Below are 57671 nucleotides of genomic sequence, written 5' to 3'. Positions count from 1 at the left end.
GCTGAAGATCAGGATGTGTTCTTCAACGAAGACAACATCAAGGCACGTACCATCAATACCGATGACTTCTTCCCATCATTAAGTCTGACCTACATTGGCGGCGACAGCTACCAAGTGCGTATGGGCTATGGTGAGACAGTAGTGCGTCCGGATCTGCGTGAAGTGGTACCGGTGGGCTATTTCGACCCGCTCACCGATATCCGTACCACGGGTAACACGCAGTTAGTGTCCAGTAACCTGAAAAACTACGACTTGCGTTATGAACTGTATGGCGAGATGGGTAACAACCTGGCGCTGTCCTTGTTCTACAAAGACATTACCAACCCCATTGAAACCGTATTGCGTGTCGGTGACTCCACCTATACCGCCAGCTTTACCAACGGTTCACAGGCTGAACTTTACGGTATAGAAGCCGAGTGGTTGTATGACCTGGGCTGGGCCGCAGATGGTTTCTTCACCTCAGGTAACATCACGCTGAGTGATTCTGAAGTGGATATCGAGGCCTCGGATGCCGGCAGCTTAACCAATACCACTAAGCGTATGAACGGTCATTCCAAGTACGTGGCGAACTTCCAATTAGGCTACGACTCCGCTAATGGCGAACACAGTGCCTCATTGGTATACAACGTGTTTGGTGAACGTATTCTGGCTTCGGGTATCGATGGTCGCCAGGATGCTTACGAACAGCCGTTCCATTCACTGGACATGGTGTATTCCTACTACATGGACTTCAATAGCACCATCAAGCTGCGCGTGCGTAACTTGCTGGGTGAAGATCAGGAAGTGACTCAGGATGGCGTTACGGTGCGCAGCCGTAGCGTAGGAACCACCTTCCAGCTCAGTTACAAATACGACTTTTAAATAACCTCAAGGGCCGCACAGCGGCCCTTTCTTTTTATCTGGGACAGTGGGCCGAAACAGTTGCTACAAGTGGATTATGAATCACGCCATAGTCTTCAATTTGTAATAAAACTGTCACGGACAACCCCTATCCTGTGCGCGAATTCCAAAAGGTCAGTATCCCGCTGATCGTGTTTAATTAGGGTTTGACAGTATGAGGCTTTTGAAACTACTTCCGCTGACCGTGCTTGCCACGACCTTGGCAGTCACCGCCCCGTCTATGGCGCAGCAAGACAAGTATCTTGAACCTGTTGTGAAAGAGGCCGGCAAGATCAATGCATCCGCCGCTGGTTCACAGCAGAAGATCGACAAAATGACGGACCAGATCGATAACAAACTGCAGCAGTTCAAGACCATCAACAAGGAAATCGATGGCTTGACGGTATACAACGCGCAGTTGCGTAAGCAGATCGACAATCAGCTGCAAGAAGTCGCCGACCTGAATAAAGCCATTGATGAAGTGAGCGTGATTGAGCGTCAGATCACCCCCTTGATGTTGCGCATGATTGAAGGCCTTAAGCAGTTCGTTGAACTGGATGTGCCTTTTCTGCCTGAAGAGCGTAGCAAGCGCCTGGCCGATTTAGCCGGTTTAATGGAGCGTGCTGATGTCGCGCCTTCTGAAAAATTCCGTCGTGTGATGGAAGCCTACCAGATTGAGATGGACTACGGTCGCACGTTGGAAGCTTACAGCGGCTTGCAAACGGTTGATGGTCAGGAACGTGATGTGGACTTCCTGCGCGTTGGCCGTACCGCACTGATTTACCAAACCCGTGATGCCAGTCAGCAAGGGATCTGGAACAAGCAAACCCGTCAGTGGGAAGCGTTGCCTTCCAGCTACCGTACTCAGGTGACCAAAGGCCTGCGTATGGCTAAAAAGCAACTTGCTCCTGATTTGCTGTCCCTGCCAGTAGCCCTGACCGACTAAGAGAGTAGAAACCATGAAATCCATCGTTAAAGTACTGACCACTGGTCTGTTTGCCTCCTTAGTCGCCACTGGCGCTATGGCACAGAGCACAAGTGACAAAGCCCTGGATCTGGATCAACTGCTGAAACAGTTAGAACAGGGTCAGATTGCCCAGAATAAAGATAACCAGCGTCGTGAAAAAGAATTTGCTGCCAAGGTTGCCGAGCAGGATCAAATGCTCAAAGACGCCACCAATAAGCGCAATAACGAGCTGCAAACCAGTGAAAGCCTGGAGCGTCAGTTCCAGGAAAATGAATTCAAACTGGCCGACCTGAACGAAGCTTTGACCACCCGTCTGGGCTCACTTAAAGAGTTGTTTGGTGTGTTGCAGCAGGTGTCTGGTGATACCAAAGGCAAATTCCAGAACTCTGTGGTGTCTGCCCAGATCCCTGGCCGTGCCGAGTTCTTGGATGGCCTGGCCCAATCCATGGGCGCAAGCTCTAAGCTGGCCTCTATCGATGAAATCGAGCGCGTATGGTTTGAAATTCAGCGCGAGATGACCGAGTCCGGCAAAGTCACCAAGTTCACTACTGATGTGGTAGAAGCCGGTGGTAACAAGGTCAATAAAGAAGTGGTTCGCGTTGGCGCCTTCGCCCTGGTGGCCGACGGTAAATACCTGGACCTGAATCCTTCTACCGGCACTGTTGCTGAACTGATTCGTCAGCCAGCGGCCCGTTACGGCGAAAGTGCGGCCAATCTGCAAGCCTCCAACGGTGAGCTGGTGGAATTTGGTCTGGACCCTACCGGTGGTTCTATCCTGGGTCTGCTGGTACAAGCGCCTAACTTCCAGGAGCGTATCGAGCAAGGTGGTCTGGTGGGTTACATCATTCTGGCCGTCGGTGCGGTAGGTCTGTTGCTGGCACTGGAGCGTCTGATTAGCCTGACTCTGATTAAAGCTAAGGTTGACCGTCAGTTGAAGAACCAACAGCCAAGCAAAGACAATCCACTGGGTCGTATTCTGCACGTACGTGAAGAGTTCCCTAACGTGGATACCGAAACCCTGGAGCTGAAACTGACCGAAGCCATTCTGGGTGAAGTGCCTAAGCTGGGCCGTAACCTGACCATGATTAAGATCATCTCTGTGGTGGCGCCGCTGATGGGCCTTTTGGGTACGGTAACCGGTATGATCAACACCTTCCAGGCTATTACCCTGTTTGGTACCGGTGACCCTAAACTGATGGCCGGTGGTATCTCAACTGCCCTGATGACAACTGTACTGGGTCTGGTGGTGGCTATCCCGATGACACTGCTGTACGCGATGCTCAATACTCGCAGTAAGAACATCGTGTTCATTCTTCAGGAACAAGCCTCAGGTGTGATTGCAGAACGCGCTGAACGGAGCTAATCGCTATGTTCGAGATATTCGAAGCAATACGTGATTTTACCGAGACGGGTGGCCAGGTCCTGCTGGTCATTGGTCTGCTGATTTTCATCATGTGGTTGCTGATTCTTGAACGTGCCCTGTATGTATTTATCTGGCACAAGCAGTTCAAGAACCAAACCATTGCGGCATGGGAAGCCAGAAGTGACCGTTCATCCTGGTTTGCTGAGCAGATTCGCCAGGCGATGATTTCCCGGGTCAGCCTGAAACTGAAAGGTTCAATTCCGGTCATTCAGGCGCTGGTGGCACTCTGTCCACTGCTAGGCCTGATGGGAACGGTAACCGGCATGATTGAGGTGTTTGACGTGATGGCGATTTCCGGTTCGGGTAATGCCCGCTCTATGGCATCCGGGGTGTCCAAGGCGACTATCCCGACTATGGCCGGCATGGTCGGCGCGCTGTCAGGGGTATTTGCCTCCACCTGGTTAACCCGCATCAGCAAGACCGAAAAAATGCATATTGAAGACGCCATGACCTTAGATCATGAGCCAGTTGCAGCCAGTCGTCAGCAAGCCTGATGACTGCCTGCCCAGCACAGATATTTTAAGAGAATCCTATGAAACAGCATTTTCAGAATCTGGTAGACGAAGAAGAAGCCACCATCGACCTGACCCCGATGCTGGACGTGGTTTTTATCATGTTGATCTTCTTCATTGTGACTGCCTCCTTCGTTAAAGAAGCCGGTATCGACGTTAACCGTCCGGAAGCGGCGACTGCAGTGAAGAAAGACCGCGCCAACATCCTGATTGCTATTAGCGATAAGAATGAAATCTGGATCAATAAACGTCGTATCGACGAGCGCGCGGTGCAGGCCAATATTGAGCGTCTCTATGCAGAGAACCCACAGGGCAGCGTGGTGATCCAGGCAGATAAAAAGGCCACCACCGAGACTCTGATCAAGGTGATGGATGCGTCCAGATCCGCCGGCGTATTCGATGTGTCTATTGCGGCCCAGGAGTAACTCGCCGTGCAGATTCACCGGCAAGCCGTTAACTCTCAGTCAGGAGTGATGCATGGCTAATGCAACTATTACCGTGCCGGGCAACAGCTCGATGTTCGGCAGACTGATGATTGCCCTGATGCTCTCGGCAATCGTCACCCTGAGTTTGTTCTTTTTGATGCAATCGCTGATTAAAAGCGGTGGCAGTGCACTGACCGATCCTCCCGTAGGTTCAGTACTGGATTTTGTGCGGGTAAAGCAGGAAGAGCAGGTCGAGAAAAAAGACCGTAAACCCAAGAAGCCACCTAAGCCGGAAGAGCCGCCGCCACAGATGCAGCAGCCGCAGATGGACTCACCCACCCCCAATGCCGAAGGCAGCGGTGGCATGGACTTCTCGGCCGATATTGGCTCGGATATGGCGCTATCCGGCGGCTTGGCCCTGGAAGGTGGTGATGGTGAATACCTGCCTATTGTTAAGGTGGCACCTGTCTATCCCAGACGGGCACTGCAGCGAGGCATTGAGGGCTACGTGATCGTAGAGTTCACGGTAACTAAGGCCGGTACGGTCAGAGATCCTGTGGTGGTGGAAGCCAACCCGGAAGGCATCTTTGAACAGGCTGCCATGGATGCCGCGATGAAGTTCAAGTACAAGCCACGGGTGGTGAACGGTGAAGCCAGCGAAGTTGCCGGCGTACAAAACCGTATTACCTTCCAGATTGACGGTTAAGGTGAGAGCTATGTTTGCAAAGAAAACAATCAGCCAACTGGTGGCCCTGGCGCTGCTGACCTCGACCGTCTATGTGCTGCCCAGCGTTAGCCCACAAGGTATGGCGCAGGCGCAGGATAAGCAGGGCGAGCGCAAAACCCGTCGCACCCCTGCATTGCGTGCCAAAGTGTATGAACAGTTGGCTCGCGCCCAGACCCTGGCCGATGAAGATAAGATAACCGAAGCCCTGGAAGCGCTGGATAACGTCAAGAGCAAGTCCAGCTCCATGAACAGCTATGAGCTGGCCATGATGTACAATTTCTATGGTTTTATTCATTACAACGCGGAACAGTATGACAAGGCCATTGAGGCCTTCGAACAAGTGGTAGAGCAACAGCCTATCCCTGAGTCCTTCGAATTGTCGACCTTGTTCAGCCTCGCCCAGTTGCACATGATGCAGGGTAACTATGATAAAACCTTAGTGTTTCTGGAGCGCTGGGAAGCGCTCAATGTGGGCGAGATACCAGCGAAGAATTACCTGATTAAAGCCCAGGCCATGTACCAGCTAAAGGATTATGAGCGGGCCTCACGTTTTATTAATCAGGCCGTGGATATGGTGGAAAAAGAAGGCAAGGTACCAGAAGAAAACTGGTATGTGCTGCAGCGCGCTATCTTCTACGAGCTAAAGCAACCCGAGAAGGTCAGGGATGTACTGGTCAAGATGGTCAGACATTACAATGCCGGCAAATACTGGGTGCAGCTTGCCGGTATGTACGGCGAGTTAGGGGAAGAGAAAAAGCAGTTAGCCATTTTGGAAGCGGCTTATCAGCAGGGGTACATCACCTCTGGCTCTGATGTCTTCAACCTGGCCCAGCTTTATTACTACCATCAGGTGCCGGTGAAAGGTGCCAGACTGATGGAACAGGGAATGAAGGACGGTGTGCTTGAGCGTAATCTGCGTAACCTGAAGTTTGCGGCCAATTGCTGGGCGCTGGCCAAAAATGACGACAAGGCGATTCCGGTATTAACGGCCGCCGCCAAGTTGTCCGATGATGGTGAACTGGATGCCCAACTTGGACAGATGTACCTCAACCTGGAAAAGTTCGACAGGGCCATTGATGCCACTATGGCAGCGTTGCAAAAGGGCGGACTGCGTAATCAGGGCATGGCACACTTAGTACTGGGTATGGCGTACTTTAATAAGCAGCGCTTTAACGATGCTTTGAACGAGCTGGCCAAGGCTGAGAAGTTTGACAGTGCCAAGCGTATGGCCCAGCAATGGGGCAAGTACGTGGAATCTGAGAAGGTGAGTTACGAAAGGCTGAAAGCCGAGCTGTCTTCTTAAGCACGAATCAACAGACCAAAAGCCACCTTAGGGTGGCTTTTTTTATACCGGAATCAGTCCTGTTGCTGGTGGTCATCCTCGGCTCTCAGCGTACTGGTCAGGGTGAAAATAAACAGCGACACCATGATCCACCCAAGTAACGAATACAAAGTACGGAACCAATGCCACACCTTGGGATTTTGCAGTAATGGCTGGGATGCAGCGTCTGTGCAATGCAGAGGATCATCGCAGGTTGTGCCAATAGGACGCACAACACAGCGGTCCTCCTGGTTAAGATCCACCAGCGGAATGAGTGTGTCTGTGGCGTAAAGATAGGGTTCGATCAGATCTTTGCAGAGCAAATTGTTGCTGGAGAAAAAGTGTTTCTGCTGGCGTGGGGTAGGTTGGAGTAAGCCGTAATCAAAATTGCTCTGGCTAATGGTGGCAACAGGTTGGGTGTCGGCAATGAGTATGCCACGGTCATTGGCAAGCTGGGTCATTTGGCCTCCCAGCATGATTAGTAAAGCAATGGCAAGAAAGACCTTAAAGGGGCTTAACCCGTAACTAGAGAGCAGCCCATAGATTAAGGTGATGGTGCGACGGACGGAGCCCGCGGCAAAGTTTGCCAGCATTCTCAGTAGCCGTCTGTGCTGCCAGTCAATTCTGGTCTTATTGAAGCTGGCGTGACTGGCTACCCAGCCGGCACAACGGCGTTTGTCATTAATAAGCGGCTTCACCAACCGGCCCACCCCTTCTTTTTTAAATACCTGGATGGCTTGCGAATGAGGCTGTGTTTCAAAAGAGCTCAGTGCAATGCGACGACCATCACTGAGTAAGCTGGCATAGCCGCCCGTGAGCTTAACTTCCAGTTGCCGCAACCATAAGTTACCTCTGGATACCATCAGTGGATATTGCAAGCGAAGCCAGGCAAGTCTTGCTTTGACCCGATAGGTGATATCGCCGTCCAGGCGGTTGAATTGCTCTGTATAAAAACTCAGATAGCGGAAGTTTTTAAGCTTTATCAGCTTAAGGTCTTTGCCCCAGGATGCGCCGTTGTTGTCAGCCAGTCGATAGACATAGGTATCCTGTAAATCCACCACCACATCCCGAAAACCGTATTCCGGCGTTTTACTGGCAGCGCTGCGCAGCAGTTTTTCACCTCGTTGGGTGAGTGCAGGATCTTCGCTGCTTTCCCCTAGGTTGCCGTCGGCTAGAAAGTAAGACTTCCTAGTAAAGTTGTTGTCCAGACGGCGCAGGGGGCTAATTACTAACGGACTTGGCGCATCGTTAAATTCCAGCAAGGGCAGATCGGACAACATGCTCACCATGCCATCGTTTCTCACCGCAAAGTAGGCCAGAAACACCAGGTTGACGTGGCGAATGTAAGCGCGGAAAAAAAAGCGTGTGGCGAGTTTTTTCTCTTCGCACATCATTTTTATGCTTGCCTGACACAGCACCCTTAGCTCATCCAGCTTTTGTTCTTCACTGATAGTTTGTCCGTCGCCCAAAGGGACTATGTTCTGCAACAGCTTTAGTTCTTGGGCAATAGGAAGCAGCGCGCTGAGTTGCTGGGGCGACAAGTTAATATTGGCATCCAGTTGATTGTCTTTTTCGTCTACTTCTTGTTTGACTTGTTCGGCGATGGCCAAGTAAAGATTTTGCAGTGCGTGGGCGTTAAGAGATTGAGGTGGTGCGACGCGTGCCTTTACATATTCAATATCATCTTGAGCGGCTTTACTGGCTTTAAGCCACGGCAGGCAGTCAGGGGTGTCGGTGATCACAAAAGCGCCATCTACCCCTCTTGTGCCTCCCCATACATGGGCGCAGAACAAGCGCAGGTATTGCAGCGCTTGGGCTTCATCCTCTAGTGAGAGCTTACCCGCCTCATTTAATCTGTGGAAGCAGGAGGAATGGCCGTCTAACAACACGGCGTTGTCATCGTCATCGAGGGGGCTTAAATAGGCGCCGTACCAGATTTCATTCTGCCAGCGAATCTGCATTTCTACATACTGAAACCCTTTATAGCAGCTGAGGCTATGACGCCAGGTGCCGGTAACGTCCACATCAATATTGCGATGAAAGGACTTTTTTTGCCGTGCTATCTCAAAGAAGTCCTTAAAATCTACCCTCAGGTCACGTTCAATGCGGGTTTGCTGTAAGTCCAATAACGCCTGATGGTCGCTCGGCGCCTGGCTATCTTTTCTTTGCTGGAAGACTAAATCTTTAAGATCAAGGTCTCCACCTATGTTGCATCTGCTTAAATCCAGGGTTGCACTTTCAGGTGCTTCCAATCTGACAACCAGATTCTTCTTTACTTCCAGACCTCGCGCATTGAGACAAACTGACTCTGCTTTTTCGGCGGACAGAGGAAAGCAGAGCGTGGCTTCCAACAGCAATGATTTGTCACACTTGAGGTTTTCCAGGTTGAAGTACACCGGCTCAGCTTTTATGCCCAATCCTCTTATCTGCTTTTTAAACACCAGCTCAACTTTTCCGGCTATCTTTGTGCCACAGAGTTTGACTTTACCGCCCCCAGCACTATCCACATTACTGCCCAGTAGCTGGGTTTGTTGATAATGTCCTTTCTGGGTAATCAGGTTGCCTTGTAGCACGCTGTCTGCCAGATCGAGAGTCCCCTGGCCTTTTTCACTGAGTCTGGGATGAATAAAATCTGTTCCAACCAGGGTGTTTAGTAGTTCAAAGCTGCCTTGAATGTGGCTGTTTCGAAGAAAAACACTCTTTTTTAGCCGGCAGTTACTTAAATGAATGCCGTTGCCAATCTGGGCATTGTCGCCGCCGATGCTTTGCATTTTTGTGCTACCGATATTGGCTCTGCTGATGCGAATACCACCTTGGATATTGGCAAATGCCAGCTCAATAGCGCCATCCGTCTCAAACCTGTGACCGTGAATTAAACTGGCAACCACCCCTGAATTAACCTGGGCCCGTTGCAGATTGAGTCTGGCCTCTTTGCTACGCTCTGAGGATGCGGCAATTTTAGTGCCGGACAAGTCGAGTGTGCCGCAGATGGTCGCGCCGAAAAGGTTGATGCCACCTTCGAAGTAGGACATAGGGGATTGGGCTGCAACAGACCGGCTTTTCCCCTTGGTTTGCGTGTCGATACTTTTATCTGGTAGCTGATTGGGACGAATGATCAGGTTACCGTCAATCTTCAATCCTTGAGCAAATAGCGCATCGTCGACCCTGCTGACAACATGGGAAGAAAAGAGCCTGATATCTCCACCTATCAGGGTGCTGCGTAAGGTAATGCCGCCAGAAACTCGCAGACCACAACGGGAGATGAGGTCACCTTTGATATCGGCATTGCGCATTTCCAATCCATAGTGGCGAACATCTAGCTGTCGTTGTTTTTCCGTGGTGCGTGGGCAGGAGAGCGCTAAATCGCGCAGATAAACACTTCCCCCTACTTCAATGCAATCGGCTTTCAACCACAGATGGCGCAGCTTACTGTCCTGCGCGATGACAAGTTCAGCCAGGCTAAGGTTGGCTGTCAATCTGGATGAATTTAGGCACAGCATGGGGGGCTGTGTTTTCTGCGTTGCTTGATCATGGCCAAAAATACATTGATCCATTCTCAGGCCTGTTAGGTTGGCTTGTGCCAGGGAAAGCCCCTGCTCAAACTGACAATTCTCAAAGCGCAGGGGAGGGAAGGCGTCGCCTGCTTCACCGGCCAAGCCATCCAGGTCGAGCCGGCCAATAAATCTCAGATGCTGGACGCGTACAGTGGCTTTAGGCGGAAGCTTGGTTTGGGTGGGACACCTGGTTAGCAGCAACTGGCGGAAGGTGTCGGCGGCGATAGGCAGTTTGTTATCTGGGCCAAGTGAAGAGGCAAAGTCACTGGCTTGCCCGTCCAGCGCCTGTCCGTTGGTTAGCTTCTCAACCAGTAAGTTCAGTACGTCCGAGGAGAGCGCCATGGTGCAAGGTCCTTTTCACAGTATGCATACAAGCACCAATACTACTTTGTTGCATACTGCGACCTTGCAACCGTTAAACGCTGATGCTCAGGTTGGGGTTTTTTAAACATATCTGGCTTTGTGTCGTGAATCAACGACTAATATCAACACAACCTGAGCATCACCAAGGCAGACAACAAGCCCGATGGTCAGGGTTGTTTCAGTAGCTTAATGGCCAGCTTCACAAAATCTGAAGAGGTGAGTATGCCTTCCAGTTTTCCCTCCTCGTCCACAACTGGCAGGCAGCCATGTTTGTAGTTAACAAAGTATTCCGCTATCTCTAGCAGTGGTTGATTGGCCTGTACGGTATCACCGTCTTTAATCGCCACATCCATAATGGGGACTAACTTTTCCTGCTCGGTAAGACAGTCCTGTCCGTAGAGATTCGCCAGTTTCATGACTTTTGATACCAGCGCTTTTTGGGTGACGATGGCCACATATTTACCCGTTAACACGTCAACGATGGGAATATGACGAATACCATATTCACGACTCATATTATGAGCGTCGTGGAGCGTGGCCGATTGGGTCAGGGTATGCAAATTGCTGGTCATAATGTCTTTGACTTGCATAAGTATTCCTTACTGATTTAGTGCGCTATAGCATAGGGCTAAGTGTCAGTGGATGCCATGATGTAAGTCAAGTCTGAATGTACTGAGTAACATCAGCCAGCCCGCTAGTTTAAAGGGATTCGAGCCTGTAACTAACGGCCTGTGGTAGCGTGATACTTTGCTTGTGGCATACCTTTTTCTGCCGCGGGTAACATTATCTAACAAGCTTTCTTGACAAGGTTTTATGGCTGTACCACTATAAAATCAACAGGTTATAAAAATCACTCAAGGATGAGGTGATGTATGAATATTGATACATATTCGTTGCAGGTCGTGCACCCTAACCCTAGCGCACAAGATAGTCCCTCAAGCTACGTTTTTTTACGTTTGCTGCAAACCTGTCCCGTTACTATTCATCAGGTTTATGATCCGGCCATGATCAAAGAGCCGGGTCAGTTCGATCTTTTATTCTTTAATGTACAGGATGCGTATTGGGGAGAAATGTTGCCCGGTTATCTGCTTGATCTGGCCATCGCGCACCGGGTTGTGCTGTTTAATGCCGACCGGGAAGGAATCTGTGAAACCCTGACCTTACTGGCTGGCATTGATGGGGTGTTTTATCGCCAGGATCCTCCCGATTTGATCCTTAAAGGCATTGGGCTGCTACTGGATAAACAGCGCTGGTTTCGACGTGAAGCCATGGATAGGGCACTGCAAACCTTGCTGAAGTGCGCGCCTCAGGTTGGCTTGAATCGTCAGTCCCAGGATGAAGAATTTGATGCCCTGACCAAGCGAGAAATGACCATAGTGCGTCTACTGTCCAGTGGCGCACAGAACAAAGAAATAGCCAACAAACTGCATATCAGCACGAATACGGTAAAAACACATTTATATAGCGTGTTTAGAAAAACCCATTGCCGGAATCGCTTAGAGCTACTTAGTTGGGTGCAACAACATTTGCCTGTGCAAATGCTTATGTAGCGTTCTTCTGTAGACAACTATATGATTTATAAAGTAAGTTTCCTTCTGCCTCTTAAAAGTCCAAGATGGAGAGATAATGAAAGGAATACTGCTGGGTTTGCTTGTACTGACGTTAAGCGGGTGCGCGAAAACCCATGTGCATTTGTACGGGCGCTATCTGCAACCTGAACAAATTAAAAATGTCAGTGAGGCATTGGAAGCTGAAGGGTACCAGGTGAAGGTGAATCAGTTCGCTTTTCCAAGGGATATACAGCAATCCTCCCTGATTTATTCTCTGATGCTCAGGGATGTCAGTAAACTCGATACCGTGCTTGGTGTGGCGACTGAGCAGGGCTGGTATGTCAACAATATCTCTGCCTTGGTTAAAGGCAATCACTGGTATACCAAAGATAGTATGGGCTTGTTCTTACTGCCTGACGGGGTTGATCCCACCGATCCCACTGCACCTGAAAACCTGAGTTTCCTTTACCAGAGTGTCGGTTGTGATAAAGCGCCAAGTCTGCAGCTTTTTTCTGATAACACTTTTCGTATTCAACCCGTTGCAGAAGTACCTTTTGAAGATGACTGGCATCAAGGCTCATGGGAATTAAAAGAGTCCGTGTATCTGACGCTGACACCCAAAGCGGATAAAACCTGGTCTTACTATTTGCAGCTGGAAAGGCGTACCGAACAGGATCAACTGGGCAAGGCCGAGGTTATTCAGCTGACCCCAATGCGCAGCTACTTAATGTTCGGTACCTGTAACTTCGAATATGGCGTGCGCAGTTAACTACCGCGCTTTGGGTGTTTAATCTATTTTTTACCGCCAAGATTATATAAATGCATATAAAAACAATAAGTTACAAGGATTTTTGGCTGTGAATCCCTTCGCGTCCTTCTTGTTGATTTAGGTTTTTATTTCTCACCACGAAGCCCACCGAGAACACGAAGAAAAGCAATGAGTTAAAAGGGGGTTGTTGATTTTTACCCCTTCGTGTATTTCGCGTCCTTCTTGTTGATTTAGGTTTTTATTTCTCACCACGAAGCCCACCGAGAACACGAAGAAAAACAATGCCTCACAAAGGGGGTGATGGTTTTCACCCCCTTTGTGTATTTCCTGGCCTTGCTGTTGATTTGGATTTTCTTTCCTCGCCACTAAGGTCACGAAGAGCACCAAGAGATATGAGAGTCTTAGCTTTGTGCTGTGGCCCAGACCCTTTTTTCTATGCCCTTATGGACCAAGTCGGTAAGCGCTTTCTCTATGGCTTGTTTTACACAAATATGCATTGGCTCATTGGTGGTAAAACCACCCTCGGCTTCGGCTAGGCGTTTAAAGCTAACATAGCGGAAAAAGCCGGCCCGCATCTCCTGGCTTAATACCGTTTTGCTGGTGGATACCGATAGCAGCACCTGACCGGTACGCACATCAATGGCGCGCAGGTAGACGGATATTTGATCTTCCCGGTACAACTCCGATGCCCCGATGCCAAAATATTCGGCACCAAAACCGCCGGTTCGCACGTTCGAGTCGTAGCTGATGATACCGCCTTCCAACAGCAATTTTGCGGTGGTAAGAGGGGGGAGTTCTTCTTTCTCTTCTTTACCGTCGGCCTGCAAGCCGGCGCGGATAATTTTACGCTCGGTCAGAATATTCTGCAGGCCCTCTCGTTCCACTGGTAAAAACCAATTGGAGTCGGCCAGTGCTTGCATCAGTATTGAGGTGGCACCTTGTGTCACTGCGGTGGAAAACGAACTGACATTGGCCTGGGGTTTATATTGTCCGGTTTGATCGCGAAAGGCATACACAGACACAGGAATCATACCCTTGGGCGGCGGCAAGGCCAGTAAATCCTGATAGTTGTCGGTTGGGCTCAGGGCGACGGCCGGTTGCTCGTTGGGTGGGAACATAGGGCCGAGACTACTGCATCCCATCAAAGACAGCACCGCCGCCAGGCAAAGTAAACGCAACATCAGCTTATCCAAACTTGGGGACTTCAATCACGGTGATTTCACCATTGAGTAAATGGGTGATCTGCACCGTGATACTGTCACTGTTACTGGTCAGGATCTGTATTTCATAATCACCGCTGACAAATACCGAGTCTTGATTAAATACGCTGTCTTCCACATCCTCGCCAAAGGCCAGATCGGTAATTTCCCGTACCATTTTGTTGATATAGGCCCGTTCCAGAGATTCCTGAAATTTTTCAGCGTAACTACGCTCTTCAATATGATCTTTGTGCTTGTTTTGGGCCTGGGCTTTGCCCATCAGCAAGCTGCCATTCAGTGGATTGCCGCCGAAGCTGGGATTTATCGGGGTGTATACCAATTCTGTGGCGGCGACCTGGCCGACAATCAGACTCAGTAACATTGTCATTAACTTGAGTTTATTCATTTATTTACCATCCGTTTTCGGCCATATCCTGGCTGCTACTGTCAAATCTGGCATTGGCCATGGCTTGCAGTAAGGCCAGCATGGCCTCTTCCACCTTGTCTTCCATGGGCGACTGCCGACGGCCCATGTAGGTGACATAGATAACCTGATTGTTCAGTTGTACGGTGAGTCGGGTACCGGCGCGCGGCACCACCTGTTCTTTAACTACAACATTAAAGCTCTGGGTTTGCGGGACATCTTGCCAAAGCCGGCTGAATTGCTGATAGAACTCCCGGCCAAAACGGCTGAAAGTGTTATCCAGCATCAATCCACCGAGTTCAACTTCGGCAAAGCTCGGTCTGATCAAGCTGCAAAGTGCCAAGAGCAACAAGCATCTGGGTAGAAACATAAAATGGCGGGCCGCCGATAGTGCTCTTTGGCCCGCCCCTCCACGCGCTACTGCTGAACGATGGTGGCGGTGTTCCAGTCGCCCACCTGAGCGATACTGATACTGCCACCATTGCTGATCACGGCACCTTCGACAATATTGCCGTGCCCGACCTGACTGATGGACAACTGCACCGAGTCACCGCCAATTAGCATGGCGGCGCCACCTTCACCCACCACCATGTTTTCATTGCCTTCCTGCAGGATATCAATGAGGTGGTTGCTGCCTTCAATTAACAAATCCAAGGCGTTCAGATCGCCGTTCTGAGCGATATCCACCTGGTTGTTGTTACTGTCCAGCAGGGTACTGATATTGACCACGGCGTCATTCATATTGCCGTCTTGCATCAGACTGATGTCATTGTCATCGGTGGTCAGGCTGAAATCAGGGTAGGAGGCCTGCACCACGGCCACGTTCTCATCGCCGCTTTGGTTGATGAGGATATCGTTGTCATTACCGTTGAAGTTGACCATATGGCTTTGGTTGAAATTACCATTCTGCATGGTGGTTAAATCATTACCCGAGCCAATGATCCCCATGTAGGCGTCATTGCCATCGCCCATCTGCATCAGATTGAAGTCATTGTCGTCACCGATAAGTTCAAAGGTGGCGATATTCTCGTTGCCGGTCTGATTAACCATGACATCATTGTTGTCTCCAGTGAACAGGGCGGATTCTGCACTGTTGTAGTCACCGTTTTGATCAATGCTGATGTCATTGCCGCTACCGAGGATTTCATCCAGGTTGGCGGTGTTGTATTCGCCATCCTGATCAATTTCGATATCGTTGTCTTCGCCCATCAGTAAGGTCAGGGCAAACTGGTTACGCCGACCGTCCTGGATGGTTTCCAGTTCATTGTTGTCGCCTTGCAGATCGCGCACCCGGCTGACGTTCCAATAACCGTCTTGCTCAATATCCACCGCATTGGCATCACCCGACATCACATCCAGGTGGGTTTCGTTCCACTCACCGCTTTGCAGTATGCTGATGTCGTTGCCAGAGCCTTGCAGGTTTTTTACATAGCCCCATTGGCCGCCTTCACTCTGATCAATGCTGATATAGTTGTCATTACCCTCAACAATGGCCTGTGCTTCATTGGTAATGCCAAGGTAGCCAATATCTTCATTTTGGCTGATGTTTAGCTCGTTGCCGTCACCGGTTACCATTACCTCGGCAATGCTTTCATTGCCCACTTGGCTGACACTGAGATCGTTGGCCTCACCGGTCAGGTTGCTGACGCTGATATTGCTTGAGCCAACCTGCGTTACGTCGGCATTATTGGCATCGCCCTCTACGGTCAAGGCCAAGCCGTTCACGTCGCCTTCCTGGAACAAGCTGACATTGTTGCCCTGGCTGGCTCCGCCAGTGGCTATCTGAGTTAGTTGAATGACATTGCCGAGGGCATCTGCCATTACATCGGTTTTCATTACCACGTCGGTGCTTTTACTTTCATCTGCCACCACCGCTTGACTGGCCCCAAGGGCACAGAGGATGGCGCATGCTAGTAGGGATTTTTGGATTTTCACCTTATTCTCCAATTTATTTTTTACGGGGTCAGCGTTGGTACACATTGACCACCATATTGCTTCCTATCTGGTGAACCCTGAACTGCTGCTCACCGCTTTGCCAGATATTGGCCGTGTTGGCATGACCTTGCTGGATCACATCCAATTGGTTGTCCTGCCCCCATTGCTGCACATTGACGGTGTTGTTGCTACCTTGCTGCAAAATGTTGGCGACATTGCTGTCCCCTTGTTGCATCAAGGCAATTTGGTTACCGCCGCTTGCGCTCTGGCTGATTGTTGCTTTGTTGAAAATTCCATATTGGCCAATCACCAGGGAACTAGCCTGGTGTTGAACCGAAGTCGATAGGCTGATTGACAAAGGAGAGTCCTGCAAATCGGTACCAGGAAGTAGATCCTGTGCTTGCACAACTGTGCTGAAAGCCAGCAAAAATGCCCCAAAGCCCAGACCTTTCAGTCTGACTAATTCCCTGAATGCATTGTTGTTTTTATTGGTTTTCATTTTTGGCGCTACTAACTTGATACGTTCGCCAGACCACTCTAGGGGGTTTGCTGAAGGATGAATATCACCAAAAAAGCTTAACTTTTGTTAACCGCTAGGCGTCTTCGTTTGCATCACTTCGATAAGCTTTTACTGGCTCATCAACCAGTGAGTCTCATGCAAAAGTACTAGGCTGAAATTCATGCTTTAGTACCAGGTGGGTGGGAGAAGTGGCGGGAGTCTCATGCTAAGGGCGTATTTTTACCGGTTTGGCTGGCACAGCTTGATGGAACCTGCTAATTCTGGATGCGTTGCGAAAATTCCCGATAGTGACATGGAGAATCCTTCAGGCGCCGGCATACGCCGGTTTAATGGATACAGCTAAGATGGATTCCAACCATGAAATACAAACTTTCTGCTTTTACATTGGCGATGTTGCCTATGTTGGCCAATGCCTCTGTGGATATTCAACAGGTCTCCGGTTATGCGTCGGACTCTGTGATTGTGGTGTACAAGGAAAAGGCCAGTTTGGCCGACCGCCGGGCGGTACGTGGACTGGTAGCTGCTACTATCAGTGACAGTAACCTGGATGAAGTAGACGACAGGTTCAAGCATCTGTTGGCCGGTCGTATGGCCAAGTTTGAGCTGCGCGGCCTGTCTGTGAAGGCGGCTTTGGAAAAGTTACAAAAACATCCCGCCGTCAGTTATGCCCAGCCAAACTACCGGGTCAGAGCTTTGGGGGCACCCAATGATGCGCGTTTTGGCGATCTGTGGGGGCTGCATAACGAAGGGCAGACTGGCGGTACGGTCGATGCCGATATTGATGCTGTTGAGGCCTGGGATATTGCCACCGGTAGCCGCGATGTAATAGTCGGCGTTATTGATACCGGCGTGGATTACACTCACCCGGACTTGGTGGCCAATATGTGGGTCAACCCCGGTGAGATTCCCGGCGATGGCGTGGATAACGACGGCAATGGCTACATTGACGATGTTTATGGCATCAACAGTATTTTGGATAACGGCGATCCTATGGATGACCATGGTCACGGCAGCCATGTGGCCGGTACTGTGGGCGCCGAGGGGAATAACGGCGTAGGCGTGGTGGGTGTAAGCCAGCAAGTGTCGCTGGTGGGCTGTAAGTTCTTAGCCTCTGACGGCTTCGGCAGCACGGCAGATGCCATTCAATGTGTCGATTATTTTGTGGCGCTGAAAAATGCCGGCCACAATGTTCGCGTGCTAAACAATAGCTGGGGTGGCGGCCCCGAAGAGCAGGCACTGCGGGATGCCATCACGGCCTCCGAGCAGGCGGATATCTTGTTTGTGGCCGCAGCGGGCAACGACACCACCAACAATGATGTCAATCCTCACTATCCCTCTAACTATGAGCATGACTCTATTCTGTCTGTGACTAGTACCAACCACAACGACGGGATCTCCTGGTTTTCCAACTGGGGCTTAACCACAGTGGATCTGGCGGCGCCCGGTTCGGATATTTTATCCACCCTTCCTGGCGGGAGCTATGGCAATGGCTCGGGAACGTCCATGGCATCTCCCCATGTGGCGGGGGCGGCAGCCTTGGTCATGAGTGTTAATCCAGGCCTGAGTGCCCTTGAGGTTAAGCAGTTACTGATGGACAGTGGCGATGATAATGCCGATATGCAAGGAAAAATCGTTAGTGGCAAGCGACTCAACTTGCTGAACGCGGTGGAAGCGGCCGATCCCACGCCTGGGTTCCGCTTCAGCGCTGCGCCACTGAGTACCTCTGTGGTGGCGGGCGAAACGGCGAGTTATGAGTTTATTGTCAGTTCGGTGGCCGACTGGGATGGCAGTATTGCGCTTAGTCTGGAAGCGCCGTTAGCCGACGCGAGTTTATCGGCAAGCAGCGTGTCCCCCGGTGACAGCTTTATGCTCACGGTACCCACCACAGCAGATACCCAATGGGGGGACTACGAGTTTACTGTAACCGGTACCAGCGGCGAGTTAGTGAAAAGTCAGCGTGTCGCGCTGACCGTTATCCCACAAGGATTAACGGATTTCACCTACAACAATAACGACAGTCAGGCGATTCCGGATAACGATGCCGATGGCATCATATCGGTAATCAATATTCCTGATGATATTACCGTGTTTGGTACCGACGCTTACGTGAATATCAGCCATACCTGGTCAGGAGACTTGCTTGTTAAACTCACTGCGCCAAGTGGTACCGAAGCGGTGCTGCATAACCGTACCGGCAGCGGCGAAGATGATATTGACCGCAGCTTCCAACTGGATGCCTTCAACGGCGAGATCGCAACCGGCGACTGGTTGTTGAGCGTATCTGATAACGCGTCTTTGGATACGGGGACCTTAAATAGTTGGTCACTTACCATCACTGGCATTGGCGAAGTGTTGCCAGCGCCGCCGCAGGCAGGCTTTAGCGCACAAAGTGAGGGGCTACAGACCAGCTTTACCGACACTAGCACAGATGTAAACGGTGATATTGTCAGTTGGAGTTGGGATTTTGGTGACGGTAACAGTAGCAGCGAGCAGAATCCGCTGCATATGTATGCGGCTTCCGGCACTTATAGTGTCACCCTGACGGTGACCGACAGTGAGGGGAACACCGACAGTCACAGCATGGATATTACGGTATCTGATACCCAGATCAGTCTGGAGGTGCAGCGCGCCTATCTGACCGGACTTGGCTACCTGCGTGTGGATCTGGCGTACACTGGTTCACCGGCAGAGCAGGTGGATATTTACCGTAATGGCGTGAAAATCGCCACGGTAGATAATACCGGGGTTTATCGCGACCGCGAGCGACGGGTCGTGGGCACGCAGTTTGTGTACAAGGTATGTGATGCCAGCGACACCTGTTCAGATGATGTAAACGTTAGCTTCTAAAGCTTACAAATCCTTAAGTGAGCCGCCTGCCAAGGCGGCTTTTTTTGTTGTTTCTACTGTGTGAGTATGTGCCTTTATTGATAAGGGCATCAGCATGCAATTCGTTCCTGCCACCCAAGCTCACCTGTTCACTATGATGTCCTGGTTTGACAGTCAGGCCAGCCTGACTTCCTGGGGTGGACCGGGTATGACCTTTCCTTTGGATAGACAGAGCTTTAGCCGCGATGTGCGACTGGAACAACTGGCCAGTTGGGCATTAGTGACAGAAGCGGACGAGTTGCAGGGGTTTGGCCAGTATTATCTGCGTGAAGGACGCTGTCATCTGGGGCGTTTAGTGATTGCTCCTGCCCATCGCGGCGGCGGCCTGGCCAAACGCCTGATACGGGAATTGGTGGCGCTGGGCAGCCGGGAGTTCACACTAACGGAGGTGTCCTTGTTTGTATTACAGGACAATATCAAGGCCCGCCGATGCTACGAGGCGCTTGGCTTTTCGTATGTCGAGTATCCGGGTCCATCCATCGGTATTGATAACTGCCTTTACATGGTTGCCAGGTCAGACCATATTTTGGGGACAGACAGCCCGATAAGGTAAATGGAATGACCCCTGTGGATTTCTGGTTTGATTTTGCCAGTACCTATAGCTACCCCGCTGTGATGCGCATTGAAGCGCTCGCCGCAGAGCACAACATCACCGTGCGTTGGCACGCCTTTTTGCTTGGCCCCATTTTTAAAGCCCAAGGCTGGCAGGACTCGCCGTTTAATTTATTTACTGCCAAAGGTAACTATATGTGGCGGGACATCGAGAGGGTGTGTGAGCGCTATGCACTGCCTTACTTTCGACCGTCCCGTTTTCCGCAAAATGGCATTCTGGCCGCTCGTATTGCCTGCTGGTATGGAGACGCTAAGTGGCTCAATCGCTTTGTGATGGCGGTATTTCAGGCCAATTTTGTGCAGGATAAAAATATTGCCGACCCTGAAGTGGTCAGCCAGATCCTAAGTGAGCTGGATCTGGACGCCGAGGCTATTATCGCACAGGCACAAAGCCCGGAAAGCAAAGCCAAATTACAAGCCGTTAATCAGCAGGCTGTGCGCCAGGGGATATTTGGCGCACCTTTTTTTATGGTGGGACAAGAGCCCTTTTGGGGGCAGGATAATCTGGCGCTGGCCCTGCAAACGGCAGGGCAGCAATAACGCCAGTTTAGTTTTGCCTGGAGAGCTGTCGGTACAACAAGTACAAGTGCGCGGCACTCCAACTGAAATTGCTGGCGCCTTGCACCGCCCCGTTTAAGGGGTGGTAGTTTTCGCGAATGGCACCGTCTTCAAGCAGGCCGTCGGCATTGTGAACCAATCGCAGCGCCAGCTCGCGGGCCTGGTGGTGATAGCCGTACTTATCCAGCGCCATCACGCCAAAATACCATTGGTCAAGCCACACCCGGCCACGCCAGTAGATATCCGGATGATAAGCAGGGTTGCTGAGCGCGGCTGTGCCAAGGGGAATATGGCTGTTAAATTCGCTGGTGGAGAGCATGACCTTGGCCACGCGGTCGGCTTGTTGTTGTCCGGCGACCCCTGCCCATAGCGGCGACCAGCCTTCCGGTCCGCGTCCTCTGGCGGTCAGCAGTTTGCCGCCACAGCCCGAGCTATCTTGCTCGCTCAGGCCAATTTGTCTGTCATAGTAAAACCCACTTTGTGTATCGAAGAAACACTGGTTAACCTTGAGCGCCAGTTGTTGGCTTTGCTGTTGCCATTGTTTGGCGTCTTCTTTTTGTTCCAGCAAGGCTGCCATCTTGGCCAGCAGACCTTTTTCCATCGCCAAATAAGCATTTAGCTCGACGGACTCCTGGTCAATGGAGAACCCTAATAGCTGCCCCTGGTCATCGTGGTTCTCAAAAAAACGTACCTGCCAATCTTGCCTGGCCCGTTTGATATCGCCCTGATAGTGCGTGTCGGCATAGGCTTGCAATTGCGCTTGGTTGATAAAGCCGAAACGTGCGGCGTTATCCATACCTGACTCCCAGCCTGCGCCGTGCTGAGCACCTATATCAATATCCAGATATTCTCCGGATGCGAGCGCTCTTTCATACAGGGCTGCCCCTGCGCATTGATACCAGTTTTCGCCTTTGCTCTGACAGGCAGCAGTCACTTGGGTATTCAGTGCCGTGTTGGACTGAGGCTGAATATCAAAACGAATATTGCCCTTGGAATCGTTATGCAGGGGATGGGCTGTGGCGCCGTATTCGGCCAGACCATTCTGATTATGGTCGCGATTTTTGTACCACCATTGATGGTAAGCTACCAGTTTGGGATAAAGCTGTTCAATTAGCGCCTTGTCCTTTGTGACTTGGTATAACTCCCATACCGCCCAACTGGCCAGCGGCGGCTTGGTATTGCGTTCATTCCAGTTACCGCCATCACCACCACGCTGTGCATCTTTGTTGTAAAAGATAGCATCAATCAGCATGCCGGCATCTTGTGGTCTGAGGCTATCCGAGCTTTGTACCTGATAGTCGAACATAGCCAGTATATTGTCTTTAGCCACCTGCGGGGCAAAGTGGGCCATGGCGGCGGCGTGCTTCCACGTGTCCCAGGCCCAGGCACCGTTAAACCAGCGAGCGGTAACCGATGGTGTCACCACATCATGTTTCAGTTCACCGGCATGGCCGCGCCAGTTGCCCAATAAGGTTTGCATAGCTTTTTTTGCCAGGCTGGCCGGCAGCAGTGAATCTGTGTTCAGACCCGCTTGCTGGTAAGCATGCCAGCGGGCGCGGCTTTGACCAATGGCCTGCTCTGGTGCGCTAAACAGCTGGTCCAGACGCGCATTTTCTGTTTGCCACTCTTGCTCGTTGTGAACATAGCTGTGACTGGTATACAAGGTGCGCTGCTGATTATCTGCAAGCGACAGCTTGGTTTCAGCTTGATAAGCCAGCTCTCCCTGGGGGTGGCTGGTGGCGCTGACTGAGCGACGAATATGGTAACGACTTGCGCCGGATAACATCATATTCCAGGTGCTGCGCTGCGCTCCCAGTTGAATTTTTACCCCTTGCGGGTCGAGTGTCATTTGGCGCTGCCAGGACGGATATTGTGCGCTGATGGACTGACCGTTTTGCCAATCTGTTAGCAACTGCCCCTGCCACTGAAGCTGTAATGTTTTTGCCTGCCCTTGTTTATTGACCAATTGGGTGCTGACCAGGGCGGTGCGAGGAGTGACAAAGTCCAGCGTCAGCGTGAGCGTCAAATCTGGCCACTGGTACTGCTGTTGTAAGCGTCCTGCGTGATTATCAAATTGAACGGTGGCGTCTTTATAGTCATAGGTTTTACCACTGATAGTGTCGCTAATCCGCAGCTTTTCTAGTTGTTTGGCCAGATACAGACCGTATTCCTCAGCGATAATCATGGGACCGTTAAAGGCGCCGTATTCGGCTACTTTTTCTGGTTGTAAGAAGCCATGCCAGGCCCCCAGATCAAACAAGGGATTAAACCGCTGATTACCAAACTGGTCCAGCATACGCATGGCGTCTGGGCTGCCCTGACGATTCAGGCTGGCTTGCAATGATAGAGCCGATGATTCCGTTGTTTCCTGTGGCGCCGTGCAACCTGTTATCAGGCTGACAGCTATCAGTATCATGGCACCGGATTGCCGGAAAGGGATTGACCTGAACATATTGCTTCCTCTTGTACCGCTGATTGGCGTCCATTCTCGCATAGTGAAACACCAAACTAGTTAGTCGTATGTTAAAACACGCTAGATTTATACTATAAATAATGCAATATTAAAATTCATCTTGTTTCTCGATGGCTGGTATCGCCTTTGTGAATGGGCGATTGAAGGCTGTCTAGGCCTTGATAAAGCCAATTAGCATGAAATTTCTTCTGTTAATTGTTTGTAAAATGAAATTGAGTTATTTATATTATAAATAGTTTTAATGTGATGGTATTGTTACAGATGTAGCATCAATGTCCTTTTCCACATGAAACTGAACAACAACAAACTTGGACTCATTTAAAGCACGAGGTATAAGCATGCTAGCTGGAAAACCTAAACTCGCGTACTTGCCCATATTGGTGGCCTGTAATCTGGGCCTGGCATTACCTGTCATGGCGCAAGAACAGACCCTGCAAGGTGAGGATGCTCAGGTTGAAGTTATCAATGTCAGAGGGATAAAGGGAAGTTTGATTCGTTCCATGGACATCAAGCGCGGTAGCGCTAATGTGGTGGATGCGATTTCGGCCGAGGACATTGGTAAGTTTCCTGATCAGAACGTGGCCGAATCATTACAACGTATTACCGGCGTTTCTATTGACCGCGAAGGCGGGGAAGGCCAACTGGTCACCGTGCGTGGTATGGGGCCTGAATTTAACGCGGTGTTGCTCAACGGTCGGATGCTGGCAACAGTGGGTGACCCTTCTTCAATGAGTTGGGAAGGCACGCCAGGTGGACGTGCGTTCAGTTTTGACATTCTGCCTACCGAGCTGATTAACGGTGCCGAAGTATATAAAACCCAGTCCGGTGAACTGCAGGAAGGGGCCATAGGCGCCACTATTAATATCACCACCATGCGCCCTTTTGATAATAAAGGTTTTCAGGCGGTTGCCAGTGCCAAGGCCCTGTACGATGAAATGACCGGCAAAACCAAGCCGCAATTGTCTGGGGTAATCAGCAATACCTTCGACGATGACAAGTTTGGTGTGTTGGTATCTTTGGCCAGCTATCAGCGTGAAAGCCGTTATGAAGAAGCTAATACCGCCTATTACTTCAAGGTAACCGACGATCTGGACGGCCAGAATTACGGCGAGATTTACTTCCCACGTAACTATGATCAGATTGTACAAAGTGAAGACAGAGAGCGCTTAAGTGGTACCTTTGTGGCGCAGTACGCTCCCACAGATAATCTGACCATGACCCTGGATTACATGCATTCTACCTATGATGTAACCGGCAGACAGGATATCTATCCGTCCTGGTTTACCCCTGGTAATGTGCGCAACCCGGTGTTGGATGAAAACAATACCCTGATTTATGCCGACTTCGTGGACGTGTATGTTGAGTCCATGGCGCGTCAGTCCGATGCTTCAAGCAGCCTGGACGCTTATGGTTTTAATGCCGAGTGGCAAGCCACCGAAAACTGGCGTATGGAGCTGGATATCAGTGCTTCCAAGGCCGAATCTGACCCTGGTAAAGGTTGGTCTGACGTAGTTGTCGGCCGTCCTGGTACCTTCTCTTATGATCGCCAGCAAGGTCAGCAAGTGCCTACTATGACCTTCGATCAGCTGCGACCCGGCGATACGCTCACGGCTGGCTGGACCTCGCTGCAAGGTACCAAGCTGGAGGATGAGGTTTTCGGCACTAAGCTGGATAACCGTTTATATGTGGAAGCCGGTCCGCTGGTGGAAGTTAAGTTTGGCGCCCATTATTCCGATCGTACTTTGAATAAGGTGTATGGCGAAACCGAAGGGCCACTGTCATGGATCTATGCCGATAACAGCGTCAGGGTGCCATTGCCTGATTCCTTATTTGACCTGTTTGATGCCGACGGTTTCCTGTCTGGCGCCTCAGGTAGCCCGGTAAACCAATGGCCAACCTTTAATACCGACGAGATCATGGCCTATCTGAGTCGTGACGAAGTCATCGCGCTGCTGGACGACCCAGAGGCCGCCAAAGCCGTTTTCAGTCGCAACGGTTTCGGCATTGTTCCTGACCAGTCTGCCTATGAAGTGAATGAAGAAGTACTGGCGCTGTACGCCGACTTTAAATTGGAAGGCGAACTGGGCGATATGCCATGGGGCCTGGTGGCCGGTATGCGCTATGTGGATACCCAAAGCACGTCCAGTGGTCAGCAAATTGCCTTGCTTGACCTGCAACCTTCGCAAAATGAGCCTAACAAAGTCTTTGCGGTGTATTCCGATGACTATGTGCCGGTTGAGATCAGTAACAGCTATCAGGATTGGTTACCCAGTCTGAATGCCAATATTAACTTTACCGAAACTCTGGTCGGCCGCGGTGCCATTTCTCGCTCCATGACCCGTCCTGAACTGAATGAGATGAGCCCGCTGACCAGCTATGGTGACGGTCAAATCGACGGCCTAAGCGGCTCAGGTAGTAACCCGCTGCTGGCACCTTACACCTCAGAAAACCTCGACTTGTCACTGGAATGGTACTACGAGGAAGGCAGCTACGCTGCGCTGGCGTACTTCAGTAAAGACATTGACGGCTATCTGGGCACCAGCGTATTGCCAGAGACCCTGAACTTGCCAAGCGGCAGCTACAAGTACGAGATTTCTCGTCCAGTGAATGAAAACAGCACTAAGGTGGATGGCTATGAATTTGCTGTACAGCATATGTTTACCACCTTGCCGGAGCCGTTTGATGGACTGGGTGTGATCTTCAACCTGACCAAAGTAGACAGCAAGTCTAGCGAAGACAACTTGCCATTGATTGGTCTGGGAGATTCGCAAAACCTGATTCTGTTCTATGAAAAAGACGGCTTCCAGTTGCGTCTGGCCTACAACAACCGTTCACGTTTCCTGCAAACCAAGCCGGTGACTACCGGCAGCAGGCAGCGTGATGGTCATTATGTGGATGACTTCGCGCAACTGGATATTAGCGGCAGCTACGACATCAACGAGAATTTCACTGTGTTCTTTGAGGGTATTAACCTGACCAATGAACTGACCGTGAAGAGTGCTGAGTACGCCAATCAAACCTTGCAGGTGATTGAAACCGGCCCTCGTTATGCCTTGGGTGTGCGCGCCAAGTTCTAACTCCCTGTGCCTGATAGGAGGGAATTCCCTCCTGTATTGCCAATCCCGGGCTTAGCCCGGGATTTTTTTATCAGCTTACCAAAGTGAAAAACCCTGACTCTGTGCCGGAGCTGATGCCTTTGCGTACTGTGCATAATTCCCTCATTCAATACTAATAATCTTATTTATATTATAAATGTTGTCATTGTTAATGGGTTGTAATATAAATGAAGGCTGACCCACAGGAGAGGCCGCGTATGTTACAACCCCGTCAGCCCAGTTTATTACAAGCACTAGTCCCCATTGCCGTGCTGTTGCTGCTGTTGTTTCTGGCGGTGTATTACTTCGGTGATGACTCTTCTTCTGGGCCCAATCAGATAGCCCTGTTGCTGTGTGCCGGGGTAGCCACTGTGATGGGTCGTTATAATGGTTATGGTCGTGAGCAGATTGAACAGGCCATAGTGCGTGGCATTAGTCTGACGCTGGGTGCCATCTTGATCCTACTGGCGGTGGGGTCGCTGATTGGCAGTTGGCTGTTATCCGGCACCGTACCCACAATGATTTACTATGGTCTTAAGCTGTTAAACCCGGATTATTTTTATCTCAGTTGCAGCATCATCTGCGCCATTGTGGCACTGAGTATCGGCAGCAGTTGGACTGTGGCGGCCACCATAGGTGTGGCGCTGATGGGAGTAGCCAGCGGCCTGGGTCTGTCGGAAGTGATTTGCGCCGGTGCCATTGTTAGCGGTGCCTATTTTGGTGACAAACTCTCGCCCTTATCCGATACCACTAACCTGGCGCCTGCCGTGGCAGGCACCGACCTTTTTACCCATATCCGTTTTATGCTCTACAGCACACTGCCGAGTTTTTCTATTACCCTGGTACTGTTTCTGATTCTAGGCTTGCAGGAAGGGCGGGGAGCGCAGCCGGTGGAACTGGACGCGCTGCTGGGCAGCTTGTCTATGCAATTCCATATTGCCTGGTACTTGCTGATGCCACTGGGAATTACCTTGTTTTTAGCCTTTCGTAAAGTGCCGGCTTTTCCTGCTATTGGTATCGGTGCCCTATTTGGTGCCCTGATGGCGGTACTCTTTCAGCAGGATTTTATCCAGGCCCAGGCCGATCCCAATTTGGGCGAGATTGGCGGCACTATCACTGTGGTATGGAAGGCCATGTATGCCGGGGTGAGCTTGGATACCCCAGATCCGCTGCTCAAAGATTTGCTCAGTGGCGGTGGTATGGGCTCAATGTTAAATACCATCTGGCTGATTATCTCGGCTATGACCTTCGGCTCGGTAATGGAAGCCACCGGGCTGCTGCAGCGCGTGGTGCAATCTTTATTAAAAGCCGCAAAGTCGGTGGCCGGGCTGATTATCACCACCATCAGCACGGCATTTGGTACCAACCTGATTGCCGCCGACCAATATATTGCCATTGTGATGCCTGGCAGAATGTTTAAACCCGAGTACGAAAAACGCAACCTGGCCCCGGAAAACCTCTCCCGCGCCGTGGAAGACGGCGGTACGTGTACCTCGGCGCTGATCCCCTGGAATACCTGCGGCGCTTATATGCAGTCGGTGCTGCTGGTAAACCCCTTTGATTATGCCCTGTATGCCTTTTTCAACTGGCTGACGCCGCTGATGGGGATTTTACTGGCGCTAATGGGGGTTAAGCGTTTTCAGTTGCCCGCAGTGCAAACAAAGAACAACGACGAAAAGGGAGAGGAGCATGTTGTCCAACCTCGTTAGGTGCATATTGTTTGTATGTCTGGTGACGGCCAGCCAGCAAGCAAAGTCCAATATTGATGTCATTAATGTGAAGGATTTTGGTGCTGTACCTGGCCAAATGGATGTAACTCAGGCGGTACAAGCTGCTATTGAAAGGTTGCATCAGCAGGGGGGCGGGAAACTGATATTCCCCGCAGGGGAATACCACTTCAGGCTGCCAGGTGCAATGGCGGACTTCGAGCGCCTCATGCGGGGGGAGCTGGATTACGACACTAAATGGGGAAAAGCCGGTACTCCCTATCACAAAGCGATGTCCTTTGTTGGTCTCAATGACGCAGAGATCATCGGCGAAGACGCCCGACTGGTGTTCCATGGTTTAGTGCAACCAATGGAGTTTATCGATTCCCAACAAATTCGCATACAAGGGCTGAGCATCGACTGGCAAAGACCTCTCTTCTCAGTAGGCACAGTGGTGGCCAATCGGGCTGATGGTTTTGATGTGCAGGTCGATCGCGACTTTCCGCTGCAAGGTGGTGAGCCGGTCTGGGCTCTGATGGATTTTGACGTGCAGCACAACCGTTTGGGACTGGTGGATGACTGGCGTTTGACGGCGCCGCTACAGCTTTTGGCGCCGCAGCTGGTCAGAGTAAGCGGCAGCAAAGCTGTACCGGTGGGAAATAGGGTAATTCTGCGTCATGTGGGCAACTATCGGCCCGCCATTCATTTGCTGCGCACTAGCCAGGTAAGGTTTGAAGATGTGGAAATTCTGGCGGCGCCGGGTATGGGGATCATCGGCCATCATTGTGCCGATATTGTGATGCAGAGTTTGCAGGTAAAGCCTAAAGCCGGCCGCCTGATGTCTACCAATACCGATGCCACGCATTTTATTAGTTGTACCGGAGAGATCCGCATTCAGGATAGCTACTTCGAAGGTATGGGCGATGATGCCACTAATGTGCATGGCTTTTATCTGTCTTTGCAGAAAACCCTCTCCACTCACAGTGTCAGGGCCTATTTGTCGGTGAATACCCAAGATTTGCTACCCGACTGGCCGCAGCCCGGTGATGAGATGGAGTGGGTTAGGGGCGATACCCTAAAACTCTATGCCAGAAATACCCTCAATGGCATTGAGCTGAATGACGATGGTAGTGCCGATTTGCATTTTTCCCAGCCAATTGACAGCGCTGTGCTGCCTACGGATCTATTGGCCAATGCCAGTAAAGTGGCGCGGTTGGTATTTAAGAATAATCAGGTGAAACGCATCAGGGCTCGGGGGATTCTGTTCCAGTCCCGTGGCGCGCTGATTGAGGACAATGAATTTGTTGATAATACCGGCACCGGTATTTTAGTTGATACGGCCACCGGCTGGATGGAATCTATTGGCACTCAGGATGTAGTGATCCGCAACAACACCCTGATTGGCAATGGCTACGGCGATGGCACCTACAAGGAAGCTTCGGGCATAGCTGTGCTCACTGAATCCAGTGCCATGGCTCCTGGGGTGCATAATGGGCTGCTGATTGAAAAAAACCGCATTCAAGGGGTAGGCAAAACCGGCATTTATATTTGTTGCAGCCGTAATGTAAAGCTTAAGAATAATGAGATTTCGGGTAATTCGACCTCACTGCAATTGGAGTATAGCGACGACGTAGTGTTGGAGGGCAGCCTGCCAAATTTTAAACAGGGAAAAGGGAATGGCAGCATTCAGGTGATCCCTGACTTGTTACAGGAAACTCCCTGATTAGTTGCGACTGATAAGGCGCTGGTGTGTGAACACCGCAATCTGCTAGGCTAACGCAAATTGCCTTATTCTGAGGCGATATGCATTAACAAGGCAGACCTTTTTGGCCCTTAAACCCACCATTTTTAAGTTTATTATTTCGCTGTCTGATCTGGACCGGGATTATTACGACACTTTACATCTGACCGTGGCCCAGCATCCGTCAGAATCTACCGAGCGTATGATGGCGCGGGTGATGGCCTATTGTTTAAATGCCCGTGAGGGCCTGATATTCACTACCGGCCTGAGCACCCCCAATGAGCCGGACATTTGGCAGCGTAGCCTGGATGACCAATTGCTGACCTGGATAGATGTGGGTGAACCTGCCTTCGAGCGCATCAAAAAAGCCTCACGCCAGGCCAGCGAAGTGAAACTCTACAGTTTTAATCAAAAGTCCGAGGTGTGGTGGCAACAGGAGCAGGCACAGTTCAGACGCCTGCCCATCAGCGTAATGCGTTTCCCCTGGCCGGCTATTCAGTCTCTGGCCGCGCTGGTTGAGCGCTCTATGGTGTGCTCGGTCAGTATCAGCGAAGGCACTTTATATGTAGCAGCTAAGTTAGGCGAAGCCGAGATCCCTTGTAGCCTATTACAGGGATAAAAGGCGAATATACGAAACCTACTTCGCTTTGAGGAATATTCTACAAAGCCAACTACACTCGTCTTGCATCATTAATAATTTGTGGAACAGACAAGGAGAGTCTAATGGCTGGCGGCCCATTTATTTATACAAAAGTAGATAGTCTTGAAGGAAAGCCCAAAGTATTTGGTGGAGAATGTGCAGGATTAGTTCAATGGCATACTAAAGTAGGGAAAGCTGATACTTGGAGAGAAGGGATAAAAGTTAAAGGAAATGCCTCGCAAATATCTAAAGGAACGGCTGTGGCTACTTTTGTAGATGGCCGTTATCCAAATCTTCCGCATGGTAACCATGCCGCACTCTACCTTTCACAGGATGGAACCGGCATATGGGTTATGGATCAATGGAGTACAAAACCAGCCATATCCAAACGCAAAATGCTTTTTAAGGGGCTAAATGCAGATGGTTCATACAAAGACCCCAGTAACAATGGGGATGCATTATCGGTGATTATGCATGAATAAGGGCAACTGGATAATTACCCTGTCGCTAATGGCGTTGGCTGGACAGGCTTGTGCAACGCAAGAGCAAAATGCCTTTGAATGCCCTCAGGCGATACAGGCTGGCTGGCAAGTTTCTGATGTGCCATCGGGGTGGCAGATGTGGGGGCAGTATGCACGCACCGAGCATACACATAATCTGGTATCGTTAACGTTCAGCGATGGCCCTGTAGAAGAGGGAGCATTACTCAGACCACAGTCGGTTGAGATTCAGCAGGATCAAGCCGCTAAGGTAGTTGAGGAAAGTTACGACTTTTCGGACAAAGTGAATAATCAAATCTGGCAGGTCTGTCTCTACGCTGACAGCCCAGTGATGCTATCCAGACCTTTACCTCAGCAATATAGTGTTTGTGCGGTGCGCTCAATACCCCAAGATGGCAGTATTAAAGCCTACTGCAAGTAACTCAGTGTGCAGGGGAGCGAGGCAAGGCGGCAAGCTCCCCTTAGTATTGGGCTTACTTCATATATTTATCAAAGTAAGACAAGACTTTTTCCGGGTGGCGACCAAAGTGGTTATAACCGTCACGAAAGCGCTTGGTGGTGCCGGTGATCCAGAACAGTTCCTTGTCGGCACTGCCTAATAAATCAAAGGTTTGCTGGGCATCCTGCGGATTGCGGGTCCATTCGTCATCTAATACCTGGACCATTAATACCGGCATTTTCACCCCGGCAGCAAACAAGTGCGGGGTCATTTCAGCGGCGGTAAAGGCGCCCATTTTCAGCAATTCCAGGTCAATCAGCTCCTGATATTGCTGAACGCCATACAGTTCTGAAAAGGCATCAAAGATGGCGGCCATTGACACCACCATAGGGCTGACCATACAAGCCACATTGGCGAACAATTCGGGGCGACGGTAAATTGCTTCGTATTGGGAATTACCGCCCATGCACTGGCTGTACAGGCCTACCTTCATGCTGCTCAGCCTGGGGTGATTATCCACATACTTTTTCACCCCCACACAATCCCGCCATTCCCAGCGGCCAATACCAGACAGCCCGCCATTGGCGGCACTGCTGTTACCATGATTGCGAATATCATAGGCCAGTACGTTGTAACCGGCGTCGGTCAGATGTTTCATCTGAATCACAAAATCAATTTCCACCTCATCAAAGGCACTCCAGGGTGCCCCTAAATGGCCCGGATAACCGGCGCGGCACATGGGCAGGGCATGATTAAAGATAATCAGCTTATCGCTTTCCCCACCTTTGGCCGGAATATACCAACCCTCCAGCGGCGTGCCGTCATCCGATTGAAAATAGATATCTTCCCAGCCTGTCATATCGTAGTCGTCGGGTGTTTTGTGCAACACGCTGCGTAGCGGCTTAACAATATTGGCCAGGGCTTTAACCTTCTCGTGGTCGTCGGCCGAAATACTGGCCAGTTGTGCCTGCGCTTTTTGCATTCTGTCTGCTGAAATTCGTGCCATCAGTTTTTCCTCGTTGCATGACCTGTATGGAGGTCGTTGGGTTGACGAGTATAGTATGGTCAAACTTACCAATATTGGGTTGCCCAAAATGACGATGGTATTGCCTGATTTGACGAATTGCACAAAGGCAGGATGTTGCTTAGCTTAAACATCAACTACACTGCATACCTATAAGCTCTGACCGTTTATGTCAGTATGGTTAAGGGTTTTTGGTGTTTAAAGGCTGTTGGAGAGAGAAAGTATGTCAGTGGAATATGCAAGTGAGGGGCTGGCTAAGTTGGCGAAATTGGTTGATGGTCTTGCCCAAACCAGCGGCGATCACCCAACCTCCATACCTGGCTTAACCCTGCATCGGCGCAATAGCCCTACCGAGCCGCTGGCCTGTATTTATAGTTTAAGTTTGAGCCTGGTGGTACAGGGCGAAAAGACCCTTTTTCTCAATGAGCAGGTGTCGCACTATCATCCCGGTCATACCATGCTGACCTCGCTGGACTTACCTGTGGTGGCCCATATCAGCCGCGCCAGCCGTCAACAGCCTTTTCTGGCGGTGCTACTGCAACTGGACAGCAGCGAAATTATGGCGGTGAATGCGCAGTTGGACTTGCCCCGTCCTGGCAGGGATTGGCAGTATCAGCCGCTCTCTATTGAAGCTGCTGACAACGGCTTGCAGGATGCGCTGTATCGCTTAGTACAATTGCTGGCAACGCCTACGCTGCGTGCCCCTTTGCTGCCACTGATTAAACAGGAAATTCTGATCCGTTTATTAACCGGGCCACACGGCCCACATCTTCGCTATTTAGTGGCCGCAGGCTCGCACAATGAACAGATTGCCAAAGTGATTGCCTGGCTAAAGCAAAACTTTACCCGTCCGCTGGGGATGGATGAACTGGCGCAGCGGGCGCATATGAGCGCGTCCACCTTTCGCGCCCATTTTCGCGCCATTACCGGCACCAGCCCGCTGCAATATCTGAAACTACTGCGCTTGCAGGAGGCCAGGGATCTGATGTTAAGCAAAGAGTTTGACGCCAGCTACACCAGCGCCTTGGTGGGCTATGACAGCCCCTCGCAGTTTAGTCGCGAATACCGGCGTCAGTTCGGTTTACCGCCGCAGCAAGATATCCATCGCCTGCGCTTACAAGGGCAAAACTAAAGGCAACTTAGTTAGCATAAACTCTATTGACATCTGAAATTTCATATATATGATTTTTCGCATGTGAAAGGAGGGCTTATGCTATCACCCCTGACGTTTTTTAAATGCCTGGCCGAGGATACCCGGCTTAAATCCCTGCTGCTGATAAGCCTGCATAAGGAGCTGTGCGTTTGCGATCTGCAATCGGCATTGCAGCTAAGTCAGCCTAAGGTTTCGCGGCATCTGGCGGATCTGCGTAAATGCAATCTGCTTAGTGATGAGCGCCGCGGCAAATGGGTGTATTACCGCCTGCATCCCGAATTGCCAGCCTGGGCACAAGAGATTATTGCCACCGCCGCCCGCCATAACAGCGAATTTTTAGCCGGCTGCCAGCAACAGCTGACGGCCTGTTCATCCTGTGAGTCCTAATATGAAGATTCTGTATATCTGCACCCATAACCGCTGTCGTAGTATTTTATCTGAAGCCATAACCAATCATCTGGCAGATGGCCTGATTGAAGCCAGAAGTGCCGGCAGTCAGCCGGCCGGGCAGGTACACCCCCTGTCACTTAAATACCTGGCCGAAGCCGGTATTGCCACCGATGGCTTGCAAAGCCAGTCATGGGATGAATTTGAGGATTTTGTCCCGGATCTGGTGATTACGGTGTGTGACTCGGCGGCTGGTGAAAGCTGCCCGCTGTGGTTTGGCAAAAGCTTGAAACTGCATTGGGGGTTGGAAGACCCGTCCAAACTCAGCGGCAGTGATGAGCAAGTTAGTGAGGCTTTCAGGCACTGCATAGCCCTGATTAAAGCGCGGGTATTGGCGCTAAAAGACCTGGCTGGCCAGGATAAATCCACCTGGGCCACGGCCCTGCAACAACTGGGAGCCAGTCAATGAGCCTACAGGATATGTCACTGCCTAATCTGGATGAAAGCCAGTTTCAGGTGCCGGATGCACAGCAATTACAAGCCCCCTTATCCAGCCATAAGCCGCGCTTTTTATTGCTGTACGGCTCGCTTAGAACCCGTGCGTTCAGCCGTTTGGTGATTGAAGAGTGTGCACGCCTGCTGACCCGTATGGGCGGCGAGGTGCGAATTTTTGACCCCAGCGGTTTGCCGTTGCCGGATGATGCCGACGATAGCCATCCTAAAGTGCAGGAGCTGCGCGAATTGGTGATCTGGTCAGAAGGGCAGGTCTGGTGTTCACCCGAGCGCCATGGTGCCATGACCGGTATTATGAAGGCGCAGATTGATTGGATCCCGCTGTCGATGGGTGCGGTAAGGCCCACCCAGGGCAAAACCCTGGCAGTAATGCAGGTGGAAGGCGGCTCGCAGTCCTTTAACGTGGTCAATCAACTGCGGGTATTAGGGCGCTGGATGCGTATGCTGACCATTCCTAATCAGTCGTCGGTGGCCAAGGCCTTTTTAGAGTTTGACGACAACAACAGAATGAAGCCTTCCAGCTACTACAACCGTATTGTGGATGTGATGGAAGAGCTGATGAAGTTTACCCTGCTGACCCGGGATAACAGTGCCTATTTGGTGGACCGCTATTCCGAGCGGGTGGAAAGTGCTGAACAACTGATGCAGCGCGTTAATCAGCGTTCATTATAAGGGAGCGGACAATGGGATTATTTGAGCGTTATCTGTCTTTGTGGGTGGCACTGTGTATTGCCGCCGGGGTGCTGCTGGGCAATGCGGCGCCTGGGTTGTTTGCCCAGGTGGCGGCACTGGAATATGCCCATGTCAATCTGGTGGTGGCGGTGCTGATCTGGCTGATGATCTACCCGATGATGATCCAGATTGATTTTGCCGCCATCAAAGATGTGGGTAAAAAGCCCAAGGGGCTGGCACTAACCTTAGTGGTGAACTGGCTGATTAAGCCGTTTACCATGGCGCTGCTGGGCTGGCTGTTCTTTAAAGGCCTGTTTGCCGACTGGGTGGACCCGCAAACCGCCGGTGAATATATTGCCGGGATGATTTTGCTGGGCGTGGCACCCTGTACTGCCATGGTGTTTGTCTGGAGCCAGCTAACCAAGGGCGACCCCAACTACACACTAGTACAAGTGTCTATCAACGACATTATTATGATTTTCGCTTTTGCCCCTATCACGGCGTTTTTGCTGGGCATCAGCGATATTCAGGTGCCCTGGCAAACCCTGTTGCTGTCTGTGCTGTTGTATGTGGTACTGCCGCTGATTGCCGGGGTGATCACCCGCAAAAAACTGGACAAGGCCGATGATCACAGCCGCTTAAATGCTTTTGTGGCCAAACTTAAACCCTGGTCCATTATTGGGTTGCTGGCGACTGTGGTGCTGCTGTTTGGTTTTCAGGCCGAAACCATTTTGGACAAGCCATTGGTGATTGGCATGATTGCCATACCGCTGCTGATCCAGACCTACGGCATCTTTGCTATTGCCTATTTTGCGGCTAAACAGATGAAGCTGCCGCACAATCTTGCCGCTCCTGCCTGTATGATTGGCACCTCCAACTTTTTTGAACTGGCGGTGGCGGTGGCCATTTCCTTATTTGGTCTGCATTCCGGCGCGGCACTGGCCACTGTGGTGGGGGTGCTGGTCGAAGTGCCGGTAATGTTATCGCTGGTCTGGTTTGCCAACCGCACCCGCCATTGGTTTGGATAAGCTTATGCCACAGGACGTACAGATTCGTTACGCCGGGCGGGATGATATTCCGTCCATCTGCGCTATTTACAATCAGGGCATTGCCTCGGGCCTGGGTACCTTTGAAACCGAGCCCAGAAGCAATCGCGATATCGCCAACTGGCTAAAGACGGACACCTTATATCCGGTGTTGGTGGCCGAGCAATATGGCCAGGTACTGGGTTTTGCTCGCTTGTCTGAATACCGGCCGCGGGACTGCTATAAAGGCATTGCCGAGTTTTCTATTTACCTGGCCGATGACGCCAAAGGCCAGGGCATAGGCACTAAGCTGTTAGCTGAGCTATTGGTAGCAGCTAACGCTTGGGGCTTTTACAAAGTGCTATCGCGCATTTTCACCTTTAATCAGGCCAGCCGCGCCTTATGTCGCAAACTCGGTTTTCGGGAAGTGGGGGTTTATGAGCGCCACGGCCAGCTAAATGGGGAGTGGCTGGATGTGGTGATAGTGGAGTATTTGCTGCCCGAGGCGCAGTGATAATGGTTGCTTGTTTTGGCATCAAGCCATACAAGCAATTACTCCTGGCTTCCTGCCGTATATGACACATCATCCCTGATGCGCCAGTCCCATTTCTTTGATACGCCTCAAAGAAACGAGACGCAAAGAAAACGCGCCGCTGGATTCCCAACTACGTCAGCCCAGGAAACAGTGAAAAGGCGGTCGCAGAAACGACGTTCCCGACGCGTCTTCTGCTTAAGTCGTTCCAGACGACTTATCCCCCTTTTCACTGCTCCCTGAACCGACCGGGAATTTTTAAGCGGGACCAAAGCGGCTTGGGCCGCTTAAGGGCATCATCTGTCGATTTAGAATGAGGCTAATCCACCAATAAACAGCCTGCTTTTATTAATCGCAGATGCAAGGATTTCAGAGACGATGCCGTATAACAGCAATGGTACGGAACAGTTTCGCCTTTCCCCGGAACTATTTTGGAGCAGACTAAAAAGCGCTTGCTAGGCAAAGGGTTAGAAGCATGCTACAAAATGGTTATGTAAAAGTACGGAAGAGTTCCGTGTTTAAACACAGAACTCTTCTGGCTAATAATATTGTTACATTTCATGGAGGTTGATAATGAGTAAGAATTCTCAACACGTAGTACGAAGTAGTGACGGCGGCTGGGCGGTAAAGAAAGGTGGTAGCTCTAAAGCAACTAAGCACTTTGACACTCAGCAAGAGGCTATCGATTACGGTAGAAAAGTAGCAAAAAATCAAAATGCCGAATTCTATGTCCATGGCCGTGATGGTCGAATCAAGGAGAAGGACAGTTATGGAAATGATCCTCATCCACCGAAGGACAAGAAATAGTTATGGATGATTTTGATTCTAATGTCTTTGTGAACTGTCCATTTGATGATGATTATCGACAATTGCTACTTTCGGTCGTTTTCACAGTTAAAACTTTAGGATTTACTCCTCGTTTGTCCTTAGAACGTAATGATTCTGGCGAAACGAGGATCGATAAGATCCTTAACCTAATACTTGAGTCTAAGTTCGGTATTCATGACCTATCCAGAATTATTTCGTCAGGTTCGGAGGAGCATTATCGTATGAATATGCCCTTCGAATTAGGGATTGATTATGGTTGTCAAAAACTTAAAGGTGATGTTTGGTCAAGAAAGAAAATACTTATTCTTGAAAAGGAAAGGTATCGTTATCAAAAGGCACTTTCTGATCTTTCTGGTTCGGATATTAAAAGTCATGATGATGACCCAATAAAAGTCATAAAGGTTGTTAGAAATTGGTTTGTTCCTAGTGAGATAGAAAGGGCGTCTAGTGGGAATGTAATATGGGGTGACTTTAATGACTTCCATGCATTTTTACATGACGAGCTTGTAATTAATGATGGTCATGATTCTATCGATGAGGTAGAAGTCATAGAAATTATTTCTATGATGGATTCATGGTTCACAAAGAAATGTAACAAGTCAATCCAGCAGGACTTAGCAAGCGAGGCCGCTGCTTGAAGCGTTAAAATGCAAAAAAGGAATTATGCGTGAGTAGATATGAACAAGTTGATTTAGCATATGATTTCTTGGCTAGCAAAGAAAAGCAAGGAGAAGGGTTCACTATTCAACAACTAGCAAATGCTACAGGCTGGAAGGTTGACACATGCAAAACTTATCCCTCTAAACGCTGGCATCAATACGTTGAGAAGGATGGTGAACAATATTCTACATCGGGTATTTTATTCCTCAGTAAAGAAGAGTTTAGAGCTGTACATAGCCAAAAACTACAACAGACAACAGATCTATCTTCGAAAGGAATTTTACTTCACAAAGCAAAGGAGTTTGCTTTACTTGCTGTAGCAACATACAACAATCCTTACACCGAATTTAAAACGTACGGTTTTATAGTAAATATCGTCATCGCATACACTGCCCTAATGCACGCTGTCTTTGAGAAAAGAAGCATTGATTATTTCTACAAGGATAAGCATGGAAATGATGTGCTTATTGATGGAGATAAGAAAGCATGGGAGCTTTGTGAGTGTGTAGATGAGTACTGGTCAGGTGTAAATTCACCAGAAAAAGCAAATATTAAATTTTTAATCGGATTAAGAAATAAAATTGAGCACCGGAGTTTACCTGCTGTTGATTTGGCTGTTTGTGGGGAATGTCAATCTGCGTTGAGTAATTTTGAAAATCTTCTTGTAGAAGAATTTGGAGACTCACATGCATTGACAGCAAGTCTTGCTATTGCAATGCAATTAACTCGTATTTCTGAGCAAGCACAGATAGATTCTTTAAAACAATTACAAAAAGATAATTATAAAGTTGTTCGCCAATATATGGAAACCTACAGGAATGATTTAAATGATGAAGTTGTAGAAAGTCAAAAGTACAGAGTCAGAGCTTTTCTGGTTCCAAAGCTTGGTAATCACGCAAAATCCTCGGATATAGCAATAGAGTTTATAAACGTAAATAAATTGACCGATGAAGAAAGAGTGAATTACGAGCAAGGTGTTGCCTTTATTAAAGGAGTTGAGAGTCCCTATAAATTAAGACCGTCAAGAGTAGTCGAGCTTGTTTCAAAGAAGATTCTGAGTTTTAACATGCCTTTACATACAAAGTGTTGGAAATACTTTGATTCTCGTCCTCAAGCTGAGCAAAGAAATTTCAAAGGTGAATATTGTGGTTTTGTTGAGGGATTCGAAGGGTATTTATATACAACTTCATGGGTTAATTATTTAATTAAAGAGTTGAGTGTTCCTGAAAAAATCCTTGAGATTAGGCGTAGCGGCATTTAACGATAAAAGGGGTCAGATCCTGAGGGATCCCCACAAATCGAACATCAAGCAGCTCCATGCCAAGCTGCATCTGCATTGTCATAAAGCCATTCCATTGCCCGGTGCCATTGTGCATGAGTGAAAACCATTTTGGTGGCGACGGCCCTTAATCCCAGTGAATGCAATGACAGAGTCGGTTTGGTTGAAGTGTTGGCCTGAAACCGCCGGTACTTGTTTGATACCAACACCACCATCCCCAGCAGGATGGCTGTTAGAGAAGCCAGTGTAGACAGCAATAGTGCGCAGTAGATCCGCCTTTCCCGGCATGATCATGGATTGGCGGCAATTCATCCAGGTATTGAAAATATACCCTGCAGGAGTATACTTTGATCTATAAGACGAAAGAGTTTATGTCTTTGACCAAAAAGGAAAGCCTGTCTGATGATGCTCTTATTGATGCTTGTAAAGAGATGGCAGACGGCTTATACGATGCGGATTTGGGCGGAAATGTTTACAAAAAACGGATTGCGACAGGGAGTAGGGGGAAAAGCGCGGGTTACAGAACAATCATAGGTGCGACTATTGGAAGCAGGTACTTTTTTCTTTATGCGTTTGCAAAAAAAGCGAAGGCTAATATCAATGCTAAGGAAAGATTAGCCCTTAAAGAGTTAGCTAAGGAATTTCTGGGTTTTACCCCAGCTGAACTTGATAAGCTTGTTAAAGATGGTGAGTTATTGATAGTAGGGGATGATCATGAGTGACATTTTAAAATCAGTCCATAAAACTGCTAAAGGTTTGCAGAAATCAGAGGTCATTGATAAAACTACGATGCGTAAGTTTGACGCACTATGTTTGACGAGTGTTCATGAATTTACACCAGCACAAGTGAGAAACCTGAGATTAAAATACAACCTATCTCAGCCGGTTTTTGCTCAGTATTTTAATGTTAGTGATAAGTTAGTTAAGAAGTGGGAGCAGGGTGATAGCGCTCCAAGAGGTGCAGCCTTAAAAATGTTATCTATCGCAGAAAAGAAAGGACTTGATGTCATCGCGTAAGAGGTGCGAAGAGGCGCTTACCGTCAGTCGTATTGAGGTGGGGCAATGATTAAAGCTATAGCACTGCTTTTAAGTTTTTCTTTACTGGCAGCCTGCACGGGAAAGCCTATGTTCTATACCGATGTCGAGATACTTTCTATTCAGCAAGTTACGCCCAATGAAACAGAAATCATCTTCCGGACTCAGCTGGAATCACTTTACCATTGCCCTGGTGTATTGGTTGAGAATCTGGCACCAGAGTTTGTGCGTTGCTCCATTAACGATAAATGCAAGGTGGACTTTCAGGCAGAACTTCAGACTGATGGCACATCGAAGGTACTAATACCTGGCATTGCCGAGCAGATAAAAGCGCGAATAAAGCCAGACTGAGATGACAAAAGATCCCTAGGGGCATCAATGGAGGTTTGAGCCAATAGGGCCACAGAGAATTGAACACTCTCAAGGGCCAACAAGCTTGTGCTGCTGGTTGCGGCGATGGCTTTTCTGATCGTGGCATGTCTCCGAGAAATTGGGGAGTTTATATCTTTAGTTATGGCAAGTAGGAAATAAGCAATGAAATACACTGCACTTCTTTTCGTTCTGCTCCTGTCTGGTTGTATTATCGCAGACAGCTCCCATGTTCTCGTTGGTAAATCACGTCCAGCTATCGACATAAGTCAGGTCAAGATCTATAGCAGCCCTCCAAAACAGTTTGAGGAAATTGCGTTAGTTGAATCTACGGCAGCGCATGATTTTCAAGACGATCAAGCATTAGTAGATGAAGCAATTCGCAGATTAAAGATGGAAGCAGCAAAATTAGGTGCTAATGGGGTTTTGATCGCCTTGGTTGGTTCTGAAAATGGCCCTTCAAGTACGGTCTATGTCCCGACAGGCAATGGCTACGGAACTTTTATTACAGATAGCAACAAGGGTAAGGTAGCCAAAGGAAAAGCCATCTACGTGATAGAAGAGTAGTCGCCATAACAATCTGCTGGCGACGACCAACTTTGTGCACGATCGCTGTGTTTCCGCTATCGTGCTTGAAATGCCCTAAACTGTCTGTGATTTAGCGCGGCGTTACACGCTAAAGCGAACAGGATTGACATCCATACTTTTGTGCAAAATTCTTATGACTAGGATTTCCTGGCTGTTTGTCTGCTTGTAAAAAATCACATGGCTACCTTGAGGAAACTTTCTGTAGCCTGCTCTTATCTCATCACAGCCTTTTCCAATCTCAGGGTTTTTCGACAGCATCCGGAATGCGTCATCAAATTGCTTTAGGTAAATATTTCGTTGCTCAGACCCCCATTTTCGTTGCGTAAATACCGCTATATCCTTTAAATCAGCTTTTGCGAAAACGGTTAAGTTAAATGGTTTCACTCGTTTAGTTCGCCATCCAGTTCCGATATCAAATCGTCAAGCTCATAATCAGCTACGCCGCTTTCCTCACCGGCTATAAGTGATTGCCGCAGCGTATTTAATTTGGTTTCCTGTGTTTCGAGCAGACGCAGTGCAGAACGTATTACTTCGCTGGCTGAGCCGTAACGACCACTTTGTATTTGGCTAGCAATAAAGCCATCAAAATGGTCGCCAAGGGTAATGCTGGTATTTTTTGCCATTTGCTTCCTCCAAGTACCAATATATACCTAATTATGGTACTAGGGGGCTTTAAGTCAACAGCGCAGTTAACCAGCAAATCAAGTAACGCGGATATAGCTCGAGGCAGAGTAACGATTTGATCGCCGTTTAATATCGCGCTAGCGGTTAAAGGTGACATGTTCATCTTATTGTACATGTTAGAGGTTAAGGCTATAGGTATGCAGTAAATTGTACATGTGGGGAAACTATGAGAATTGTGTCTTTTACCGAAGCAAGAAGTAGCCTCAAAGCGGTATTGGATTCTGTGGTTAATGACGCCGATGTTGCTGTGATTACTCGCCGTGATTCGGAAGATGCTGTTGTGATGTCGCTAGACTACTACAACAGTCTGATGGAAACGGTGCACTTACTGCGTTCACCGGCAAATGCTGAGCATTTGAATCGCTCAATTGAACAATTTAAAGCAGGTAAGGTAGCTCGCAGAGACTTGATTGATGAGTAGTCGTTTACTGTCATGGACCGACGAATCCTGGCGCGATTATCTGTATTGGCAAACCCAGGACAAAAAGACGCTTAAAAGAATAAACAAGCTTATAAACGACGTTAGGCGCTCACCCTTTTAAGGTATTGGGCCAGAGCCGTTAAAGGAAAACTTAGCTGGCTTTTGGTCACGCCGTATAGATGATTCGAATCGACTGGTTTCCTTGCCATCTAAAAGGGACTGGCTTGTACGCAAGCCATGCTGTTCACCGGCGGTGAACAGCACGCTAGCTTAGCGCATAGCGCTCTCAATTAATGCGAGTGGCGCGGTAACTTGTCCCGCAGCTTGCTGTATTTGAGCATATCCACAAATACCGCGCCTTCGTCGAGATTCGAGACCTTGGCCCGGTAGATTTCCTGCCACCAGGTTTGATTGGCCGGGTATTGGCTTTGCAGGTCGAGGGCGGCGCGACGCTCGGCCAATTCCTCTGCACTTATTTGCACATTGACCCGGCCCTGGTTTAAGTCTACCTGTACCAGATCGCCGGTTTTTAGCAGGGCCAACCCGCCACCATCGGCCGCTTCCGGTGAGGCATTCAGAATAGACGGAGAGCCTGATGTTCCGCTTTGGCGGCCATCACCCATAGTTGGTAGCGAGCTGATGCCGCGGGCCAGCAAGGCCTTGGGCGGCTGCATATTGACGACTTCTGCCGAGCCGGGATAGCCCTTGGGCCCGGTATAACGCATTACCAGAATGCAGTTTTCATCGATATCCAGTTCTGGATTATCAATCTGGCTGTGATATTCCTCCGGGCCGTTAAATACGATGGCGCGGGCGGTAAAACAATTGGGGTTAGCCGGGTTCGACAGATAGCGCAGACGGAAGTCCGGGTCGATGGCCGAGACTTTCATAATGGCGGAGTCAAACAGGTTACCAGATAGCACCATCAGGCCCGCCTGGGCCTTTAAAGGGCGCTCAACTTCATAGATTACGTCGCTGTTATACAGTGGCGCGCCTTGGCAGTTCTCACCAATGCTCTTGCCGGTAACCGTCAGGGCCTGGGCATTTAATAGCCCGGCTTGCAGTAGCTGGCCGATCACCGCGGGCAGGCCGCCGGCGTTATGGAAGTCTTCACTTAAGTATTTACCCACCGGCTGGCAGTTGACCAGCTGCGGAATATGCTGGCCCACAGACTGCCAGTCCTGAATTTTAACATCCACGCCCGCATGGGCAGCAATGGCGTTGATATGAATCGGTGCGTTGGTGGAACCACCCAATGCCGAGCACACCCGGATGGCGTTTTCAAAGGCCTCGCGAGTGAGGATTTTCTCTGGTGTCAGATCTTCCCAGACCATATCCACAATACGCTTGCCGGTATGGTAGGCCATTTGCGACCGCTCGCGGTAGGGCGCCGGAATAGAGGCACAACCAGGCAGCATCATCCCCAGGGCTTCGGCCAGGCAGTTCATGGTCAGCGCTGTGCCCATGGTATTGCAGTGGCCGGTGGAGGGCGCCGAACTGGCCACTTCAGCGATAAATTCGTTGTAGTCGATATCGCCTTTGGCCAGGCGTTTTCTGGCATCCCAGATAATAGTGCCGGAGCCCACACACTGGCCTTTATAGCGGCCATTGAGCATAGGCCCAACCGAGTAAGCGATGGCCGGAATATTGACGCTGGCAGCACCCATCAGCAGGGCCGGAGTGGTTTTGTCACAGCCGGTGGTCAGCACCACAGCATCAATAGGGTAGCCATGCAGTACTTCAATCAGCGACAGACATTGCAGATTGCGATCCAGCGCCGCAGTGGGGCGACGGCCGGTTTCCTGGATGGGATGCACAGGAAATTCAATGGGAATACCGCCTGCATCGCGGATACCGGCTTTTAAACGCTCTGCCAGCTCAATATGAGCGCGGTTGCAGGGCACTAAATCTGAGCCGGTCTGGGCAATACCAATAATAGGTTTACCGCCTTGCAGTTCTTCAATGGTCAGGCCGTAGTTCAGATACTTTTCCAGGTACAGGGCAGTCATATCCGGGTTGGAATCGTCGTTAAACCACGCTCGGCTACGCAGTGAAATGTCCTTTTTCATGCCTGATTCTCCTGGGGCTGACTAAGGGAAATAAAACGCTTTATCAAGGTTTCGGCATTGTGCTTAAAGGCCTCAACGCTGATGCCGGGCTGATAGAGCGAGCCGCCCAAACCAAAGCCCCGGCAGCCTGCCGCCATATAATCGGCCATATTGTGGCTGGTAACGCCGCCAACGGCACAAACTAAAGTACCGGCTGGCAGAATAGTGTTGATGGCTTTAATCACCGCGGGCGGCGTGAGTTCGGCCGGGAAAAACTTCAGCGCGTCGGCACCGGCGTCCAGGGCAATTAATGCTTCAGTGGGCGTGATACAGCCTGGCATGCAGTACATGCCCACCTGTTTGGCAGCGCGAATTACGTCGGCATTGGTATTGGGGGCCACCATCAGCTTGCCACCTACTGCGGTAATCTGCTTAACCTGTTCCACGCTAGTCACTGTACCTGCACCAATCAGCACATCCTGGCCAAACTCTTTGGCCAGTAACTCGATGGACGCCAACGGTGTGGGCGAATTCATCGGAACTTCGATCATCTGATAACCGGCATCCACCAGAATACGCCCCAGGCTCAGGCACTCGTGCGGTTGAATCCCTCTTAGGATGGCAACCAGCGGCAGGTAAGAAGACTCAGACATGTGCTACCTCTGAAACATTGAATGACTGGCCTGTGGCCAGGCGGTACAGGCCGGCTAATACCGCCTGCTCGCCGGAAACACTCCGGCAGGGTAATTGGTAAAACCCCAGTGCTTGTTGATAACGGTGGGTGAGTACCTCAGAGCCAACCAGTAACAGCGGGTTTTCTGTGCTTATCAGGCCGGGCTCGGCCAGCGCCTGGCGGGCGCCCTGGATTTCGGCGCCAATAACCAGCCCGGACAAATAGCTGCCGGCCTGTTCGGGGCGCATCTGGCCGGTAACTACCGCCGCCCTTGGGCTGAACAGCAAATGGGATAGCCCACGTACATCTGCGGCTTGCTCCAGACCAAGTAAAAAGGCCGGCTCATCAAAAAACTGGGTATTGCATACCCCGGCTAGCGAACTGTGCTTAGTCAGCAAAGCAAACAGCTCGCCAGTAAAAAAGGTGGAAAACGCGCCGATATCGCCATTCTCGGCTTTAGCCCATTTACTGTGAGTACCGGGTAGGCACAACAGCGCGTCAGTCATATTGGTGAGTTGCAAGGCGCCAATAATCTGGGTTTCTTCGCCGCGCATTACATCCATCAGGCCGTTGTGTCCGGCGTATTGCAGGCCGGGTACCAGTTGCACATTTGGGTGCAGTTCAGTGTCAAGCTTGGCCAGCGCATGGGCGATATCTTGCGTGCCAGCCGGACAGGACAGATAAGGTACTTCCTGCCAACCGTTACGACTGCCCACCATACCGGTCATCAATACCTGCTTGGATTGGGCCAGCCAGGGGCCGCAGTGGTTTTGCAGATAGGCTGCAAAGCCCTGGCCCTGAAAACCTAAAATGCCCTGATCTGTACTGAGGGTTGCCAATACCTCGCCCTGCGCATTCAGATGCCAGGCGCGAAAGCTGCTGGAGCCCCAATCAATGGCTAGCATACTTATACTCGTCCGCCGTCGACGACCAGGGCCTGGCCGGTCAGCATGCGGGAGGCCTGGGAAGCCAGAAACAGTGCCGCTTCGGCAATATCCTGCTCTTCAATACAGGCTTTTAAGGCTTGTTGGTCCAGGCACTGTGCCACTGCATCGGGGGTGGCCCAAAGCTGTTTCTGGCGCTCGGTCATCACCCAGCCGGGGATCAGGCTATTTACTCTGATGCCATTGGGCCCCAGTTCACGGGCCAGGGCTTTGCTCAGCCCCAAAATGGCGGATTTAGCCGCTACATAGGCAGGGTAGCCGGTCAGACCCAACAGGGCTGAGTTGGAGCCAATATTGATAATACTACCGCGCCCCTGACTGGCCATCAGCGCGGCCACGGCCTGGGCGGCAAACAGATGCGGACGCAGGTTAATGTTTAAACTGTCGTCCCACTGCTCGGGTGTCAGGCTGGCCAGGCTATGGCGGTTATCCGATGCGGCGTTATTAATCAGCACGTCCACTCCGTCCATCTCGGCGCAGGCATTTTCTATACAGCGTTGCAGTGCGGCTATGTCGCGAATGTCGCAGGGCTGAAAATAAGCCTGACGGGAGAACTCGGCCTGTAAATCGGCATTTAGCCTTGCTGCGGCATCGGCTTGTATGTCCACAAAGGCCACTTGGGCGCCTTGTGCAACAAAGGCCCTGACCAATGCGGCACCTATACCTGAGCCACCACCGGTGATAAACACCCGGGCATTGGCGAGATCGTTATATTGTCCGAACATCAGAACCTCCTGGCACATCTTATGACGACACCTTTTATGATGTTATGATGACGTCTTGATATATTATTTATAATATAATTATACATTGGTCAAATCAAACCAAATTCTCTTCAGTATAAGAAAATTCCAATGCCTGACTTCCATCAGGCTAATATTTTGTTTTTAAAAGAGAAAGTTCTGGCTTTGTTGAGGTTGGAAAATCACCTTGAGAGACGAAATAGCAATGGTTGAAAAAGTGGTAGACCACAAAGAGGCAAGGGGAGAGGGGTTAAGGCACAGCCAGTTAACTGCGCCTTGGTGTATAGGGGCTTGGTTATCAGCCTTTGATGCGATCTTCGATTAATTGCAGGGCCTCTGCTTCCATCACATGAGAAGTCTGATGGGCAAGCTGAGCATCACCGGCTGCAATGGCATCATAAATTTTACGGTGATCCAGGTAGCTGGCGCTATCCACCCCTTTAAACTGGTTGGTAAAGCGGATACTGACCTTCAATGCCGTTTCTATAAAGCTGCGCAGCTGCATAAAGAAGGGGTTTTTGCTGGCACGCAGTATGGCCGAGTGGAAGTCAATATCGGCGACCAGCGGATCTTCAATTCCTTCTTCGGCGGCTTTGATTCTGCGCAGAGCATCGGCAATGGCATCCAAATCGGCCTGTTCGGCATTACGGGCTGCCAGGGCCGCCGCTTCCGGCTCAATGGCCAGGCGCAATTGTAAAAAGTCGCGCAGGGTTTGCAGGCTGGGCGTGCTGGATAAGATCCAGTCCAGTACATCCGGGTCAAACAGGTTCCAATGGTCGCGGCTTTGTACCGTAATGCCTTTACGCGGACGAGACACCAACAAGCCTTTGGCGGCCAGCATCTTAACCGCTTCGCGGGTAGCGGTGCGGCTAATCTGATAGCGATTGCAGATTTCCGCTTCGGAAGGTAGACCTTCGCCCACGGCAAATTGCTCGCGCACTATGGCTTTGCCCAGTTCATGCACCAATTGGTGAGTAAGATTGTTGTGACTGGCGGGTTGAAGCATGGTGTCCACCGTATTTTTATACTATTTGTATGTTAAAGGAGTCTGGTATGGGATGCCAGATATCTGTTTGGTTTTCCTACAATTGTCTACCTAATTAGTGGGGAGGCTTAGCCATCTATCCGCTCAGGCGTTGTAAATTGTGGTTCGGCTAACGCTTGCGCCTGCACCTGATAGATAAACAGATCGCCGGCATAAGGCTGAGCCTGACGCTCGGCATCGGTCAGCTCATCCCAGGCGCTGGTCACAAACAACAAATCGCCTTGCTTGCCGCCGAGCGCCACACAAGTCGGTTGGCTGACCGGCACTGGCAATTTGCCCAAAAGCTGGCCATCCGCTGAATAGCAACATACCTGGCTTGCGCCCCACTGGGCATTCCAAATCCGCCCTTGGCTGTCGGTGCAGGACCCATCAGGGCTGGCACCGCTTTCTGTTTGGATTAACAGCCCACCGCTACTTGGCATGTTGGCAAAATCATAGCGGCGAATCTGCCCTAGGGGCGAGTCGGCATGGTACATAAACCTGGCATCCGGGCTCCAGCACAAACCGTTGGAAATACGAATACCATCAAAGGCCGGGGTTAGCTGCCCTTGAGTGTCAAAACGATACAAACTGGCACTGGCTCCCGGTGGGTTAAGGGCTTGGTTTTCCACCATAGTGCCTATCCAAAAGTTGCCGTCTGGGCCCACTTTGCCGTCGTTAAAGCGGTTGCCGGGCAGATGGCTTTCCCCTTGGTGCAGTATCTCTGTTTCACCGGACTTCGGCCAGTACAGGGCAATAGCGTGTACGAAAGCGACAATTAAGCAGCCTGGCTTATCGGTAAAACCAAAGGCGCTGATGGCAAAAGGCGGCGCAAACTGTGTCAGTCTCTGCTCTGTCAGGTCGTAGCAGTACAGCGCTTTACCTTTAATATCTGTCCAGTAAATCGAATCAGAGGCCTGATGATACAGCACCCCCTCGCCAAGCCGGTTTTGCACCGGCAGGCGGGTAATAAGGTCGGCCTGAATGGCTAAATGCTGCATGTTTACCACCAGGTAATGTACAGGGCTGCCAGAATGGCAGTAACGGCCAGGGTGGCCACGTTGTAGGAGCCTGATGTGGTAAATTGCACACCGTCCAGCAGGTTCTGGCCACGGGCCTGGGCATTGCGATCCAGCTTGGAAACCAGCATAGCCAGCACTAAACAACTGACAAACACCACACCCACCCTGTCAATAAAGGGCAGTTCAGGCGCCAGTAGTTTGAGCGCCAGAGATAGCACGAATGACCCCAATGCGGCGGCCATGGCACCTTTAGAGGTGGTTTGTTTCCAGAACATACCCAGCAGGAACAACACTACAATACCTGGGGTAAAGAAGCCGGTGAACTCTTGGATATACTGAAAAGCTTGATCCAACTGGCCAAGTAGCGGCTTGGCGCAAATCACCGCCAGTAGCATGGCCGAAACACTGACAATACGGCCAATACGCAGATAGTGCTTGTCACCGCGGTTGGGGCGATAGTGAGTATAAATATCCATGGTAAAGATGGTTGAGATACTGTTTGCCATGGAGCCCAGCGAAGATACTATCGCCGCCACCAACGCGGCAAATACAAAGCCTTTTACCCCTTCCGGCATTAAGCCCAGCAGCATAGGGTAGGCTTTATCCGCCGGTTCCAGCCCAGGCTGCAGCACAAAGGCCACAATACCCGGCAGCACCACGATAATCGGCATCAGCAGCTTTAAGAAGGCAGCGAAAACTATGCCTTTTTGCGCCTCTTTAAGATCTTTAGCCGCCAGAGTGCGCTGGATGATGTATTGGTTAAAGCCCCAATAAGACAGATTCATAATCCACATGCCGCCAACCAGCACAGACAAACCGGGCAGGCTCATATAGTGCTCATGCTCGGGGGCGAGGATCATATCGAACTTTTCGGGTGCCTTATCCAGCAGCGTAGTAAAGCCATTGATAATGCCACCTTCACCCAGCATACCAAGGGTAATGTAGGTGAGCAGTAAACCACCGGCAACCAGCACCACCACCTGAATAATATCGGTGTAGGCCACGGCTTTGAGGCCACCATATAAGGAGTAGGTGAGGGATAGCAGTGCCAGGAATACCAGTCCCACCGTCATATCCACACCTGTGATGGTATTAATCGCCAGTGCCCCTAACCACAGGATGGAAGTGAGGTTGACGAACACATACACGCCCAGCCAAAAAATCGCCAGAGTCAGGCGTACCTCATGGCCGAAGCGCTGTTCCAGAAACTGCGGCATAGTATAAATGCGGTGTTTAAGGAAGATTGGCAGAAAGTATTTACCGACAATAATCAGGGTAATCGCCGCCATCCATTCATAAGAAGCAATGGCCAGCCCAATAGCATAGCCCGAACCCGACATACCGATAATTTGTTCGGCAGAAATATTGGCAGCAATTAACGACGCGCCAATGGCCCACCAGGGCAGGCTGTTGCCGGCCAGGAAGTAATCCTTGGTGTTTTTTTCATGGCCGGCTTTTTCCCGTGATACCCAAAAGGCCACGGTAACCAGCATCACCACATAGGCGGCGAACAGGGAAATATCGAGTGAGGACAATGACGACATGCTTAACTTACCCGGTTAACTAAAAGATAACATTCAATGTATTATTTATAGTATTTATTTACAACCAATTTTACCTTTCACGGGGCGAAATCTGCACGCCAGCCCTTATTCCTTGAGGAAGTTAGGGTATCTTAGCCGGCAAAGCCCGGTGCGTTAACCATGTTAATAAACTTGCACCCCTCTTGTCAGCGGGTTAAATATTTGTATTATAAATAACACGAATTTATCGTCAGAGGTTGTTATGAAGAAAGTTTCCAGCCTGTTGCTGGCCGGTATCCTGTGTGTACCAGCCATGGCCACACCCCGCGCCCCCTGGGAAGATCACCGGGTTTTTGGCATCAATAAACAAGACCCGCGCGCCAGCGGTTTTGCCTATTCCAGCGTGGCGGCAGCCATGGTTGATGATTATCAGCAAAGTGCCAATTACTTGTCTTTAAATGGCCTGTGGCAGTTTAACTGGCAACGCAGTCCCAAAGATGCCCCGCAAGGCTTTGAACAGCCAGATTTTGACGACAGCCAGTGGCAGCAAATCAGGGTGCCAGGCAACTGGGAAGTGGAAGGTTTTGGTCATCCCATTTATCTGGACGAACGTTATCCCTTTGATGCCACATGGCCTGATGTACCTAAAGACTACAATCCTATAGGTTCGTATCGCAACAGCTTTGAACTGCCGCAGAACTGGCAGGGGCAGCAGGTCTTTATTCATGTGGGCGGTGCTCGTTCTTCGCTGGAAATCTGGCTGAATGGCCAGTACATCGGCTTTAGCCAGGGCGCCAAAACTCCGGCCGAGTTTGACTTAACCCCTTATTTAAAGCCGGGTAAGAACCTGATTGCCATGCAAATCCGCCGCTGGACCGATGCCAGCTACCTGGAAAGCCAGGATATGCTGCGGGTTTCCGGGATTGAGCGTGACGTGTATTTATACGCCACACCCAAGCAGCATTTATATGACTTCCATGTCAGGCCAACCCTGAATAAGGCCCTGGATGAAGGCAAACTGGCCCTTGACGTGGACCTGCGTAACTACGCCGGCCCGGCGGCGGTGTCAGTTGCATATCAACTGTTGGACCCAAGCCGCGAGATGCAGCTGGTCGCCAGTGGCGAGCGGTCTGTAACGCTGAGCAAAACCGCCTCAGTGCAGTTTGCCGCTTCAGTTAAAAAGCCCAGACTGTGGAGCGCCGAAACGCCGAATCTGTACACCCTGGTGATGACCATCAAAGATGCAGATGGCCAGGTACTGCAAAGCGTACGCGACGATATCGGCTTTCGTAATATTGCCATTGAGGGCGGCCAGTTAAAGGTTAACGGCAAAGCCATTTATATTCGTGGTGTTAACCGTCACGAAACCGATCCGCGCCGCGGCCATGTGGTCACTCGCGAGTCTATGCAGCGGGATATTAAGCTGATGAAGCAGCACAATATTAATGCGGTGCGCTCCAGCCATTATCCGAATGATCCCTATTGGTACGATCTCACCGACAAATACGGCATGTACGTGATTGATGAGGCCAATATCGAGTCACACCCGCTGGCCATCAATAAAGACACCCAAATTGGCGACGAGCTAAGTTGGCTGCCTGCCCATCTTGAGCGTACCAAGCGTATGTTCGAGCGGGATAAGAACCACCCATCCATTATTGTCTGGTCACTGGGGAACGAAGCCGGTGAGGGCCGGGTTTTTGAAGCTACCTATAAGTGGCTGAAAGAACACGACGGTAGCCGTCCGGTACAATATGAACCGGCTGGTACCGAGCATTACACGGATATTTTTGCCCCTATGTACCCGAGCATTGAGCGGTTGGAAGAATACGCCAAAACCCACAAAGATCGCCCCGGCATTATGATCGAGTACGCCCACGCTATGGGTAACTCGGTAGGTAATCTGCAGGATTACTGGGATGTGATTGAAAAGTACGATGTGCTGCAGGGCGGTTATATCTGGGATTGGGTAGACCAGGCTTTGGAGTATACCAACGACAAAGGCCAGAAAATCTGGGCCTACGGCAAAGACTTCCACCCCGAGCTGCCCACCGATGGTAATTTCTTAAATAACGGCCTGGTCAATCCAGACCGTGAGCCGCATCCGCATTTGCTGGAAGTGAAGAAGGTCTACGAGCCGGTGAAGTTCAAGGCGCTGGATATCAGCAAGGGCCTGTTTGAAGTGCGCAATAAGTTTATCTTTGCGTCGCTGCAAGGCTATGACCTGGCCTGGCAGATTGAAGCCGATGGCGAGCTGATTGCCAAGGGCCGTGAGCCCATGCCGCAGGTGGCTGCTGGCAGCACTGCCAAGGTTAAGCTGGCCTTGCCTGTACTGCCCAAATCGGCCAGCCAGGAGTATATCCTGACCTTATCGGCCCGTTTGAACCGCCCCATGGGCCTGCTGGATGATAATCACGAAGTGGCCTTTGAGCAGTTTGCTTTGCCGGTAAAAACTATTTACCTGCCACAACCTGTGGTTAAAGCGCAGCCTCTGAGCATAAACAAAGGCAGCACGCTGCTAAAAGTGGGTAACGAGCAGGTACAACTGGCCTTTGATGCCACAACAGGTTGGTTGAGCCAGTATCAGGTGCAGGGCAAGGCGCTGTTAAAGGCGCCGCTGAAAGTGAATTTCTGGCGTCCACCCACGGATAATGATCTGGGTAACGATATGCCTCGCTGGGCGGCTATCTGGCAACACGCCGAAGACAGGCTCAAGCTGCAAAGCCTGACCAGCAAAACCGTGAAAACCGAGGTGCTGGTGAGTGCGCTTTATCACAGCCCGGATTTTAAAGGCAGTTATCAGGTGCAATACCGTGTTACTGCCGATGGTCGGGTGGCGGTAAACAGCAAGCTGGATCTGGCCGATGGGCAGGAGTTGCCCAAATTACCCAAGTTCGGTATGCAACTGCAAAGCCCGGGTGAATACGGTTTTGTTAGCTGGTTTGGTCGTGGCCCCCACGAGAGCTACGCCGACCGTTTCCGCTCGGCGCGGGTAGGCTTGTATCAGGCCCAGGTGCGCGACCAAATTCATCATTATGTGCGTCCGCAGGAAAATGCTAATAAGCAGGACTTACGCTGGATTGCTCTGACCAATGAGCAAGGCGCGGGTTTACTGGCGGTAGGCGAACAGCTGATGTCGGGCAGCGCCTGGCCTTATCTGCAGTCGGATATCGACTTCTATACCGGTGATAGCGAAGCTTCAGCATCGGGCCTGGTGCCGGTAACCAGTTCACACGGCCTGGAAGTACCGATGCGCGATCTGGTTACCTTAAACCTGGATCACAAACAGATGGGCGTGGGGGGCGACACCTCCTGGGGCCGTCCGGTGCATGACAAATACAGTGTCCCTGCACAGGATTATCAGTATGGCTTTACCTTGATCCCCCTAAGCGCTGGCGATAACCCGGCGAGGCTCGCCAGAACCAAATAAACCGGCGAGCCTGTTGGCTCGCCTCTTTCGATTTCGTTGATAGGAAAGACTATGACGGCGCGACTTTTGGATGCGGATATTGCTCAGTATGTGGCAGCGCATTATCAGCTAGAGGGTGAGCTGACCCGGCTACCTGGTTACTGCGATCTTAATCTGCGCCTGCAAACCCAAGCGGGGCAGCAATACATTGTCAAAGTGGCGGGAGAGGGCGAAGCGCCCGTGTATCTGGACTTGCAAAATCAGGCCATGAATCATCTGGCCAAGGGCGGTTTGCCTGTACCGCAGGTACTCACTGACACGCAGGGCCGCACCTTAGGTGAGATAGCCGACAGCACCGGTGAGCGTTTTCCAATTCGGGTGCTGACCTATCTGCCCGGCCAGTTTTATGCTGACTTGCCTAAAGGCCAGGGCTTTCCCACCCTTTGGCAGCAGCTTGGTGAATTTATGGGGCGCTTAGATAAAGGCCTCAGTGATTTTCGCCATCCCGGCCTAAACCGTTACCTGGACTGGGATCTGGCCTTTGGCCTGGAGGTATGCCGCGACAAACTGGCGGCGCTGGAAGGTGACAGACGCAAGCTAGTGGAAGGCTTTTTGCTGCAATACCAAACTCAGGTGAAGCCGTTTTTATCCAAACTGCCGGCCGGCCCCATTCACAACGATGCCAACGACTACAACCTGTTAGTGAATGACCTGGCTAACCCCAGCCAAATCAGTGGGTTAATTGATTTTGGTGATATGTGTTTTAGCCAGTTAGTCAATGAGCTGGCCATTACTTGTACTTACGCCATGCTGGATCAGCGCGATCCTGTCGCGGTGATTGGCACTATCGCCAAGGGCTATCACAGCCAGCGCGCCCTGAGTGAAGATGAGCTTAAGGCGCTGCCTTATCTGATTTGTCTGCGTTTGTGTGTGAGCGTCTGTAACTCTGCCCATGCCATTCGCCAGACGCCGGACAATGACTACCTGCTGATTTCGGCCCGCCCGGTGTGGCAGGCGCTGGAGCAGTTTAAGCAACTGGATTTGGCCGTTATTGGTTTTAACCTGGTTGCCGAGCTGCTGGGTATTGCCCAAGGGGGGCGCAGCAAAGCGTCATTGCTGGCCAGCCGCCAAAGCCATTTCAGTCGTACCCTGAGCCTCAGTTACCAGGAGCCGCTCAAGATAGTGCGTGGCCGCGGTGCTTACTTGTTTGATGAGCAGGGCCGCGACTATTTGGATATGGTGAATAACGTCTGCCATGTGGGCCATTGCCACCCTAAAGTGGTTGCCGCTGCGCAGCAGCAAATGGCCCAGTTGAATACCAACACCCGTTATTTGCATGACAACCTGGTTAGCTACGGCGAAAAACTGCTGGGCTATTTCCCCGATAAATTGTCGGTGTGTTTTTTGGTTAACTCTGGCAGCGAGGCCAATGAACTGGCCTTTCGTATGGCCCGCTGTGCCAGCCAAAGCCGCGAACTGTTGGTGGTAGACGGCGCTTACCATGGCAATACCAATGCCTGTATTGATGCCAGCCCTTATAAATTCGATGGCCCTGGTGGTGAAGGCGCGCCTGCCCATGTACATAAAGTGATGCTACCCGACCCTTACCGTGGCTCCTATGCCGGCTACGGTATTGATACCGGTCAGCAGTATGCGGCTGACATTCAGCGGGTATTGGCGGATCTCAATTGGCAGGATAAAAAGCCCGGCGCTTATATTTGTGAGTCGGTACAAGGTGTGGCCGGGCAAATTGTGATGCCACAAGGCTATCTGGCTTCGGTGTACGAACAGGTGCGCGCTGCCGGTGGCATCTGTATTGCTGACGAAGTACAGATTGGTTTTGGCCGTGTGGGCGAGGCCATGTGGGGCTTTGAAACCCAACAAGTGGTGCCGGATATCGTCACCCTGGGTAAACCTATAGGCAATGGCCATCCTATGGCGGCCGTGATTACCAGCCGCGAGGTGGCCGATGCCTTTGTCACCGGCATGGAATACTTCAATACCTTTGGTGGCAACCCGGTGTCCTGCGCCATCGGCCAGGCGGTGCTGGAGGTGATTGAAGAGCAGCAACTGCAAGCCCATGCCAAGCGCACCGGCGATTATATGCAAGCCAAGCTTAACGACATGGCCAATGAGTTTGAGCTTATTGGTGATGTACGTGGCCTTGGCTTGTTTATCGGTGTGGAGCTGGTCACCGACCGTGACAGTAAAGCCCCCGCTACGGCGCACACCAAAACCCTGATCGAACACTTTAAGGCCCAGCGCATACTGCTCTCTACCGAAGGGCCGTTTAACAACATTCTGAAAATCAAGCCGCCCATGGTATTTGGGCTACCTGAAGCAGACCGCTTCCTCGACACCTTACGCAGCGGTCTTAAGGGCTTGGGTCAATAACCCTGCCCACGACAAAAAGAGGATTAATGATGGAATTTTTGAAACAACTTAACCTTGGCGCCAGCAACGCAGGTGCCAGCACCGGCCAACAATGGCTAGCTGATGACAGCGCTGAGCAACTGGCTATTCACTCGCCAGTTAATGGTGAGCTGATTGCCAAGGTTAGCCTCTGTACTCAGGCCCAATACCAGCAGGTTATCGAACAGGCACAACAGGCTTTTGTGGCCTGGCGTCAGGTGACTGCGCCGCAGCGCGGCGAAATTGTCCGCCAGATTGGTCAGGCCCTGCGTGACTACAAACAGCCGCTTGGCGAGCTGGTGTCCTACGAAATGGGCAAATCCTTGCAGGAAGGCCTGGGCGAAGTGCAGGAGATGATCGATATCTGCGATTTCGCTGTGGGCCTGTCTCGCCAGTTGTGTGGCTCTACCATGCACTCCGAGCGCCCACTGCATCGTATGTACGATCAATATCATCCGCTGGGCATTGTCGGCGTGGTGTCAGCTTTTAACTTTCCGGTCGCGGTATGGTCGTGGAATGCCATGATTGCGGCTGTGTGCGGCAATGTCACAGTGTGGAAACCGTCTGAGAAAACCCCGCTGACCGCCATTGCCTGCCAGCATATCCTAAAAGACATTCTGGCTCGCAATAACCTGCCCGAAGGCGTGTTCTCGCTGGTGGTGGGCACCGGCGCCGAGATTGGCGAATCTATGCTGGATGACAAACGTATTCCGCTGATGTCGGTGACCGGCTCTACCCGTGTAGGTCGCCATGCCGGTCAGAAAGTCGCAGCGCGTTTTGGTAAAAGTATTTTGGAGCTGGGCGGCAATAACGCCATTATTATCACCCCTAATGCTGACCTCAAAGTGGCCATTCCTGGTGTGGCCTTTGGTGCCGTGGGTACTGCCGGTCAGCGCTGCACCACCACTCGTCGCGTAATTGTGCATGAGTCGGTGTATGACAAGGTTAAAGACGCTCTGGTGGGTGCCTATGGCAAGTTGCGCATTGGTAACCCGCTGGATCAGAATAATCATGTAGGGCCGCTGATCGATAAAGCCTCGGTACAGGCCTTTAGCGCGGCGCTGGATAAAGTGCAGGCCGAAGGTGGCAAACTGCTGTGTGGCGGTGAGGTATTAAGCGGCGAAGGCTATGCGTCTGGCTGTTATGTAAAACCAGCCATTGTTGAAGCCGAAAATCACTTCCAGATGGTGCAGGAAGAAACCTTTGCGCCCATCTTGTACCTGATTAAATACAGCGGCGACCTGCAGCAGGCCATTGATCTGCAAAACGATGTGGCTCAGGGCCTGTCCTCTGCCATCTTTACCCAGAATATGCTGGAAGCCGAGCAGTTCCTGGCCCACTGGGGCTCGGATTGCGGTATTGCCAACGTAAATATCGGTACTTCTGGTGCCGAGATTGGTGGCGCCTTTGGGGGGGAGAAGGAAACCGGCGGTGGCCGCGAGTCCGGTTCTGACGCCTGGAAGGCCTATATGCGCCGCCAGACCA

The 57671-nt window shown here is 50.8% G+C and carries 54 protein-coding genes and 1 pseudogene (2 of these 55 only partly in view); 36 read left to right on the top strand and 19 right to left on the bottom strand.

The genetic code is table 11. The features are described 5' to 3' along the window. The 7 genes from IEX02_RS07665 to IEX02_RS07635 all read left to right on the top strand — a co-directional run. A protein-coding gene (locus IEX02_RS07665) for a TonB-dependent receptor plug domain-containing protein (RefSeq protein ID WP_188694066.1) crosses the window boundary here: on the top strand, window positions 1-861 show its 3' portion. 1815 nt of this gene lie to the left of the window's left edge; only the last 861 of its 2676 coding nucleotides appear in the window; the start codon falls outside the window, past its left edge; the stop codon is at window positions 859-861. Window positions 862-1054: 193 nt separating this feature from the next. Beyond that, window positions 1055-1825, top strand: a complete 771-nt coding sequence (locus IEX02_RS07660) for a DUF3450 domain-containing protein (RefSeq protein ID WP_188692708.1) — start codon at window positions 1055-1057, stop codon at window positions 1823-1825. Between the two features lie 13 nt (window positions 1826-1838). Then, window positions 1839-3209 carry a MotA/TolQ/ExbB proton channel family protein gene (locus IEX02_RS07655; protein WP_188692706.1) on the top strand — a complete coding sequence of 457 codons (1371 nt, stop codon included), beginning with the start codon at window positions 1839-1841 and terminating at the stop codon, window positions 3207-3209. A gap of 5 nt (window positions 3210-3214) precedes the next feature. Continuing rightward, complete coding sequence (locus tag IEX02_RS07650) at window positions 3215-3763, top strand: MotA/TolQ/ExbB proton channel family protein (protein ID WP_188692704.1); 549 nt, start codon at window positions 3215-3217, stop codon at window positions 3761-3763. A gap of 38 nt (window positions 3764-3801) precedes the next feature. After that, the gene (locus tag IEX02_RS07645; protein WP_188692701.1) at window positions 3802-4206 is read left to right on the top strand and encodes an ExbD/TolR family protein; all 405 of its coding nucleotides are present in this window, start codon (window positions 3802-3804) and stop codon (window positions 4204-4206) included. A gap of 106 nt (window positions 4207-4312) precedes the next feature. After that, entirely contained in the window at window positions 4313-4912 is a 600-nt protein-coding gene (locus IEX02_RS07640; protein WP_373284978.1) for an energy transducer TonB, read from the top strand. Between the two features lie 10 nt (window positions 4913-4922). Next, a complete protein-coding gene (locus IEX02_RS07635) occupies window positions 4923-6236 on the top strand; it encodes a CDC27 family protein (protein ID WP_188692698.1) in 1314 nt (437 codons plus the stop codon). A 53-nt stretch (window positions 6237-6289) separates the two neighbouring features. Here the strand turns inward: IEX02_RS07635 and IEX02_RS07630 are convergent, their stop codons facing one another. Both IEX02_RS07630 and IEX02_RS07625 read right to left on the bottom strand, forming a co-directional pair. Further along, window positions 6290-10150, bottom strand: coding sequence for a hypothetical protein (locus tag IEX02_RS07630; protein ID WP_188692695.1), 3861 nt, complete (start codon window positions 10148-10150; stop codon window positions 6290-6292). Window positions 10151-10338: 188 nt separating this feature from the next. Beyond that, window positions 10339-10761: a CBS domain-containing protein gene (locus IEX02_RS07625; RefSeq protein ID WP_188692692.1), complete on the bottom strand. Its 423-nt coding sequence runs from the start codon at window positions 10759-10761 to the stop codon at window positions 10339-10341. Between the two features lie 282 nt (window positions 10762-11043). On the opposite strand from IEX02_RS07625, the gene IEX02_RS07620 reads away from it, so the two are divergent. Together IEX02_RS07620 and IEX02_RS07615 are read left to right on the top strand one after the other, a co-directional pair. Next, entirely contained in the window at window positions 11044-11721 is a 678-nt protein-coding gene (locus IEX02_RS07620; RefSeq protein WP_188692679.1) for a helix-turn-helix transcriptional regulator, read from the top strand. Window positions 11722-11797: 76 nt separating this feature from the next. Then, the gene (locus tag IEX02_RS07615) at window positions 11798-12490 is read left to right on the top strand and encodes a hypothetical protein (RefSeq protein ID WP_188692676.1); all 693 of its coding nucleotides are present in this window, start codon (window positions 11798-11800) and stop codon (window positions 12488-12490) included. Between the two features lie 401 nt (window positions 12491-12891). Here the strand turns inward: IEX02_RS07615 and IEX02_RS07610 are convergent, their stop codons facing one another. The 5 genes from IEX02_RS07610 to IEX02_RS07590 all read right to left on the bottom strand — a co-directional run bounded on the left by IEX02_RS07610 (window position 12892) and on the right by IEX02_RS07590 (window position 16547). Then, window positions 12892-13671 (bottom strand): CsgG/HfaB family protein, encoded by a 780-nt coding sequence (locus IEX02_RS07610; protein WP_188692673.1) that lies wholly within the window; start codon window positions 13669-13671, stop codon window positions 12892-12894. Between the two features lie 4 nt (window positions 13672-13675). Then, window positions 13676-14095, bottom strand: coding sequence for a curli assembly protein CsgF (locus tag IEX02_RS07605; protein ID WP_188692670.1), 420 nt, complete (start codon window positions 14093-14095; stop codon window positions 13676-13678). A 4-nt stretch (window positions 14096-14099) separates the two neighbouring features. Continuing rightward, on the bottom strand, window positions 14100-14441 hold the full coding sequence (locus tag IEX02_RS07600; RefSeq protein ID WP_229702140.1) for a CsgE family curli-type amyloid fiber assembly protein: 342 nt from the start codon (window positions 14439-14441) through the stop codon (window positions 14100-14102). Between the two features lie 89 nt (window positions 14442-14530). Further along, window positions 14531-16048 (bottom strand): curlin, encoded by a 1518-nt coding sequence (locus tag IEX02_RS07595; RefSeq protein WP_188692665.1) that lies wholly within the window; start codon window positions 16046-16048, stop codon window positions 14531-14533. A gap of 28 nt (window positions 16049-16076) precedes the next feature. Then, window positions 16077-16547, bottom strand: coding sequence for a curlin subunit CsgB (locus tag IEX02_RS07590; protein WP_188692662.1), 471 nt, complete (start codon window positions 16545-16547; stop codon window positions 16077-16079). 378 nt (window positions 16548-16925) lie between these two features. Here IEX02_RS07590 and IEX02_RS07585 point away from each other — a divergent pair, with 378 nt between their 5' ends. The 3 genes from IEX02_RS07585 to IEX02_RS07575 all read left to right on the top strand — a co-directional run bounded on the left by IEX02_RS07585 (window position 16926) and on the right by IEX02_RS07575 (window position 20606). Continuing rightward, complete coding sequence (locus IEX02_RS07585; protein WP_188692659.1) at window positions 16926-19415, top strand: S8 family serine peptidase; 2490 nt, start codon at window positions 16926-16928, stop codon at window positions 19413-19415. Between the two features lie 94 nt (window positions 19416-19509). After that, window positions 19510-20007, top strand: a complete 498-nt coding sequence (locus tag IEX02_RS07580) for a GNAT family N-acetyltransferase (protein WP_188692657.1) — start codon at window positions 19510-19512, stop codon at window positions 20005-20007. A gap of 5 nt (window positions 20008-20012) precedes the next feature. Continuing rightward, on the top strand, window positions 20013-20606 hold the full coding sequence (locus IEX02_RS07575; protein ID WP_188692654.1) for a 2-hydroxychromene-2-carboxylate isomerase: 594 nt from the start codon (window positions 20013-20015) through the stop codon (window positions 20604-20606). 7 nt (window positions 20607-20613) lie between these two features. Here the strand turns inward: IEX02_RS07575 and ygjK are convergent, their stop codons facing one another. Further along, on the bottom strand, window positions 20614-23076 hold the full coding sequence (gene ygjK, locus IEX02_RS07570; protein ID WP_188692651.1) for an alpha-glucosidase: 2463 nt from the start codon (window positions 23074-23076) through the stop codon (window positions 20614-20616). 359 nt (window positions 23077-23435) lie between these two features. Between ygjK and IEX02_RS07565 the strand changes: the two genes are divergently transcribed. From IEX02_RS07565 to IEX02_RS07540, 6 genes are all read left to right on the top strand, one after another. Further along, a complete protein-coding gene (locus IEX02_RS07565; RefSeq protein WP_188692648.1) occupies window positions 23436-26174 on the top strand; it encodes a TonB-dependent receptor in 2739 nt (912 codons plus the stop codon). 236 nt (window positions 26175-26410) lie between these two features. Further along, window positions 26411-27901 carry a Na+/H+ antiporter NhaC gene (gene nhaC, locus IEX02_RS07560; RefSeq protein WP_188692644.1) on the top strand — a complete coding sequence of 497 codons (1491 nt, stop codon included), beginning with the start codon at window positions 26411-26413 and terminating at the stop codon, window positions 27899-27901. Then, a complete protein-coding gene (locus tag IEX02_RS07555) occupies window positions 27882-29621 on the top strand; it encodes a right-handed parallel beta-helix repeat-containing protein (RefSeq protein WP_188692641.1) in 1740 nt (579 codons plus the stop codon). Before nhaC ends, IEX02_RS07555 begins: the two co-directional genes overlap by 20 nt. 103 nt (window positions 29622-29724) lie before the next feature. Then, complete coding sequence (locus tag IEX02_RS07550; protein ID WP_188692638.1) at window positions 29725-30258, top strand: YaeQ family protein; 534 nt, start codon at window positions 29725-29727, stop codon at window positions 30256-30258. Between the two features lie 104 nt (window positions 30259-30362). After that, window positions 30363-30761, top strand: a complete 399-nt coding sequence (locus tag IEX02_RS07545) for a BPSL0067 family protein (RefSeq protein ID WP_188692636.1) — start codon at window positions 30363-30365, stop codon at window positions 30759-30761. Then, window positions 30754-31200: an STY0301 family protein gene (locus tag IEX02_RS07540; protein WP_188692633.1), complete on the top strand. Its 447-nt coding sequence runs from the start codon at window positions 30754-30756 to the stop codon at window positions 31198-31200. Before IEX02_RS07545 ends, IEX02_RS07540 begins: the two co-directional genes overlap by 8 nt. Window positions 31201-31252: 52 nt before the next feature. Here the strand turns inward: IEX02_RS07540 and IEX02_RS07535 are convergent, their stop codons facing one another. Continuing rightward, on the bottom strand, window positions 31253-32224 hold the full coding sequence (locus IEX02_RS07535) for an alpha/beta hydrolase family protein (protein ID WP_188692630.1): 972 nt from the start codon (window positions 32222-32224) through the stop codon (window positions 31253-31255). A 241-nt stretch (window positions 32225-32465) separates the two neighbouring features. Between IEX02_RS07535 and IEX02_RS07530 the strand changes: the two genes are divergently transcribed. From IEX02_RS07530 to IEX02_RS07490, 9 genes are all read left to right on the top strand, one after another. Further along, complete coding sequence (locus IEX02_RS07530) at window positions 32466-33374, top strand: AraC family transcriptional regulator (RefSeq protein ID WP_188692626.1); 909 nt, start codon at window positions 32466-32468, stop codon at window positions 33372-33374. 78 nt (window positions 33375-33452) lie between these two features. Continuing rightward, window positions 33453-33782 carry a metalloregulator ArsR/SmtB family transcription factor gene (locus tag IEX02_RS07525; RefSeq protein WP_188692624.1) on the top strand — a complete coding sequence of 110 codons (330 nt, stop codon included), beginning with the start codon at window positions 33453-33455 and terminating at the stop codon, window positions 33780-33782. Between the two features lies 1 nt (window position 33783). Next, window positions 33784-34251, top strand: a complete 468-nt coding sequence (locus IEX02_RS07520; protein WP_188692621.1) for an arsenate reductase ArsC — start codon at window positions 33784-33786, stop codon at window positions 34249-34251. Then, a complete protein-coding gene (arsH, locus tag IEX02_RS07515; RefSeq protein ID WP_188692618.1) occupies window positions 34248-34967 on the top strand; it encodes an arsenical resistance protein ArsH in 720 nt (239 codons plus the stop codon). Before IEX02_RS07520 ends, arsH begins: the two co-directional genes overlap by 4 nt. A gap of 11 nt (window positions 34968-34978) precedes the next feature. Further along, the gene (gene arsB, locus IEX02_RS07510; RefSeq protein ID WP_188692604.1) at window positions 34979-35995 is read left to right on the top strand and encodes an ACR3 family arsenite efflux transporter; all 1017 of its coding nucleotides are present in this window, start codon (window positions 34979-34981) and stop codon (window positions 35993-35995) included. 4 nt (window positions 35996-35999) lie between these two features. Next, window positions 36000-36506 (top strand): arsinothricin resistance N-acetyltransferase ArsN1 family A, encoded by a 507-nt coding sequence (locus IEX02_RS07505; protein ID WP_188692601.1) that lies wholly within the window; start codon window positions 36000-36002, stop codon window positions 36504-36506. Window positions 36507-37097: 591 nt separating this feature from the next. Then, window positions 37098-37331, top strand: a complete 234-nt coding sequence (locus IEX02_RS07500) for a DUF2188 domain-containing protein (RefSeq protein WP_188692599.1) — start codon at window positions 37098-37100, stop codon at window positions 37329-37331. 2 nt (window positions 37332-37333) lie between these two features. After that, on the top strand, window positions 37334-37990 hold the full coding sequence (locus tag IEX02_RS07495; RefSeq protein ID WP_188692595.1) for a hypothetical protein: 657 nt from the start codon (window positions 37334-37336) through the stop codon (window positions 37988-37990). Between the two features lie 29 nt (window positions 37991-38019). Further along, window positions 38020-39273, top strand: a complete 1254-nt coding sequence (locus IEX02_RS07490; RefSeq protein ID WP_188692593.1) for a DUF3644 domain-containing protein — start codon at window positions 38020-38022, stop codon at window positions 39271-39273. Here the strand turns inward: IEX02_RS07490 and IEX02_RS20470 are convergent. After that, window positions 39254-39388: a hypothetical protein gene (locus IEX02_RS20470; RefSeq protein WP_268237401.1), complete on the bottom strand. Its 135-nt coding sequence runs from the start codon at window positions 39386-39388 to the stop codon at window positions 39254-39256. The genes IEX02_RS07490 and IEX02_RS20470 overlap by 20 nt on opposite strands. 250 nt (window positions 39389-39638) lie before the next feature. Here IEX02_RS20470 and IEX02_RS07485 point away from each other — a divergent pair, with 250 nt between their 5' ends. From IEX02_RS07485 to IEX02_RS07470, 4 genes are all read left to right on the top strand, one after another. Beyond that, complete coding sequence (locus IEX02_RS07485; protein ID WP_229702139.1) at window positions 39639-40013, top strand: type II toxin-antitoxin system RelE/ParE family toxin; 375 nt, start codon at window positions 39639-39641, stop codon at window positions 40011-40013. After that, on the top strand, window positions 40006-40308 hold the full coding sequence (locus IEX02_RS07480; protein WP_188692590.1) for a helix-turn-helix domain-containing protein: 303 nt from the start codon (window positions 40006-40008) through the stop codon (window positions 40306-40308). The genes IEX02_RS07485 and IEX02_RS07480 overlap by 8 nt, the downstream gene beginning before the upstream one ends. A gap of 45 nt (window positions 40309-40353) precedes the next feature. Continuing rightward, entirely contained in the window at window positions 40354-40677 is a 324-nt protein-coding gene (locus IEX02_RS07475; protein ID WP_188692587.1) for a hypothetical protein, read from the top strand. Between the two features lie 183 nt (window positions 40678-40860). Further along, on the top strand, window positions 40861-41262 hold the full coding sequence (locus tag IEX02_RS07470) for a DUF4156 domain-containing protein (RefSeq protein ID WP_188692585.1): 402 nt from the start codon (window positions 40861-40863) through the stop codon (window positions 41260-41262). Window positions 41263-41364: 102 nt separating this feature from the next. On the opposite strand, the gene IEX02_RS07465 is transcribed toward IEX02_RS07470, so the two are convergent. Then, entirely contained in the window at window positions 41365-41667 is a 303-nt protein-coding gene (locus tag IEX02_RS07465; protein WP_188692583.1) for a type II toxin-antitoxin system RelE/ParE family toxin, read from the bottom strand. Next, a complete protein-coding gene (locus IEX02_RS07460) occupies window positions 41664-41906 on the bottom strand; it encodes a type II toxin-antitoxin system ParD family antitoxin (protein WP_188692580.1) in 243 nt (80 codons plus the stop codon). Before IEX02_RS07460 ends, IEX02_RS07465 begins: the two co-directional genes overlap by 4 nt. Window positions 41907-42133: 227 nt before the next feature. On the opposite strand from IEX02_RS07460, the gene IEX02_RS07455 reads away from it, so the two are divergent. Beyond that, window positions 42134-42388 (top strand): type II toxin-antitoxin system Phd/YefM family antitoxin, encoded by a 255-nt coding sequence (locus IEX02_RS07455; RefSeq protein ID WP_188692577.1) that lies wholly within the window; start codon window positions 42134-42136, stop codon window positions 42386-42388. Continuing rightward, window positions 42381-42662 (top strand): annotated as a pseudogene (locus IEX02_RS07450) (Txe/YoeB family addiction module toxin). Before IEX02_RS07455 ends, IEX02_RS07450 begins: the two are co-directional and overlap by 8 nt. A gap of 16 nt (window positions 42663-42678) precedes the next feature. On the opposite strand, the gene IEX02_RS07445 reads toward IEX02_RS07450, so the two are convergent. The 7 genes from IEX02_RS07445 to IEX02_RS07415 form a co-directional block, all read right to left on the bottom strand. Continuing rightward, entirely contained in the window at window positions 42679-44457 is a 1779-nt protein-coding gene (locus IEX02_RS07445) for an IlvD/Edd family dehydratase (protein ID WP_188692575.1), read from the bottom strand. Beyond that, the gene (locus IEX02_RS07440; protein WP_188692573.1) at window positions 44454-45089 is read right to left on the bottom strand and encodes a 2-dehydro-3-deoxy-6-phosphogalactonate aldolase; all 636 of its coding nucleotides are present in this window, start codon (window positions 45087-45089) and stop codon (window positions 44454-44456) included. The genes IEX02_RS07445 and IEX02_RS07440 overlap by 4 nt, the downstream gene beginning before the upstream one ends. Continuing rightward, entirely contained in the window at window positions 45082-46014 is a 933-nt protein-coding gene (locus tag IEX02_RS07435; RefSeq protein WP_188692570.1) for a 2-dehydro-3-deoxygalactonokinase, read from the bottom strand. Before IEX02_RS07435 ends, IEX02_RS07440 begins: the two co-directional genes overlap by 8 nt. Window positions 46015-46016: 2 nt before the next feature. Next, entirely contained in the window at window positions 46017-46778 is a 762-nt protein-coding gene (locus IEX02_RS07430) for an SDR family NAD(P)-dependent oxidoreductase (protein WP_188692569.1), read from the bottom strand. A 316-nt stretch (window positions 46779-47094) separates the two neighbouring features. Further along, window positions 47095-47802: a FadR/GntR family transcriptional regulator gene (locus tag IEX02_RS07425; RefSeq protein ID WP_188692566.1), complete on the bottom strand. Its 708-nt coding sequence runs from the start codon at window positions 47800-47802 to the stop codon at window positions 47095-47097. Between the two features lie 107 nt (window positions 47803-47909). Beyond that, complete coding sequence (locus tag IEX02_RS07420; RefSeq protein ID WP_188692563.1) at window positions 47910-48821, bottom strand: SMP-30/gluconolactonase/LRE family protein; 912 nt, start codon at window positions 48819-48821, stop codon at window positions 47910-47912. Between the two features lie 2 nt (window positions 48822-48823). Next, window positions 48824-50386 carry a sodium/sugar symporter gene (locus tag IEX02_RS07415; protein WP_188692560.1) on the bottom strand — a complete coding sequence of 521 codons (1563 nt, stop codon included), beginning with the start codon at window positions 50384-50386 and terminating at the stop codon, window positions 48824-48826. A gap of 241 nt (window positions 50387-50627) precedes the next feature. On the opposite strand from IEX02_RS07415, the gene lacZ reads away from it, so the two are divergent. The 3 genes in view from lacZ to amaB are tightly spaced (at most 51 nt apart) and all read left to right on the top strand, a layout consistent with a single transcriptional unit that may run on beyond the window. Next, window positions 50628-53795 carry a beta-galactosidase, LacZ type gene (lacZ, locus tag IEX02_RS07410; protein ID WP_229702138.1) on the top strand — a complete coding sequence of 1056 codons (3168 nt, stop codon included), beginning with the start codon at window positions 50628-50630 and terminating at the stop codon, window positions 53793-53795. A gap of 51 nt (window positions 53796-53846) precedes the next feature. Continuing rightward, entirely contained in the window at window positions 53847-56168 is a 2322-nt protein-coding gene (locus IEX02_RS07405; RefSeq protein ID WP_188692557.1) for an aminotransferase class III-fold pyridoxal phosphate-dependent enzyme, read from the top strand. Window positions 56169-56194: 26 nt separating this feature from the next. Beyond that, window positions 56195-57671, top strand: partial view of an L-piperidine-6-carboxylate dehydrogenase gene (gene amaB, locus IEX02_RS07400; protein WP_229702136.1) — the 5' portion only. It continues 59 nt past the right edge of the window; 1477 of the gene's 1536 nt are visible here — the first part of the coding sequence; it begins with the start codon at window positions 56195-56197; its stop codon lies off the right edge, out of view.

The sequence above is a fragment of the Bowmanella pacifica genome (genome assembly GCF_014645355.1).
Classification (GTDB): domain Bacteria; phylum Pseudomonadota; class Gammaproteobacteria; order Enterobacterales; family Alteromonadaceae; genus Bowmanella; species Bowmanella pacifica.
The sequence above is the reverse complement of the archived record's forward strand: the minus strand, read 5'-3'. Positions and strand labels throughout refer to the sequence as shown.

Coding starts and splice junctions, on each gene's coding strand:
- IEX02_RS07660 (WP_188692708.1), top strand. CDS start 1,055: ATGAGGCTTTTGAAACTACTTCCGCTGACCGTGCTTGCCACGACCTTG.
- IEX02_RS07655 (WP_188692706.1), top strand. CDS start 1,839: ATGAAATCCATCGTTAAAGTACTGACCACTGGTCTGTTTGCCTCCTTA.
- IEX02_RS07650 (WP_188692704.1), top strand. CDS start 3,215: ATGTTCGAGATATTCGAAGCAATACGTGATTTTACCGAGACGGGTGGC.
- IEX02_RS07645 (WP_188692701.1), top strand. CDS start 3,802: ATGAAACAGCATTTTCAGAATCTGGTAGACGAAGAAGAAGCCACCATC.
- IEX02_RS07640 (WP_373284978.1), top strand. CDS start 4,313: ATGATTGCCCTGATGCTCTCGGCAATCGTCACCCTGAGTTTGTTCTTT.
- IEX02_RS07635 (WP_188692698.1), top strand. CDS start 4,923: ATGTTTGCAAAGAAAACAATCAGCCAACTGGTGGCCCTGGCGCTGCTG.
- IEX02_RS07630 (WP_188692695.1), bottom strand. CDS start 10,150: ATGGCGCTCTCCTCGGACGTACTGAACTTACTGGTTGAGAAGCTAACC.
- IEX02_RS07625 (WP_188692692.1), bottom strand. CDS start 10,761: ATGCAAGTCAAAGACATTATGACCAGCAATTTGCATACCCTGACCCAA.
- IEX02_RS07620 (WP_188692679.1), top strand. CDS start 11,044: ATGAATATTGATACATATTCGTTGCAGGTCGTGCACCCTAACCCTAGC.
- IEX02_RS07615 (WP_188692676.1), top strand. CDS start 11,798: ATGAAAGGAATACTGCTGGGTTTGCTTGTACTGACGTTAAGCGGGTGC.
- IEX02_RS07610 (WP_188692673.1), bottom strand. CDS start 13,671: ATGTTGCGTTTACTTTGCCTGGCGGCGGTGCTGTCTTTGATGGGATGC.
- IEX02_RS07605 (WP_188692670.1), bottom strand. CDS start 14,095: ATGAATAAACTCAAGTTAATGACAATGTTACTGAGTCTGATTGTCGGC.
- IEX02_RS07590 (WP_188692662.1), bottom strand. CDS start 16,547: ATGAAAACCAATAAAAACAACAATGCATTCAGGGAATTAGTCAGACTG.
- IEX02_RS07585 (WP_188692659.1), top strand. CDS start 16,926: ATGAAATACAAACTTTCTGCTTTTACATTGGCGATGTTGCCTATGTTG.
- IEX02_RS07580 (WP_188692657.1), top strand. CDS start 19,510: ATGCAATTCGTTCCTGCCACCCAAGCTCACCTGTTCACTATGATGTCC.
- IEX02_RS07575 (WP_188692654.1), top strand. CDS start 20,013: ATGACCCCTGTGGATTTCTGGTTTGATTTTGCCAGTACCTATAGCTAC.
- ygjK (WP_188692651.1), bottom strand. CDS start 23,076: ATGTTCAGGTCAATCCCTTTCCGGCAATCCGGTGCCATGATACTGATA.
- IEX02_RS07565 (WP_188692648.1), top strand. CDS start 23,436: ATGCTAGCTGGAAAACCTAAACTCGCGTACTTGCCCATATTGGTGGCC.
- nhaC (WP_188692644.1), top strand. CDS start 26,411: ATGTTACAACCCCGTCAGCCCAGTTTATTACAAGCACTAGTCCCCATT.
- IEX02_RS07555 (WP_188692641.1), top strand. CDS start 27,882: ATGTTGTCCAACCTCGTTAGGTGCATATTGTTTGTATGTCTGGTGACG.
- IEX02_RS07545 (WP_188692636.1), top strand. CDS start 30,363: ATGGCTGGCGGCCCATTTATTTATACAAAAGTAGATAGTCTTGAAGGA.
- IEX02_RS07540 (WP_188692633.1), top strand. CDS start 30,754: ATGAATAAGGGCAACTGGATAATTACCCTGTCGCTAATGGCGTTGGCT.
- IEX02_RS07535 (WP_188692630.1), bottom strand. CDS start 32,224: ATGGCACGAATTTCAGCAGACAGAATGCAAAAAGCGCAGGCACAACTG.
- IEX02_RS07530 (WP_188692626.1), top strand. CDS start 32,466: ATGTCAGTGGAATATGCAAGTGAGGGGCTGGCTAAGTTGGCGAAATTG.
- IEX02_RS07525 (WP_188692624.1), top strand. CDS start 33,453: ATGCTATCACCCCTGACGTTTTTTAAATGCCTGGCCGAGGATACCCGG.
- IEX02_RS07520 (WP_188692621.1), top strand. CDS start 33,784: ATGAAGATTCTGTATATCTGCACCCATAACCGCTGTCGTAGTATTTTA.
- arsH (WP_188692618.1), top strand. CDS start 34,248: ATGAGCCTACAGGATATGTCACTGCCTAATCTGGATGAAAGCCAGTTT.
- arsB (WP_188692604.1), top strand. CDS start 34,979: ATGGGATTATTTGAGCGTTATCTGTCTTTGTGGGTGGCACTGTGTATT.
- IEX02_RS07505 (WP_188692601.1), top strand. CDS start 36,000: ATGCCACAGGACGTACAGATTCGTTACGCCGGGCGGGATGATATTCCG.
- IEX02_RS07500 (WP_188692599.1), top strand. CDS start 37,098: ATGAGTAAGAATTCTCAACACGTAGTACGAAGTAGTGACGGCGGCTGG.
- IEX02_RS07495 (WP_188692595.1), top strand. CDS start 37,334: ATGGATGATTTTGATTCTAATGTCTTTGTGAACTGTCCATTTGATGAT.
- IEX02_RS20470 (WP_268237401.1), bottom strand. CDS start 39,388: ATGCACAATGGCACCGGGCAATGGAATGGCTTTATGACAATGCAGATG.
- IEX02_RS07480 (WP_188692590.1), top strand. CDS start 40,006: ATGAGTGACATTTTAAAATCAGTCCATAAAACTGCTAAAGGTTTGCAG.
- IEX02_RS07475 (WP_188692587.1), top strand. CDS start 40,354: ATGATTAAAGCTATAGCACTGCTTTTAAGTTTTTCTTTACTGGCAGCC.
- IEX02_RS07470 (WP_188692585.1), top strand. CDS start 40,861: ATGAAATACACTGCACTTCTTTTCGTTCTGCTCCTGTCTGGTTGTATT.
- IEX02_RS07460 (WP_188692580.1), bottom strand. CDS start 41,906: ATGGCAAAAAATACCAGCATTACCCTTGGCGACCATTTTGATGGCTTT.
- IEX02_RS07455 (WP_188692577.1), top strand. CDS start 42,134: ATGAGAATTGTGTCTTTTACCGAAGCAAGAAGTAGCCTCAAAGCGGTA.
- IEX02_RS07445 (WP_188692575.1), bottom strand. CDS start 44,457: ATGAAAAAGGACATTTCACTGCGTAGCCGAGCGTGGTTTAACGACGAT.
- IEX02_RS07440 (WP_188692573.1), bottom strand. CDS start 45,089: ATGTCTGAGTCTTCTTACCTGCCGCTGGTTGCCATCCTAAGAGGGATT.
- IEX02_RS07435 (WP_188692570.1), bottom strand. CDS start 46,014: ATGCTAGCCATTGATTGGGGCTCCAGCAGCTTTCGCGCCTGGCATCTG.
- IEX02_RS07430 (WP_188692569.1), bottom strand. CDS start 46,778: ATGTTCGGACAATATAACGATCTCGCCAATGCCCGGGTGTTTATCACC.
- IEX02_RS07425 (WP_188692566.1), bottom strand. CDS start 47,802: ATGCTTCAACCCGCCAGTCACAACAATCTTACTCACCAATTGGTGCAT.
- IEX02_RS07420 (WP_188692563.1), bottom strand. CDS start 48,821: ATGCAGCATTTAGCCATTCAGGCCGACCTTATTACCCGCCTGCCGGTG.
- IEX02_RS07415 (WP_188692560.1), bottom strand. CDS start 50,386: ATGTCGTCATTGTCCTCACTCGATATTTCCCTGTTCGCCGCCTATGTG.
- lacZ (WP_229702138.1), top strand. CDS start 50,628: ATGAAGAAAGTTTCCAGCCTGTTGCTGGCCGGTATCCTGTGTGTACCA.
- IEX02_RS07405 (WP_188692557.1), top strand. CDS start 53,847: ATGACGGCGCGACTTTTGGATGCGGATATTGCTCAGTATGTGGCAGCG.